This window comes from Pseudomonas sp. PA-5-4B (assembly GCF_021606215.1).
GTDB lineage: Bacteria > Pseudomonadota > Gammaproteobacteria > Pseudomonadales > Pseudomonadaceae > Aquipseudomonas > Aquipseudomonas edaphica.
In genome coordinates this window covers 1-56,971 of the sequence record NZ_WKDB01000004.1, presented here as the reverse complement: position 1 = coordinate 56,971, position 56,971 = coordinate 1, and the positions used below count along the sequence as shown (strand labels likewise).

Genomic DNA, 56,971 nt, shown 5'->3' with positions numbered 1-56,971 from the left:
CCTCGTCGGTGGTAAAGCTGACCACCGTGGCCACCGGGCCGAACAGCTCTTCCTCAAAGGCGCGCATGCCCGGACGTACGCCACTGAGTACGGTGGGCTGGTAGAACAACCGGTCATAGTCGCCGCCCGCCTCGAGCCGTGCGCCGGCCTGCAGGCTGTCACTGACGATCTCGTGCACGCGCAGCAATTGCCGTTGGTTGATCAACGGGCCGAGCGCCGCTTCACCCCGGGCGGCATTGCCCACCGTGAGTGTCCGGGCCTTGTCCACCAGCTTGCGGGTGAGGCTTTCAGCGATGGATTGATGCACGAGAATCAGCCCGGTCGCCATGCAGATTTGCCCCTGATGCAGCCAGGCGCCCCAGGCTGCATTGCTCGCGGCCAGGTCGAGGTCGGCGTCTTCAAGAATGATCAGCGGGTTTTTCCCGCCCAGCTCCAGCGCAACCTTTTTCAGGTGTCGCCCGGCCACTTCAGCGACTTTGCGCCCCGCCGCCGTCGACCCGGTGAACGCAATCATCCGCACATTCGGATCGCGGCACAGCGCTTCCCCCGCCGGCGCCGCGCCGGGCATCACCTGCAGCAGGCCCTTGGGCAAGCCCGCCTCTTCAAACAGCCGGGCAATGAGAAAACCCCCACTGACCGGGGTCTGCGGGTCAGGCTTGAGCACCACTGCATTGCCTGCCGCCAGCGCCGGGGCCACTGAGCGCAGTGACAGCACCAGCGGAAAGTTGAACGGTGAAATCACCCCGACCACGCCGTGGGGCTGGCGCCGTGCATAGGACAGTCGGCCGGCTGCACTGGGCAGCACCACCCCGTGAGGTTGGGACAACAGCCCCGCCGCCTGATGCAGCAGCACAATCGCTTCACGCACTTCGTGCTCGCCCTTGAACAACGCGCCCCCGGTTTCCCGGGCGACGTACAGCGCCAGCTCGGCGAAGGATCGCTGGGCCAGGTCCGCCGCCTTGTGAAACACCTCGGCGCGCTCCCGTGGGCCCAACGCAGCCCAGGCCGGCTGCGCCAGGGCCGCACTGCGGCAGGCGATGGCGATGTCGGCCGCGTTGGCCATGGCGCAGCGCATCAGGGGTTCGCCGGTGGCGGGTTCAATCACGTCAATCACAGATCCCGACACGGGAATCCAGTCGCCGTTGAACAGGCATTCGGACGCGATGGCCCGCTGTAGAAAGGGGGTGGTTTCAGACACTGGCATTGGCAACTCCGGTTCTTGTAATTGTCATCGTCTGCACAGGGTGCAAACGCCGCATCCAGTCTTGAGCAAAGGCTGTGCCGCTTGCACGCAACGGCGCGCACATAAACCGGCGAGGGCTCTGGGTCGAGGCCTGCCGCGCAACGCTCACACGCCTGGGGCGTTGACCCGCAAAAAACCCGGGCTCAGCCACTTGTTCAATTGATAAGGTTATGTTTTATAACTATCTGAGCAGTTGCTCATATCGATCACTCGCTTTGCAGGGGCATAACAATGACTAATCCCCACAGCGCGCTGCCCGACGACCGGGTGGCCAGCGCGCCCTACCCTCCGCGAGGCGACAGTCGCCAACTCAGTGACAGCAGCTCGCCCACCACTGCGGAACTGGCCGACTGCCTGTTCTTTTCCCCTGAAGACGGGCGCATCTGGCTCAACGATCAACGCATGTTGTTGCTGCACAGTTCGTCGTTCGGCGCCCTGCGCGCCGAGGTCATCGAGCGCCTGGGACTGGACCAGGCCCGGGGCCTGTTCACCCGCACCGGTTATGCCTCCGGCGCACGGGATGCGCGCTTGATCCGCGAGCGCTGGCCACAGGCCGATGCCGCCGCGGTGTTTCGCGCCGGGACACACCTGCACACCCTGGAAGGCATGACCAAGGTCGAACCGCTGCACTTCAAGTTCGATGCCGACTCGGGGTTCTATGAAGGGGAATTTCTCTGGCACCACTCGTGCGAAGCCGATGAACATGTGGGGGCCTACGGCATCGGCCAGGACCCGGTGTGCTGGACCGAAACCGGCTACGCCATCGGCTTCGTCAGTGGCCTCTTCGGGCAAATGGTGATTTTCCGCGAAGTGGAATGCCGTGGCATGGGCCATCGCCGTTGCCGCGTGATTGGCAAGACGGCCGAGCAATGGGGTGATGTCGAACAGGACCTGCGCTACCTGAATGTGTCCCAGGCCGTCACTGGCCCTGCCACCCCCACGCTCGCAGGCCCCGTGGGCAGCAGTGGCGGAACCCGCCAGCCGCAACCGTTGGTAGGCGCCAGTGCCGCGTTCAACGCGGCGATGCAAGCGCTGCAAAGGGTTGCACTGACGCCCGCGACGGTGCTGATCAGCGGTGAGTCCGGTGTGGGCAAAGAGATGTTTGCGCGCCAGCTGCACCAGCTCAGTCGTCGCCATGACAACCCGTTTGTGGCACTCAATTGCGCCGCCATCCCGGATAACCTGGTGGAGGCCGAACTCTTTGGTGTCGAACGCGGCGCCTATACCGGCGCTACGCACTCGCGCCCAGGGCGATTCGAACGGGCCCAGGGTGGCACCCTGTTCCTGGATGAAATCACCAGCCTCAGCCTGCCCGGGCAAAGCAAGTTGCTGCGAGCCTTGCAGGAACGGGAAATCGAACGGGTCGGCGGGGTGCGCGGGATCAAGGTGGATGTGCGCGTGGTGGCCGCCACCAATATCGACCTGCGTAAAGCGGTGGCAGACGGAAGCTTTCGCGAAGACCTGTTCTACCGGCTGAACGTTTACCCCATCGCCCTGCCCCCGCTGCGTGAACGCCGGGACGACATCCCGCTACTGATCAATGCGTTCCTGACGCGCTTCTGCCAGGACTACGCCCGGACCCCGGCAGGCCTGACCATGCGCGCCCTGAAGACGTTGCTGCGCTACGACTTCGCGGGCAATGTGCGCGAGCTGCAAAACCTCATCGAACGCGGCCTGATCGCCAGCGACGAAGGCCAGGCCATTGACCTGGTGCATCTGTTTCGCAACGAACCGATGCCCGCCGAGCCCTATGGCCTCGACGACCAAGGCAGCCTGTCAAATACCGCGCAGGCGCCTCGCTCGACGCTGCTGGATACCCTCGACCCGTTGGACCAGGGGGTTTCCATTGAAGGCCTTGAATCGCGCCTGATCACTGAAGCATTGCAACAAAGCGCCGGCAACCTGGCCGCGGCCGCCAGGCTCGTGGGGCTCAGCCGTGCTCAATTTGCTTACCGTATGAAGAAGCACCGGCGGCAAACTCCTTGAATGGCAATTAGTGCTTTAAAAGCTTTACCCAATTAAGTATTTTGCAGGGGTATGGGGCCGACACGCGCCCCTCTTTATTATTCGTGACAAGGATCTCCTGTGAGTGGACTGCGTGAACGTCAGAAAGCCGAGCGCCGGCAAGCTATCAGTGAAGCTGCGGTCGAACTGTTTGAGCGCCAGGGTTTCCAGAACACCACCATCGAACAGATCGCCAGCCAGGCCGGAGTGTCGCCGCCGACGGTGTTCAAGTACTTCGGCAACAAGCAGGAAATCATCCTGGAGATCCTGCACCACGCCGATCAACGCGCGATCAGCGACACCCGCAGCCTGATCCACCAAATAGACGACCCGGTCGAAGCGCTCTGCCACCTGGAACGCCTGCTCACGGGCTATGCCCTGGAGGTCATGCACCCCAGCCTGTGGCGTGAACTGCTGCCGCTGATCCTGTTCGGCGGCAGCAATGGACTGCCCGAAGGCTACCGGGCCATGAACGATGCGCTCAGGGCCGAAATCAGCGAACTGCTGCGGGAACTGCAACGGGCCGGCAAGCTGCGCGCGCAACTCGATGTGGAATTGGCCGCGTTCCTGTTGAACGACTATTCGCACCTGCAATTGTTCAGGCTGGTAAACCAGGAACACCCGGATATCGACGCGCACTCCCTGCAGGTCAGGCGTATCACCGAGCTGGTGTTTTACGGCATGCAGGCCTGATTGCCTCCTGAGTCGAGCCCGGCGCGCACGCACCGGGCCACACAGATCATCGGTTGCTCTTGATGGCGGTCCAGGCGCGGGTACGGATGCGCTCCACGGCGGCCGGAATCGGCTCCAGGGCAAACAGGGTCTTGCGCGCTTCGTCCGGCACATACATGTTGGGGTCGTTGCGGATGCTGGCGTCCACCAGCGCGGTAGCGTCCCTGTTCGGGTTGGGGTAGCCGATCTTGTTGCTGATACGGGCAATCACGTCCGGGCGCAGGATGTAATTGATGAACGCATGGGCCTCCGCCAGATCAGGGGCCTTGGCCGGGATCATCATCACGTCCGACCACATCGGCGCGCCTTCCTTGGGCAGTGCCATCTGGACCTTGACGCCCTTGCCGGCGGCATCTGCCAGACGCATGGCCAGTGCGACGCCGCCGGACCAGCCCACGCCCACACAGATATCACCGTTGGCCAGGTCCATGCCGTAGCGCGACGAGTTGAAGTAAGTCACGTAAGGGCGAATCTTCATCATCACCGCCTGGGCTTGCACATAGTCCTCACGCTTCTGGCTATTAGGGTCGAGGCCCTTGTAGTGCAAGGCAATCGGCAGGATCTCGTTGCCGGCGTCGAGGAAACCCACGCCACAACTGGCGAGCTTGGCGAGGTTTTCTTCCTTGAAGATGATGTCCCAGCTGTTCATTTGCACGTCGGGGCCGAGGGCTTTGCGCACCTTGTCGACGTTGTAGCCGATCAATGTGGTGCCCCACAGGTAAGGCGCGGCGTAGCGGTTGCCGGTGTCACCCACGGCTTCCAGGGACTGCATGAACTGCGGGTCCAGGTGCTGCCAGTTGGGCAACTGCTTGCGGTCCAGCGGTTGCACGGCACCGGCCGTGATCAAGTGCCCCAGGTTAGCGGTGCCGGGGAACACCACGTCGTACCCGGAGTTGCCCGTCAAGAGTTTGGACTCCATGGTTTCGGCACTGTCGAACACATCATAAATAGGCCGAATGCCGGTTTCTTCCTCGAAGCTCTTCAGCACTTCGGGTGGCAGGTATTCGATCCAGTTGTAGATCCGTACGGTGCGTTCTTCAGCCAGGCAAACACCACTGATGAGCAACGAGGCGACAGTGCCCAGCACGGTATTACGCAGAAATCTGTTCATGATCAAAACACTCCAGCGCGGCCGCGATGGCTCGCAGCACTTAATAGCGGTAGGTGAAATACAGTTCCAGCGCACTGAACGTCTGGTCATCGCCAAACACCTGTTTGGCGGCGGCCAGTGGCTTGACCCAGTTGTAGGACAGCGACGTATAGAACGACGGCGTGGGTGTCCAGTCGAGGAAAACCACACTTTCGTCGGCAAAGCGCCGATCGCTGACCGGTGCGCCCAGGTAGTTTTTCTCATCCAGCCAGAACTGGTAGTGAATCGCGCCGAGGGTCAGGGTTTCGTTGAGGTGGGTCTTGAGGGAGAACTGCTGGACATTTTCGTTGCTGTTGAACAGCAGGTAATTGCCGACCACGTCCCCGACCAGCCACGTGCTCCAGTCGACGAAGCCTTTGCTCAGTGGGTCCCAGGCTTTTTGCCGGTTGTCGGTGAGGTTGTCGTCGCCGGAAAAGCTCGCGTAGCGGTAGCCAAGGACCGGCGTCAGCGGCAAGGTGTTGAAGGCATAGTCGGCCTGGGCATACCAGGCGCTGGCAGCGTAATCGACACCCTCGCCGCTGCCCCGCTCCAGCGCGTACTCAGCATTCAGCGTCAGCGCCTGTACGCCGGGCACTTTGGCGTTGAGCGCCCGCAGGTTGTACACCTGCATCCCGTCCCGGCGGCGCGGGAGCGTGCTACCTCTGGGGCCAAGGGCATTGACCTTCATGGCCATGGCGCCGAGCGTCACCTGGTCATCGAGGTTGTAATCCAGGTTGACGCCGGTCATGCGAAAATCGCCCAAGTCATCATCGGTGCGCAAGGTGAAAGCCTGAGACCTCAGCGCACCATGATCCCAGGCGAGGATCGCCGAATCCCTGAACGCGGTTCGCGGGCCGAGCCAGTAGGCGCCATCCTTGAACTGGTCGAGGTTGCCATCCATGACGATGAACCCCGTACCGATCATGTAGTTCTGGCGGCCGGCGGTGAGCTTCCACTCGCCGGCGCGAAAACCGCCATAGAGTTCTTCGGCGGCGGCCTTGCCATCGGAGCTGCGGCTGAAGCCACCCGCATCACCATCGCCAAAGGTGCTCGCCGCCACCAGGGAACCGCCCGCGAGCAGGCTGAAATCCGGTTGCAGCGCGTACTCGAGTTTGACCCCCGGTTTTACGTAAACCTCTTGCCAGTTGATCCGGGCGCCGCCGTTTTTACCGTTGCGCGCATCGACCCGGCCGCTGCCGAAGTTGACCCCACGGGTAAACAACGTTGCCCCGCCTGCGGTGAGATTGACTTCGCCCTTGAGATCGCCGTCCTCAAAGGTGTAGCCCGCGAATGCGACGTGGGTGGTCAAGGGTAAGCCGACCGCCAACAGCGCTCGAGAGAAACGCTTGCTGAATACCATAAGAAGCTCCTGTGGAATTATTGTTGTTACAGGGCAGTCAATGGCGACGCAGGGCGCCGCCAACACCTGGGCAAGCCAGGTGAATAGAACGCAAAACTCTTATTGTTTGGCGTGGGTCAGTGGCTCAGGTGGGCGGCGATCGCGCGCAGCATGCGCACGCTGTCAGTATCAAATGGGCTGACCGCATCGGTAAGCGAAGACTGCTTGACGATCACTACGCCGGACGGCTTGTCGATGAACAGGTACTGGCCGTGAATACCCCCGGCCATCAGGGCCTGGCTGTGGTCGTTGAACACGTACCACTGGCTTAGATAGGACGCACCGGGCGTCCAGCGGGAGAACTCAGCATTTTGCGCGTAGATCGCTGGATCCGCGCCGGCGGTGATACGGGCCACAGTCTCGGGCGACAGCAGCTCAACGCCGTCGTGGCAACCGTTGTTGGCCAGCAGGCGACCGAAACGCGCCATGTCTCTCAAGGTGGCGCTGAAGCCCGCCCCGGCCACGTTACGGCCCCAGGGATCGGCCAAAAAATAGCCGTCGCGCTCGCATCCCAGGCGCCCCCAGACCTCCTCCAGCATCTGACTGCAGGCCTTGCCCGAGGCACGTTCCATGACCCACGCCAAGGCTTCGGTGGTGGCCGTCACATAATGGAAAAAGCCCCCGTGGCTGCCGCGTTTCTTGAGGGATGGCAAGTACTGGTACAACGATTCGAACTGCGCGTACTGCGCCGGTGCGGGTTGAAAGCCGCAGGCATAGCCGTACTGCGAGCTTTGTGAATTGGGGTCGTCATACACTTCGCTGTAGTCGATGCCCACCGCCATATCGAACAATTGGCGCACCGTCGCATCGCCAAATGCGCTGCCCGCCAGTTCAGGCACGTAGTAAGCGGCCGGCCGCTCGGGCTTGAGCACGCCGCTCGTCACCAACTGTTCACCCAAGGTACCGATCAGCGACTTGGTGACCGAGAACATGATGTGCCGGTCACAGGCGCGCTGACCGTTGAAGTAGCGCTCGTACAACACCGTGTCACCCTGCATCACCAAAAAGGCGTCCGTCTGGCTGGCGACGAGGTGCTCGATCACACGGATGCCCAGCCCACTCTCACTGTCGAAACACAGCTGATCCAGCGCGCGCGGCGCCTCCTGGATCTGACCGGCAGGCCCTGGCCCCGCCGACACATCAATGCTGGGGCGCAGTCGAGACAGATGACGAAACCCCCATTGATTGAAGGGCGCGCGCATCCAGTTGCTCCACGTTACCCGGTGTTCCGGCGCGGCGGGAAACCCCTGCATCAGCAGCGGCGCCACGCGAGTGGCCAATGAAGACTCATTGGCCTCGACATAAGAAGTCGCGAGGGAGAATTGGGCTTTATGACTCATCGGGGTAACCCTGAAGATGACTCTGCATGAAGCAGATGCAGAGAAATAATTACCCCATATAATATTTTAGTCAATAAAACTTTTTACCATGAAAATATATCCCCTTGCACGCAGTGCCCGGGGCAACTGCAGCCTGTGTGGTCACACATTACCTTTGCGTGGATTGTTACCGTCGATCAAAGGTAAGCGTCCGGCAAAGCCACGGTAAGCACCTAGCCAGGACACCTCCCTGGTGCGTCAGGGGCGGTGCCCCTTACGGTTTGTTAAATTATTCGAGGTGGTAATTCAACCAAATATGGTGCGTTCCATCGGTGTCAATTGTGATCCCTCCTGACCCTGATATCCCTTTCAAACCGTCCGTACCACTGCCTCCAACTATGCAGAAAAACTCATCTGCACGATCAATTCCGGTAGTGGAGGCGGAATGAATGAAGTTAAAGGAACCCTCTACCCCATTCACCGTACCCTTGAAACTCTCCATCGCGATGTAGCTGCCCCTTCTTGACGCTTGGTCGAACGCCGCAGTAAAGGCTGTTGAAGAAATACCATCGATAGCTCCTGTATAGGACTTTTCCATGGAGCTGATCGACACTGGTAAGCCTGTTGTAATTTCGGGCGTGAGAGTCAGGTCAGTTGGTTTGACATTCTTGGAGGAAAAAGTGGCTCGCGCTTCCATTCGGATCAATCCTGTTCCATATGAGTTGAGCGGTCATTCTAATGCAAGAGCACCCTCACGTTGAGAACGTCAGGCCGAGATCCAATGCTCTGGCAGCAGTTGGTCGATCTCACTTGCTCGCTGCGTCGGCAGGCGCGTCAGCACATCTTTCAGATACGCATAAGGATCATGCCCATTCATGCGGGCGGACTGAATCCAGCTCATGATCGCAGCTGCCCGTTTACCGCTGCGTAGCGACCCGGCGAACAACCAGTTCGAGCGTCCAGGTGCCCACGGCCTTATCTGATTTTCGACCGCGTTATTATCTATGGGCACAGCCCCGTCCTCGAGATATCGAGTCAGTGCCGTCCAGCGTTTGAGGCTGTAATCCAGAGCTTTCGCGATAGCCGACCCTTCGGGCACAAGATCACGCTGGGCCAACATCCAGGTATGCAGTGCGTCGATAATGGGGGCCGCTTTTTCCTGGCGTATTCGCCAGCGATTTTCGTCGGTCATTTCCCGCGCTTGCCGTTCAATTTCGTACAACCCGCCAATTGAGTGCAGCGCCTGCTCAGCCAGTTGGCTTTTATTCGTCGCGTGCAAATCGAAAAACTTGCGGCGGGCGTGGGCCTGGCAGCCGATTTCGGTGATGCCTTGTTGGAAGCTGGCTTTGTAGCCGGCAAAATCATCGCAAACCAGCTTGCCATTCCACGGGCCAAGAAAGTTGCGTGCATGTTCGCCCGCACGGCTTGGGCTGAAGTCGTACACCACTGCCTGGAGCGCCGAAAAAGGCGTAGTGCATTCGGCCCAGACATAAGCGCGATGGATTTTCTTCTCGCCCGGCGCGAGCATCTGCACCGGCGTTTCGTCAGCGTGGATCACGCCTTGAGCAAGCACTGTTTCGCGCAGTGCGTCGACCAAGGGTTGGAACTGCACGCCAGTTTGGCCGACCCACTGCGCCAGTGTCGAGCGGGCGATAGCCAGGCCGGCGCGGCCGGCGGATTCAACGCCTTCAGCTCGGCTTCGATGGCCGCGATGTCGGTGTCGAGCAGGCAGCCTTGGGCAGGGCTCAATTGCTCACTGCGCTTGGCAAACTTGTTACGTTTGAACCAGGCGATTTCGTGGGTGAGCTGCTCGATGATGGTTTGGTAGCGGTCGTTCTTCTTGCCCATCCGGTCGACCTGCTGCCCGAGAGAATCAACCTGGGACAGCAACTGCGCCGCGAGCCTTGGGCGCTCATTGGGACAGCCTGGACTGCATTGTGCACTCTGTCTTTCCTACCTGGGCGCGGAACGCACCATGCCTAACTATAACGTCATGGGCATGGCAAAAGCCTCTCTCGAAGCCAGTGTACGTTATCTTGCCGGCTCACTAGGCCCGCAAGGCACTCGCGTCAATGCCGTCTCGGCTGGCCCGATACGCACGCTGGCCGCATCAGGTATCAAGAACTTCCGCAAGATGCTCGCGGCTAACGAGGCGCAGACTCCACTGCGCCGCAACGTTACTATCGAAGAAGTTGGCAACGCTGGCGCATTCTTGTGTTCGGAGCTGGCGTCCGGAATTAGCGGCGAAATACTGTATGTCGATGGCGGCTTCAATACCACAGCGATGGGCAACATTGAAGATTGAGGCTTCATAGGTTGCGGAAGCTTGTTATTAAGACTCAATGCTTCTGCACTTTTGGATCAGGGGCGGCCAATAGGCCGCCACCTGGAGACTCATGAAGCATTCATTTGCTGAAATAACTTAACCGTATAGGCAAGAAATCCAACTTGCCCCGGTTACCGGGGGACGTAAATGCGTTATGTTACGGCCCCCCATCTTAATGATTAATCCCATGCAACTCACACGGCTCGATATTAATCCAATGTAAGGCAAAGAGGTGTCTACGAAACCCGGGGCGATTCAGTCAGGGCTTCGCCAAATACCACTGCGCGAGGCAATATCATCGTCATTTCCTCATTTTCTTGTCGTAGGGACAACTGCTGGCTGATCAGCTTCGACCGGTAATCACTTACTCAATGCGCTTTGGTGAAAGGCAGGGATTGATGAGCACCGTTTCGATTGAATAACGTCATTGCCTGTTCCGCGACGATATTCGCTCGGTGTCTGTTCCATTTCGATGCGAAAGTGTCTGTTGAAGTTAGAGAGGTCTTCATAGCCAACTTCAAAGCAGATGTCTGCAGCCGACATCTCTGTTTGCGACAACAGCCGACAGGTGCGCTGAAGGCGGTTGGCCGGACGCGTTCAAATATTAAAACCAGGTTTCCATCTGTATGCCGTATTGCCATACGCCTCCAGCGTGGAAGTCCGTCATGCCAAAGGAGTCTGTGGTACTGAATCTGTCCAGATCCGAAGACCAGTTCATGAAGCTTGCGAACACTCGCAATTCGGGGCGTGTGAGAAGATCTCCAACGTCAAGTTTGAATGTCGGGGCGACAGTGAATTTCCAGAAGTTACCGTCGACCGCATTACGTTGTAGATAGCCCTTGGGGTCGAGCTTCATGGTTTGCCAACTCATTTCGTAGGCCATCTCGAAGTTGCTGTTGATTTGGTTAGCCAATCGCACGTTGAGGGTTAGCCAGCGGTAGTCGTCACCCTTGACGTATCTGTCCTTGCTCTGTTCGGCCAGCAAACTGGGCCCGATGCGCCAGTCAGGCGCAATAGGCGTCTCACCGTAAAGTGCAAGACGCAGAGCGCGGGCGTCGTCAATCAGTTCACCGTCCGAGCCAACGTTCTTGACCTCGGCCCCCAGGCCTTGCCCATAGAGCAGCGCGGTTTTGAAGAAGCCTTCTCTGCCGAAAAAGTTTTTCTGGTGATTGGCCAACATGGTGTGCAAGCCGGAATTCGCAGGCGTCAAACCTGCCTTATTGGTGCGGGTACCGAAATCGTTTTTCTTTGCGCCGATGGCGTTGTACATCCACTGCCATTGACCCTCCTCGAAGAACTGGTTGGAGGTCAGGATGTAGCTTTCCACATTGGCATTAATACCGCCCTGACTGAAATCCCCGTAGCTACGCCCAATCAAGGAGTAATTGGAGCGCCAATTCTTGTTCATCTGCACATCGTAAATGCCACCGCCGGTGCCGGCCAGGTAGACAACGTCAGAGTCCAACCAGTGGATATCGAAATTATCTCTATCAAATCGCTTGCCTGCCCACAGCGTGGCGTTCTCGAACACTGAATTCCCTTTGAACGCCGCCACATGGTCGAGCGCGGTGAACACCTGGCGTACGTTCAGTTTGCTCTCGTCGGCCGTCCAGTCATTGGAGCTTTCCACCCCGTCGGCGATGGAGACCGTGAATTTGGAACGGGTACCGTTTTGCGCATAGATTTCTTTCGACAGGTCTATACGCATGTAGGTGTCGTCCTCGTTACCGAGTCGCCCGACTGCGCCACCGACCGAGCCGGCCGGCGTTGTATAAGGGCCACCACGGCCACCACCAAGCCCTTCGTCGACCAGCAATCCAGAGCGGGCATAGCCGTGGAAGCTGAACCCATCCGTGAGGTGTCCGGTATTGCCCTCTTTCTCCAGGCTTTGCTGACGGGCTTCGAGTTTCGCCACCCGGGTGTCCAAAGCAGGCTCCGCAATGACTTTCTCTGTAGACGCGGCGGGCTGCAAGGGAGGTGTGGCGAGTTTGATCTGCTGCAGTTCCCTGGCAAGTGCTTGGGTCTGCTGTTCAGCCGCGGCTGCACGCTGTTCTGCTGCGCTGGCACGGGCTTCAAACGCGGCCATGCGCTCTTCCAGAGTCATGGCCTGAGAGGTTGCCGCCGATGTGCCGAGCACACCTGCAAGTAGCCAGTTTGATCCTTTCCGCATGGTGGATTTCCTATTTTTTTATTGTTTGCTCCCGCGACCGGGCTTTTTTGCGTGAGTTGCGAGTTGTTCCAATTGGCGAAAAAAGGATGTCTTATCGCAAATACGCTGATACATTTGGCCGTGTTAACGTTAACTTCTCTAAAAACAAAAATAAAGGGTGATCAATGAAACATCTGAAATCTCTTCTTCCTGCCGCACTGTTCACCCTCTGTGTCGGACTTCCATCCGTCTCGAACGCAGCCGATTTGACGATCTCGTGCGGCGCGGTGGGTGCGGAGCTGCAACTCTGCAAAGAGGCAGTCGAGGCATGGTCCAAACAGACCGGCCACAACGTCCAAGTGGTTTCCACGCCTAACTCGGCGACCGAGAGGTTGTCGTTCTACCAACAAATTCTCAGCGCGCAGTCCACTGACATCGACATCATTCAAATCGATATGGTGTGGCCCGGGATGCTGGCCAAACATCTGCTGGATTTGCGCGACGTGCTGCCCGCCGATGCGACGCAAGGCTACTTCCAGGCACAGGTGGATAACGCGACTGTGAATGGACGGCTAGTAACGATGCCGTGGTTCACCGACTCGGGCCTGCTGTATTACCGCAAGGACTTGCTCGAGAAGTACAACAAGCAGGTTCCCCAGACCTGGGAGGAAATGACCACTACCGCCAGGGAGGTTCAACAGGCTGAACGCAACGCCGGGAACGCCAATGCGTGGGGTTATATCTTCCAGGGACGCGCTTACGAGGGGCTGACGTGTAATGCGCTGGAGTGGATCAGCAGCCAACCGGAAGGCGGGCTGGTCAATCCACGCGGAGAGATCGTGGTCAACAGTCAGGCCTCAAGAACTGCTTTGGCCCTGGCGAAAAGCTGGGTAGGCGACATCTCCCCACGCGGCGTACTCAACTACACCGAGGAAGAAGGACGTGGCGTATTCCAGTCGGGAAATGCGTTGTTCATGCGTAACTGGCCTTATGTCTGGGCCCTGGTGCAAAGCCAGGACAGTGTCGTCAAGGACAAGGTTGGGGTTGCTCCCCTGCCCCGAGGCGGCATGACCGGTAGCCATGCGTCCACGCTCGGCGGCTGGGGCCTGGCGGTATCCCGTTACAGCGCTCATCCCAAACTCGCGGCAGAGTTGGTGAGCTACCTCACCAGTGCTCAAGAGCAAAAACACCGTGCCCTGATCGGCGCCTATAACCCGGTTATCGAGTCGCTGTATCAGGACCCCGAATTGCTCGCGTCAATGCCTTATTACAGTCAGCTCCACAGCATTCTCAGCGACGGGGTCATGCGTCCCGCCTCAATCACCGCCGAGCGTTACCCACGGGTCTCCAATGCGTTCTTCGATCGAGTGCATGGCGTGCTGGCAGGCGAGTTGCCTGTCGATCAGGCACTGGCCGAACTGGAAAGCGAACTCACGCGCATCAAACGCAAGAACTGGTAAGCCACAAGGAAGAAAATCACCATGCCTGCCTCTATTACCCATGCCTGCCCTGATGAGCGCCTGCTCATCAGGGAAACCCCCATAGAGCGTCGCCGAATACGCGCTGCCTGGCTGTTTCTGACACCGATGTTGCTGTGTCTGGCCCTGGTGGCCGCCTGGCCGCTGCTACGGACATTCTGGTTCAGCCTGACCGACGCCGACCTGGCGGACACCGGTGGCGGATCCTTCGTGGGCTTGAGCAATTATCTGTCCCGCGACGGCGCCAACTGGTCGGGCATCCTGGTTGATCCACAATGGTGGAACGCCGTGCGCAACACGTTGCATTTCACCGTGGTGTCGGTGGGACTGGAAGTCGTCCTGGGGCTGCTGGTGGCGTTGCTGCTGAACACCAAGTTCACCGGCCGCTCCCTGGTGCGTGCGCTGATTCTGATTCCGTGGGCAATTCCTACCATTGTCTCGGCGAAGATCTGGTCATGGATGCTCAACGACCAGTTCGGCATCATCAATCACATGATGCTGAGCGTCGGCCTGATTGATGCTCCCCTGGCCTGGACAGCAGATGCGGATCTGTCGATGTGGGCGGTCATCATCGTCGACGTCTGGAAGACGGTGCCTTTTGTCACGCTACTGATGCTGGCTGCCTTGCAGATGTTGCCGAGCGATTGTTACGAAGCCGCCAAGGTCGATGGTATTCATCCGCTGAAAGTGTTCTGGCGCGTTACGCTTCCACTGTTGATGCCAGCCTTGTTGGTGGCCGCGATCTTCCGCATCCTCGATTCCCTGCGGGTATTCGACGTCATCTATGTGCTGACCTCAAACTCTTCCAGCACCATGAGCATGTCGGTCTATGCCCGCCAACACTTGGTGGAGTTCCAGGATGTTGGCTATGGCAGCGCGGCCTCGACTCTGCTGTTTCTGGTCGTTGCGGTAATCGCCATGCTTTACCTCTACCTCGGACGCCGTCAAATGGAGGTTCGAGCATGAGCCTGCGCTTACTCAAAAAAGCGCTGTTGCGCTTCGGGTTCTGGTGCCTGATCGGGGTTTTGTTGCTGTATGCGGTCTTCCCTTTCTATTACGCCATCGTGACGTCACTAAAGCCGTCCAGCGCTTTGTTCGAGGTCAGTTACTGGGTCGACAGTCCCGACTTTTCCAACTATGCGACGGTACTCCACCAAGCCTCATTCCTGCGGGCTATCGGTAACTCGCTGACGGTCGCGCTTTGCGTGGTGACGCTGGCGCTGTTCCTCAGTGTGACTGCCGCCTATGCCTTGGGAAGAGTGAAATTCCGTGGGCGTGGCACGGTATTGATGATGGTGCTGGGCGTGTCGATGTTTCCCCAGGTCGCGGTACTGTCGGGGCTGTTCGAAGTGATCCGCGCTCTGGGCCTGTACAACACGTCTTGGGCGTTGATCCTGAGCTACACCATTTTCACCCTGCCCTTCACCGTCTGGGTGCTGACCACGTTCATGGGTCAACTCCCTCATGAACTGGAAGAAGCGGCAATCATGGATGGCGCTTCGCCCTGGGTCACGCTTACCCGGGTGCTGTTGCCACTGCTATGGCCCGCACTGGTCACCACCGGTTTGTTGGCCTTTATCGCCGCGTGGAACGAGTTTCTGTTCGCCTTGACCTTCACCCTTACAGACTCACAACGCACGGTGCCTGTTGCCATCGCCTTGATTTCCGGCGGGAGCCCCCATGAGCTGCCTTGGGGGCTGTTGATGGCCGCATCGGTACTGGTCACCGTCCCACTGGTGGTCCTGGTGCTGATCTTCCAGCGTCGAATCGTTTCCGGCCTCACTGCCGGCGCGCTAAAGGGTTGATGCCCAACAACTACAAGGAACAGCATCGTGATCAAATTGAAGCTAGATAATGTGAACAAACAATTGGGCGGCGCACGGATTCTTCGCGACGTCAGCCTGGAGATTGCTGCGGGTGAATTCGTGGTCTTCGTTGGCCCTTCGGGTTGCGGAAAGTCGACCCTGCTGCGACTGATCGCCGGGCTGGATTCCATCTGCGGCGGCGACTTGTTGATTGACGGGCGAAGGGTCAACGACCTGGAACCGCGCGAGCGTGGCGTCGGCATGGTGTTTCAGTCTTATGCGCTGTACCCGCATATGAGCGTCTACGACAACATCAGCTTTGGTCTCAAACTGGCCAAGACTGAAAAGACCAGTCTGCGCGAGCGCGTGCTGAAAACTGCGCAAATCCTGCAGTTGGACAAACTGCTGCAACGCAAGCCAAAGGAACTGTCTGGCGGGCAGCGTCAGCGTGTGGCGATGGGTAGGGCCATGGCGCGCGAACCGGACATTTTGTTGTTCGATGAGCCGCTCTCCAATCTGGATGCATCCTTGCGGGTGCAGATGCGCAACGAAATCGCCCGGCTGCATGATCGACTTGGCTCGACAATGGTCTACGTCACCCACGATCAGGTGGAGGCGATGACCCTGGCGGATAAAATTGTTGTGCTCAACGGCGGTCGCGTAGAGCAGGTCGGCTCACCGCGTGAACTCTATGAGCGTCCAGCAAGCCGCTTTGTCGCCGGTTTCCTCGGCTCGCCCAAAATGAATTTTCTGGCGGCACGCCTGCAGGCCCCGGGAGCCACCAGCCTGGTCGACGCCCCCGTGTTGGGCATGACCACCCTGCCCTTCGAGAGCGCCGACCTGGCGGCGGGTACGCTGCTGACCCTGGGGGTTCGCCCCGAGCACATTTCGCTCAAAGCGGCAGAGGCAGACGCCGGAATCGTCGTGACCGGGGTCGAATACCTTGGCAGCGAAACGTATGTGCACCTCGAAACAGGTCAGGACGAGCCACTGATCTGTCGTTGTGAGGTCAGCGCCGGCTGGCAGGCTGGCGATCGGGTCGAGCTGCAGCTGGACATCGACAACCTGCACCTGTTCGGCGAGGACGGCACTGCCTTGAAGCGCCCCCCCCACACTGTTGAAAACCCGCGCAGTGATGTCTCCCTGCACGCAGTCCGAGTACAGGCCCTATGACCATGCCGTCAAATAACATCAGCGATCCAATGTCTTCCTGCCTCGACCTTGCGCAGCGTGCACTGACTGATGGCCTGTCTCGCGTCATCCAGGATTATCGACCCGATTATCATATCGCCCCCCCGGCAGGCTGGATGAACGACCCTAACGGGGTCGTGTACTTTCGTGGCGAATACCACGTGTTCTATCAACATTACCCCTTCGAAGCCAAATGGGGCCCTATGTATTGGGGGCACGCCAAGAGTGCCGACCTGGTTCATTGGCAGCACCTGCCCATCGCGCTGGCACCTGGCGAAGACTTCGACCGTGACGGTTGTTTTTCCGGTAGTGCCGTGGTGTGTGGAGAGACCTTGGCCCTGATCTACACCGGCCACACCTGGCTGGGAGAAGTGGGGGATGAACGCTTGATCCGTCAAGTTCAGTGCCTGGCCACCAGCACTGACGGCATCCAGTTCGTCAAGCATGGCGCCGTCATCGAGACCCCACCGCAAGACACCATCATGCACTTTCGTGACCCCAAGGTATGGAAGGAAAATGGCTGCTGGTACCTCATTGTCGGCGCACGCCTGGGCGATACGCCGCTGCTGCCGTTGTACCGTTCCACCGATCTGCACGCCTGGGAGTTTCTCGACTATGTGGCAAGCGGCAGCGAGGGTGATGGCTATATGTGGGAATGCCCGGACCTGTTTCGGCTGAACGGACACGATGTACTGCTGTACTCCCCTCAAGGAATGCAGTCCGAAGGTTACGAACGGCTCAACAAGTACCAGACGGGTTACCGCGTGGGCCGACTCGACAACGAGTGGCACTTCACTGGCGGGCCGTTTATCGAGCTGGATAATGGCCACGACTTCTATGCCGCACAAACGCTATTGGCCCCCGATGGTCGTCGCCTCGTGTGGGCGTGGCTCGACATGTGGGAAAGCCCGATGCCAAGCCAGGCCCATCATTGGTGCGGCATGCTCGGTTTGCCACGCGAGCTTGAACTCAGCGCAGATCGCCTTTGCATGTTTCCGGCACGGGAGCTCACCGCTCTGCGCCAGGCAGCGTTGCCGAGTACGCCCTGGTGGGATGAGCCGGGAACCCGGGACGTGCCGCACGTGAATGGCGATAGGCTGGAAATCCATGTGCACCTGGATGTGCTCGACTGCACCGATGGGCACTTGGGGATCGCCTTGCGCTGTAGCGACGATGGCCATGAACAGACCCTGCTCTACTACGACGCGGTGTTGCAGCGCCTGGTACTTGACCGCAGCCACTCAGGCGCACAAGTCACCGGTCAGCGCAGCGTGGCGATAGACCCGACACAAGGGGTGCTGGCACTGCGGGTGTTCCTCGATCGTTCGTCCATTGAGGTATTCGACGAAAACGGGCGCTTCAGCCTCAGCAGTCGCCTATACCCACAGCCCGGTAGTTTGGGTGTGAAGCTTGTTGCAAGCGGGAGTGGCGGACGTGTCTCGATTTCCAGGGCATGGTCTCTCGCCTCGGGATGGTTATGAGCAGCATCATTGGAGTCGCGAGAAGCGCAAACCATGTGTCATGTGTCATGATTCGTCGTCAATCTGACCGGTTTCTCCTCGCATGACTTCAGTGAAAGACGTTGCACAGCTGGCCGGTGTGTCCCTGATGACTGTTTCTCGAGCGCTCAGCAATCCTGAAAAATTGAGCCCCGAAACCTATCAGCGGGTGCGTCGTGCCATTGACGAACTGCAATTCGTACCGAGCATGTCGGCGCGAAAGATTCGCGGCGACAACCTCCAGAGTCGAACCATCGGTGTGTTCGCACTGGACACTGCTACAACACCGTTTGCTGTCGAGTTACTGCTGTCCATCGAACAGACCGCGCAGCAAGCTGGCTGGAATGTCTTTATCCTCAATCTGCTAAGCAACCCGCCCAGCGACCAGAATATCGACCTGATGCTATCGCACCGTCCCGACGGGCTGATCTTCAGTGCCATGGGGTTACGCCAGGTGTGCATTCCTGAGCGTTTGAAGAGCAAACCCCTGGTACTCGCCAATTGCCTGGCGGATGACAGTCACCTGGTCAGTTATGTGCCAGACGACGAAATGGGACAGTATCGGGCGGTACACCACGCCCTGAGCCAGGGCTATAGGCGCCCTCTGTGTATCAATTTGCCCAAAAAGAGCCTGGCCTGGCACCTGCGACAAAAAGGCATGCAGCGCGCCTGTCAGGCATTCGGCCTGGCGCCTGACGCACTCCTGCAATACGACCTTTCTGATCATGACGCCTATGGTGAAACCGCAGCCATCCTCGACAGGCACATCATGGACGGTCGTCCCCAATTCGACATTCTGATCTGTGGCAACGACCGCATTGCCTTTTGTGCCTATCAGTTGTTGTTGGGCCGTGGCCTGAAAATTCCAGACGATGTCGCAGTACTCGGCTACGACAACATGATCGGTATCGCTGAACTGTTCATCCCACCGCTGACAACGGTACAACTGCCGTACTACGAGATCGGGCGCAGGGCCGCCCGGCACCTGATCGAAGCCCTCGACGTATCCGGAGCCCAGCCAGTTGATTGCCCATTGGTTGCCAGGACATCGCTATAAAGGATTTAGTTAATTCGGCGAAAGCCGCCCTCAGTTATCCAGCTACCGGTAGCACGACAGGGGCAGGCATTGCTGGCTCGGCGTGGTTGTGGCCGATCAGTCAACCCAGCCATGACAACACTGCCCTGCGTCATCAGTGCCTCCGAAAGTGATTTTCGGCGCAGATAGAACGTAACAAGGTCAATTCAAGGAGAATGACAGTGAAGTGGATGGATGATTTGCTAGACACGATCGACAATGCCCGAACCGAAGTTGAATTGTTGACCCGGATCGTAAGCACTGCAAAACATCTAGGGTTTGACTATTGCGCCTATGGGATCCGAATACCTATACCCGTCACCCGCCCCAAGGTCGTGATGAGCAACAACTTTCTGCCTTCGTGGCGACAACGCTATACCCAATGCGAATACATCGCCGTGGACCCGACGGTACAACACTGCACGAAATCGACGGTACCGATTGTCTGGGACGAGCAAATGACCCAGCAAAACCCGCAGATGTGGGAGGAAGCCCGCGCCGTCGGACTAGCCCACGGTTGGGCGCAATCCTGTCTGGACGGCCGCGGCAGCGGCGGCATGCTGACACTGGCGCGCCCCAATGACCCTATTACTACCCAAGAGCTTGCCGCCAATCAAAAATACATGCGTTTTTTGGTGCAGGTCGCCCATCAGGGTTTCTTGCGCGTGCTGACACCGCACTGGCAATTACCACAGGAAAAATCGCTGTCGCGGCGCGAATGTGAAGTCCTTAAGTGGGCAGCCGACGGCAAGACCGCCCACGAGATCGGTTTGATCCTCTCGCTATCGCGGGAAACCATCAAGTTTCACCTGCGCAATGCAGGCTCGAAACTGGGCGTCCATAACTGTACCGCTACCGTAGTGCGCGCCACTTCACTGGGCTTGCTCGTCTGACACACAACTCAGTTCCGCACCTCTGATGCGTTAAGGTCGCTGAGTGATAACAACAATAATGATACTCGCACCTTGGCGGCACACCTGCCCAAAAGAGCAGTACCTAAGCATTCGATTATTCTGCCGAATAGCCCCTCGATTATTTGCCGAGGGTTCCTCATGTATATGACCACGGGTACGCGCCTTACATTACCGATAGAACTGTGGCAGGCCCTGTTGCTCTATCGCTATCGCGTATTTGTCGAGAAGCTTGGATGGCATCTGGATTGTGCGATCGGTGAGGAACTGGATCAATTCGACCGCGACGACACGGTATACGTGATCGCCCATCAAGGCCCGCGCATCGTCGGCGTAGCGCGGCTGCTGCCCACGCACAAGCCCTATCTGCTGGGAGAGGTGTTCCCCCAGGTGATTGGCGGCCAGGCACTCCCTCATTCCGCAGACATCTGGGAAATCTCCCGTTTTGCCGCCGTCGACCTGCAACAACAGACCTTCACTGGCCATTCACTGTCATCGCCGAACGCCGTGGCGCTACTGCACGAAGTGCTCAAGGTCGCGGCTCGCCACGAGGTTCGCCAATTGATCACGGTCTCTCCGCCGGGGATTGCCCGATTGTTGCGCAAAGCGGGCTTCGACGCGCATTGCGAGGGCAAGCTGACCGTAATCGACGGGCATAAGATCATGGCCAACTGGATCAGGGTACCGCCCAGCCTTGTTGATCGAGCAGTGGCCTGAAGCACCACGAAAGGCCTGCCGCTGCCGGCAAGTTGGCCAAGCCGACTCCCCAAAAGGTTAGGTTACAACCTCAGGCACCTACTCTTAAATAGTGCTGCATCGGCATTCCAACCGACTCTATAAAGGACACGCGCCCTACATGAAAAACGTCATTGTCATTTCTGGCCATCCTGATCTCTCGGTTTCCCGCGTCAATACCGCGATCATGAGCAAGATCAGCCATCGTGGCGTCAAGGTCCATAGCCTGGCCAGCGCGGTCACGCCCACCGGGTTCGATATTCATGCAGAGCAAGCGTTGCTCGATGCCCATGACCGCATCGTGTTGCTGTTTCCGTTGTATTGGTATTCCTGCCCGGCAATCATGAAACAGTGGATCGATGAAGTGTTCACCCCCGGCTATGCCTACGCACGCGGCGGCGACAAGCTCAAGAACAAGGAGTTCATGATCATCACCACGGTGGGTGCACCATCCACAGGCTACCGCGCTGGCGGGTTCAACCGTTACACACTGGATGAATTGCTCAGGCCTTTGCAGCAGACGGTGGCGTATGTCAAAGGTATCTACCTGCCTGTTGTCGGGATTTACGAATCGGTATTCATCGATGACGAATCAATCGACGTCACCGCTCGGAATGTCGCCGAACAGGTCATTGAGGACCAGGCATCCGCCGACCAGCTCTACGAAAACATGCTGTTGCAGGCCGAGCAGGCGCAAATCGCCCTGCTGCAATAAGGCGTCATCAAGGATGAAGACGCCAAATGACCAGATCCCACCGTGCGCCAGCCTGGTGGCCGCGCACCATGAGCTGAATTTTCTGCATTCGGCCAGCGCGATCATCGACACCGAATCCACGGTATTCGAACTGTACTGCCAAATGACGGCCGCGACGCCCGCCTGGCTCAAAGGCGCGTTCAGGCTGCGCGACAGCATCTCCCAGCACTTTCACGTCGAGAGGATCGGCGGGTTCTCGGGCGTCACACCACAGTGCGTCCCGACGGTCGGCGAAAAGCTCGATTTCTTCACCATCGAGGCCATCAGCGCACAGAAGCTGGTACTGACCTCACGCGATACCCATCTGGCGGTCATGGTCTCGATCGATGCAACACTCGCGCAACCGCGTTGCCTGCATATCACCACCTCCGTCAAGACCTTCAACACGTTCGGCCGCCTGTACATGCTGCCGGTGGCGCCGGTGCATGGGCTCATCATCAAGCTTTTACTGTCCCACCTCCCCCTACATTCCCCAACTCGCTCACTTGGAGATCGCAACTCATGAACAGCGCAGACTCGATTGACCCTCATCTGTTGCACAAAGACACATCCAAGGATGTCCTGATCGCTCGACCAAGGCTGCTTCTGCCCAGTTTTCTCAGCACTCCGATCGGTGCCGAAATACTGGCTGGCAACGCGCAGGATCAGGCCCTGTTCAAGGCCCTGTACCGTGCGCAAGATGGCCAGTATGTGCTGCGCTATCTGCCCTTGACCATCAGCGCGCAGCAGGCGAGCACACTCTCCACCTTCGAGATCCGCCTGACTGACTTCTATACCGAGTGCGGCGACCACTTCATCCTCACGGCTGAATTCATTCCCCAGCAGGCCCAACGCTACCTGGCCCAGCATTTTCAGGGCGGTGATACCGAAATACCGGCCGACCAGGTATTACGCATGATCGAATGCCTTGAAGCGCTCGCGCAGTGGGATAAGGCCAGGCAGGGGTCTTATCTGTTGATCAACGACACCAAGAATTACTACTTCTACAACAAGCAGCACGAACATGTACCAGGCCTGATGTTGATCGAAGTGGCCAGGCAAGCCATGTACCACTACGTCTACAACTACTTGGGACACCAACGCGGCGCAGTTTCCATTTCTATCGAAGACTTGCGCATTTCCTTCAATGCCTACACCGAATCGGCCTATGAAGTCGAAGTCGTGGTGCAGCAGGCCCAGGGCCTCAAGCGATCACAACCCAAGTCCATCGACAAGTGCGCGAACTTCTATCAGAACGGTCGGCTGGTGTCGCGTCTTTGGCTACAAGGCGCAGTGATCAAGTTACCGCTGTTCAAACGCATGCGCTCGTTGAACTACCCTCAGGATCATTGGTTTGCCCCTTCTGATCGCTTGCCCAAGAACATCCTCGTGCATCACGCCGATAGCGTGTTGCAAGCCAGGCTGAGCCTGCTCTCGGTACTGGGAGTGCTGGTGACTCATCAAGCCGGGGCCATCGATTGGAGCACGGTCAGTACCGTATCGCTCTACATCGAAGGGGGTGGTTTCCTCAGTCTGCCAGTTGCTTCGAGCTGCTCCACCAGCGAGTCCGACCAGCGAGTGCTGGTGTTCGGCAAGCTGTCCAAGAACCAGGCCAGCGAACTGCGTGAAACGATCAAGTGCCACTGCTTCTTTGCCGGGCAGATGCAATGGGCCGCTGCCGCTGCCCCTTCACCTGCCTCTCTCGCCCACGAGCAAATCGTGGCATGAGGATCGTGCGCCCATGAGCTATGAGATATCACAACGCCCACTGGTGATCGGCCAGAGCGTTTCGCTGAAAAACCGCTTGTATTTCGCCCCGATGGGCATCGACCTGGCCACCTCGGACGGTTCGCTGTCCGAGGAAATGCTCACCTTCTATAAACATGTGATCGACGGTGGCTGCGCCATGGTGGTGCTGGGCAACTCCTCCATAGCGCCTTCCACGCGCCTGCATGCGCGTGGCCTGTGCCTGCACAGCGATGCCAACCTGGAAAAGCTCGTGCCGCTGGTGGAGTACGGTCGCCAGCGGGACTGCCCAGTGGTGGTGCAACTTCAGCATTACGGAGCCCAAGGCGGCACGCAGATCAGCGGCCAACCGCTGCTTTGCCCGAGCCGCAGTGCGTTATCCGCCAGCAGCGGCGCCGATCTATTGGTAGAGATGAGTGTCGAGGACATCGACGCTGTCTGCGATCAGTTTGCCCAAGCGGCTCTGCGTGCCAGGCAGGCCGGTGCCAGGATGGTCCAGCTTCAGGCATCCAACGGCTATCTGCTGAGCAGTTTTCTGTCGCCCTGGACCAACCATCGCCGTGACGCCTATGGCGCAAGCCCCATCAAGCGAGCGCGGTTCCTGCTGGAAGTCATCGACCGCATTCATAGGGTTACCGCTGGAGACCTGGAGGTTTCCGTGCGCCTGGGCATCGATGATTGTCTGGGCGCCAGAGGGCAGCAACCGGAACTGCTCGAGGACGTGGTGGCAGCCCTGGCGGACGCGGGGACGTCGGCAATCATGTGCTCGATCACCATCAAGGAAACCTTCCGCTACATGCTTACTGCCCATCCGACAATTCAGCGACAGTTCGTCGAAGGGGTACGCCTGATCAAGTCGTTCACCTCGCTCCCGGTCGGCTATGCCGGTTTCATTGGCTCCCTGCAGGAGGCAGAAGATCAACTGCGGCTTGGTCACTGCGACCTGATCGGCATGAGCCGGGCCCTTTTTGCCGATAACGACCTGATCAGCAAGTCGCTCGCCGGCCACGAGGATCAGGTCCAGCAATGCCGGTTTGACGGTAACTGCTTTCGGGACAAGAGCAATCCGCAACTCGATCGGGTGTATTGCTGTGTAAATGAGCATTACAAGCGTCCTGCTCACATCCATTACGGGAATCAATAACATGGAATTTAAAGACAAGAACATCGTCATTACCGGCGGTGCAAGCGGCATCGGCCTGGCGGTGGCAAAGCAACTGGCCGAAGCAGGCGCACGGCTGTTCCTGATGAGCAGGAACCAGCAAAAGGCTGACGCCGCTCTGGAGATACTGGGTGCTTCGGCGCAGTTCATCTTTTGCGATGTGGCGTCGCAAACGTCAGTAGCCGAGGCATTCGCGACGGTGGCTGGCGAGGTTGATCGGTTGCACTACGCAATCAACAACGCAGGCATTACCGCCCCCTACGCGCCGATCTCAACAATCCAACCGCAGGACTGGAACAGGGTCATCCACACCAACCTGAACGGCCCCCTTTACTGCCTGCAAAAAGAACTGGCATTGATCAGCCAGTACCCCAATGGAGCGATCGTCAACGTGTCCTCGTGCGCTGGCGTGATGCCCATGGCCAATCAGGTGGCCTATGTCGCCAGCAAGACAGCGCTCAATGCCTTGACGCAGGTCGCCGCCATGGAAAACGCCTGCGACAGCGAATCCCGCTTTGCCGTACGCGTCAACGCCGTAGCGCCCGGGCCGACACTGGGAGGTATGAACTCTCCGGAACGGCTGGCTGCCCACCCGGAAAACACCCAGCGCAAGCTTGACGTGACGGCCATGAAGCGCTTTGCCCAGCCAGAGGAAATCGCCGATGCGATCGTGTTTTTGCTGAGCAAGAGATCCAGCTACATCACCGGCACGGTGCTCAGCGCCGATGGCGGCTATCACATCGGCAAATTCTAGGGGCAATCATGGCTAGCATATTGATCACCGGTGTAAGCACCGGTATCGGCAACGCTTTGGCGCGCTATCACCTGGCCAGGGGCGACGAAGTGCTCGCGGTGTCACGAAGCCCTGCGGCCAATATCCCGCCACAGGAGCGCTTCCACTTCCTGCGGTGCGATTTGACCGATATCGAGCGCGCGCCGGCAATCTTGCAGGCGTTGCTATCGCGCACCCCTACCCCGGTAGAGACCGTCTACCTGAATGCGGGAAGGTTCGGCAGCGCGCCCCAACTGGCCACGCAGACCTCGATGCAGGAGTTCAATAGCGTCTTGGCGCTCAACCTGGGCGCCGTGAAAATGGTCCTGGACATTATGCTGAGTGCGACGCAGCCCCCCAGTACCGTGGTCTTCTCATCATCGATTTCGGCACTGCGCCAACGTGCAGGGATGCTCTCATATTCGGTATCCAAGGCGGCGTTGAACGCCCTGGCAAAAATCTATCAATTGGAAAACCCACACACCTTCTTTGCCGTTCTGGGGCTCTGCAACGTCCAAACAACGGTGGCACGAACCATCATGGCGGCGGATGAGCGTTTCAGCGACCTTGTCGCGCTGCGACAACGAGCGGCAACTCCCGGCTACATCGTCGACGCCGAGTCCCGCGCTGGGCATATCGCCTACGTCTTGGCCGAGCGCCATCGTAATGGACTGAAATCGGGAGAGTTCCAAGAAATTCGTGACTTGTTGAACCAGCCACTCCAGGAGGAGACTCGCAATGACCCAATCCACACATGAGAAAATCGTACGCGTCGGCGCTGCATACGACGTCCTTGCAATGGCTCCATTCGCCTTGCCGGTGGTGTCCATCTGGGCCTATTCACTGATCCAATGGCTCGATCATCAACTGGGCTTCGACAGCCCCTTCTCGACGCTCGACCCCACGGCCATGTTCCTGCTCAACATCGGTGCGTGGGCATATCTCGTGTGGGGCTTTGTGCGTTGGCGAGCCCCCACACGCGAACACGCCCGTCTCAGCGCCTTGCTACGCGTGATCGTAGTGGTATTGCAGGTAGTGGCCGTCAGCGGTGGCGCTTCGCCGTTCTTGCTGGTGCTGGGTGCCGTTCAACTGGTGCTGGCGGTACTGGAGTTTTCCCACGGATTATTCGAGCGCAACGTCGCCAAACCCACCCAACAAGGGGCCCGCTCTTCCTGATCCTGCCGGGCCCCCATTGTGGGCCCTGTTTCACTTAACCACCGGCGCATGCTCGGCCATCAATTCTATTACCCAGTCGATAAATACCCGCACCTTGGCGCTGACGTGGCGATTCGGCGGGAATGCCAGATACATCGGCATTGGCGCCATGTGCCAGTCCTCAAACAGCGGCAGCAGCTCGCCGCTGACCAGGTGCGGTTTGGCCATGTACTGCGGTAGCCAAAGCATGCCCAGGCCAGCCAGGCCGGCGGCGAGGTACGCATTACCGTCGTCGACCGTCAGTTGCGGGCGACCCTGGGCCTCAATGCGTTCCTCACCCCGCTGCATCGCGTAGGGCAAGGATTTGCCGGTACGAAACCAGAGGAAGCCAACGGTACTGTGCCTGCCCTCCTCCATCTCACGAGGGTGCGCCGGCATACCGAAGCGCTGCAGATAGCCGGGCGCGGCATACATGCCGATGTTCAGATCGCCCACATGCCTTGCCACCAGGGACTGATCGGTGATCTCGCCGCCGCGCAACACGCAGTCGACGTTTTCGCCAATGATATCGACGATGCGATCGCTCGCGCCCACGGTCAGCTGGATTTCCGGGTAGCGTGCAAAGAACCCCGGCAAGGCGGGTATCAGCAGCATTCGCGCCAGCGGGCTGGGCACATCCACCCGCAGCCGCCCGCGCGGTGTCATCGACGCGCTGGACAGGCTGGTCTCGGCGTCGTCCATATCGACCAGTAGCCGGATGACGCGCTCGTAGTAGGCCGCGCCGTCGGCGGTGACGTTGACCTTGCGTGTGGTGCGGTTGAGCAAACGCACACGCAGCCTCGCTTCCAGTTGCTGAACGAGCTGCGTCACGGTGGTCTTGCTCATGTGCAGGGTGGCTGCCGCCTTGGTGAAGCTGCCGGTTTCCACCACTCGGGCAAAGGCCTGCATTGCATCGAAACGGTCCATTTCACGCCTCACTCGGATCTGGATAGTTTGGATTCTACAAACAGTCATGACCAGCGTTGCGCGTTTATTCAGGTCGCTCGTCTTTTTACACTGGCTCCATCGTAAACAGCGGGCCGCGATGGCCCACGAAGGAGGTATGCAATGACCCGCAAACGTGATGTCGTTTTCCCGCCTGACCGCCATGCACTGTACGAGCTCCACCGCTACTCACCGGCGATTCGCTCCAACGGTTTTCTGTTCGTATCCGGTCAGGTCGGCAGCCGCAAGGATGGCTCGGCCGAGCCAGACCTCGCGGCACAGGTTCGCCTGGCCTTCGCCAACCTCAACGCGATCCTGGCCGAGGCCGGCAGTAGTTTCGAGGATGTGGTGGACACGACCATCTTCATGGTCGACCCCGACTCAACATTCGAAACAATCTGGGAAGTAGCGGCCGAGTACTGGGGCGAAGCTCCCTACCCGACGGCGACCGCTATCGGCGTGACCTGGTTGTCCGGCTTCGACTTCGAGATCAAGGTGATTGCCAAACTATCCCCATAAACTCAGCTCAGGCCTTCTCCGACCGACAAAGGGAACCCTCTTGTTTTTTCTGAAGTGACCCTCCGCTCCCGGTCGGTTTATGCCTGATGTCATCGCCTGCTTCTGGCCAGGCTGTGTGAAAACACATGTTTATAACGATTCGGCCATGGGGGTATTTGTCTAGGTTTTGAGGCACCATATCGTCTCTAGGAAGCCAACAGCTCGACGCAGCTCGCAAACCAAATCAGGAAGAATGCTCCATCAGTAGATAGGGGTGTTCGTCACCGGGGATTGAGTTCCATACCTTCGACCTTTACCAGGGCATAGTGAAACAGCTGGTTGAACCAGGTTCGGCATTTTTCAGCCATGATGAAGGCTTTGCGTTGTTCGATGGTATTGAGAATGGCCAGCAGGTCATGGCGGGTGATGCTTTTGATAGGACGTTCAGCGAGGGTCGGCAAAATGTCTTTTTTGAAGACCCTGAGGATTTGCGAGAGGGAGGTTTGGCGACCTGAGGGGATCCAGCAACAATACGAATTCGAGTCTGTCGGTTAGACAGTACTTAAAACGATACTTAAACGTACCGGATTGCCCTGGATTCCAGTGGTTTTCCGCAGAAACGAAAAAAGACGCCTAAGCGTCTATTTCGTGGATCCCAGCGTCCAGTGGACATCTGTGGATCAAATTTTGGAGCGGGAAACGAGACTCGAACTCGCGACCCCGACCTTGGCAAGGTCGTGCTCTACCAACTGAGCTATTCCCGCGTCTTGGTGGTGTGCATTCTATAGAATCCAGAACCCCCGTCAACCCCTTGATTCAAAAAAGTTTTATTTCTTTTCAACGGTGGTACGCAGATGCGGCCAGGCGGCGCGCAAATACTGAAGCATGGACCACAGGGTCAGGCCGGCGGCGATGAGCAGTAAGGCGTAACCGATAAGAACCCAAATCGAGAAGTCCGATGGGTTGGCCAGCAAAATCACCAGCGCAAGCATTTGCGCGGCGGTTTTCCATTTGCCCATGTTGGAGACGGCCACGTGGGCGCGGGCGCCGATTTCGGCCATCCACTCGCGCAGGGCCGAGACAACGATCTCGCGGCCGATGATCACGGCGGCCGGCAGGGTCAGCCACAGGTTGCCATGTTCCTGCACCAGCAGGACCAGGGCGACGGCGACCATGAGTTTGTCGGCCACAGGGTCAAGGAACGCGCCGAATGGCGTGCTCTGCTCCAGGCGGCGCGCCAGGTAGCCGTCGAGCCAGTCGGTTGCGGCAGCGAAGGCAAACACCGAACTGGAGGCGGCGTAGCTCCATTCGTAGGGCAAATAGAACAACAAAATGAAAATCGGGATAAGCAGGACGCGTAGAACGGTGATCAGATTAGGGATATTCATCGGCACAACTGGCTACGAGGTGAGAAGGCATTCTATTCGCTGTGCAGACTTGCATAAATCAATTCTGCGAGCTTTTTACTGATACCGGGGGCTTTGGCTATTTCGTCAATGCTGGCACGGGATAGCTCCTGCAAGCCACCAAAATGTTTAAGCAAGTCGCGACGGCGCGTCGGGCCAACGCCCGCCACCCCTTCCAGGGTTGAGGTTCGCCGGGTTTTGCCACGGCGGGCGCGGTGGCCGGTAATGGCAAAACGGTGGGCTTCGTCACGAATCTGTTGGATCAGGTGCAATGCGGGTGAGTCGCCCTTCAAAGTGAACTCATGGGCGGCATCATTCAAGTACAACGTCTCGAAACCGGCCTTGCGCGTGGCGCCCTTGGCTACGCCGAGCAGGATCAGGTCGGGCACGGCCAGTTCGTTGAGCACGTCACGGGCCATGGACAACTGGCCCTTGCCGCCGTCTACCAGCAGGATATCGGGGAGCTTGCCCTCGCCGTCCTTGAGCTTACTGAAGCGCCGCGTGAGCGCCTGGTGCATGGCGGCGTAGTCATCGCCGGCGGTGACGCCTTCGATGTTGTAGCGCCGGTAATCGGACTTGATCGGCCCTTCCGGCCCGAATACCACGCAGGAAGCCACGGTGGCTTCGCCGCTGGAGTGGCTGATGTCGTAGCACTCCAGGCGCTGGGGCGGCTCGTCGAGGTTGAGGACCTCGGCCAGGGCATCGAAACGTGCGGCAACGTGCTGACGATTGGCCAGACGCGCGCCCAGGGCCTGTTCGGCGTTGGTCACCGCCAGTTGCTGCCAGCGCGCGCGGGTACCGCGTACGCGGTGGCTGATGTCCAGCTCGCGCCCGCGCAGCTCGTGGATCGCCTCGATCAGCGTGGGGAAGTCCTCATGCACCACGTTGACGATCAGTTCGGACGGCAAGTCGCGCTCGGGGCTACTGACGTAGTACTGGCCAAGGAAGGCGGCCATGACTTCGGCCACTTCCTCGTCGATACCAGTCTGCGGGAAGAAGTTCTTGCTGCCCAACACTCGCCCGCCACGCACGCTGATCAGGTGCACACAGGCGCCGCCCGGGTTGACGAATGCAGCGATCACATCGACGTCGCCGTTGCCACCCTCCATGCTTTGCTGGTCCTGCACGCGGCGCAACAGCGAAATCTGGTCGCGCAACTCAGCGGCCCGTTCGAAATCCAGGGTGCTGGCGGCCTGCTCCATGGCGCCGGAGAGTTCATCGGTGAGGGCATTACTGCGTCCTTCGAGGAACATCACCGAATGGCGCACGTCTTCGGCGTATTCAGCAGGTTCAACCAAGCCGACACAGGGTGCCTTGCAACGTTTGATCTGGTATTGCAGGCACGGCCGCGTGCGGTTTTTGTAGAAGCTGTCTTCGCACTGGCGCACAAAAAAGGTCTTTTGCAGCAGGCTCAGGCTTTCGCGGATCGCACCGGCGCTCGGGTACGGGCCGAAATACTTGCCTTTGGCCTTCTTTGCGCCTCGGTGAATGCTCAGGCGCGGGAAGTTGCCGTCGGACAAATACACATAGGGGTAGGATTTGTCGTCACGCAGCAGGATGTTGTAGGGCGGCCGCCACTCCTTGATCAGCGTCTGCTCCAGCAGCAGCGCCTCGGTTTCATTGGCGGTGATGGTGGTTTCAACCTGGGCGATACGCGCCACCAGCGCGGCGGTTTTCGGCGCCAGCCCGGTCTTGCGAAAGTAGCTCGCCAGGCGGTTCTTCAGGTTCTTGGCTTTGCCCACGTAAAGCAGGCGTGCCTCGCTGTCGAACATGCGGTACACGCCAGGGCGGCCACTGCAGGTTGAGAGAAAGGCACTTGGATCAAACGGTGTGGTCATGTCAGGCGCTGGCGTCCACCATGCCGTGGCGTACCGCGAGCAGGGTCAACTCAACATCACTGCTGATGGCGAGCTTCTCGAAAATACGATAGCGGTAGGTGTTGACGGTTTTGGGCGACAGGCACAGCTTGTCGGAGATCGTCTGTACTTTCTGGCAGCCGACGATCATCAAGGCGATCTGGATTTCCCGCTCCGACAGCGCATCAAACGGCGAGTCGCTGGTAGGCTGGAACGATTTGATCGCCAACTGCTGGGCAATCTGCGGGCTGATATAGCGCTGGCCGGCAAATACCAGGCGTATGGCTTGCACCATCTCGGCCAGGCCTGCACCCTTGGTCAGGTAACCGGCTGCCCCAGCTTGCAGAAGCCGTGTAGGAAACGGATCTTCCTCGCACACAGTGACCACCACGACCTTGATGTCCGGATGGCTGCGCAACAATTTGGTGGTGGCACCAAGACCGCCAATCCCAGGCATCTTGACGTCCATCAAAACCACATCGGGTTTCAACTCCCGAGCCTTGATCAGGGATTCCTCCCCCGATTCAGCCTGGCCGACTACTTGCAGGCCATCGATGTCAGCCAGCATTCGTGTAATGCCCGTACGAACGAGATCATGGTCATCGACTACTAGCACCCTAATCAAGCAGACACCTCGCGATATGGTCTTATAGGTTGCTGAACACCTTAGCAAAAAACCAAGGCGCAGACCTAGCTGCTAGCGTCATATATATAGAGTTTCAACGCGATGCGGCGGCCCGTCGGATGACAAGCAGCGCTATTTCCTGGGTAAAAGGTCAGGAATCCTGGGGTTGCGGTTTGCTTTTCCCATTCGACGCAGCCGAATGTTCGGCCAGGGTAGACGTCAGGCGGCGGATTGCATCCTGGTCCTCCTTGAACATGGCGCGGTAATCACCGAGGACTTTCTCTTCTGTCTGGCTGAGGTTTTCCAATTGAAGCGGGGTGGCGTTGCCGGTCAACACATACAGGATGTCCACACCTTTTTCGGCTACCCGTGACAGGTAGTCGGCTTTAGGCGCCCGGCCCCCATTTTCATATTTACCCTGGGCATTGGCCTCAACCCCTCCAATTTCACCAAATGCTTTTTGCGACAAGCCAAGTCGCTCTCTTTCTTGCCGCAAACGCGAACCGATTCCACTCATTTGGATGTATGATCCTATCTGGCACACCCCAAGAGGTGACACATTCATCTCGTATTACACAAACTTGAACGGTTTTGAACTATGCCCGGAATCCGTACCGCTGCACAAGCCAAGGCCTGGCTGGAATATCAAGGAAAGTCAGTTCAAGCGTTCGCACGTGAACATGGCGTTGATCCGGCCACCACGTATCAAGTGCTTGCTGGGCGTAAAAAGGGACGGCGTGGGGAAGCCCATAAAGTAGCGGTGCTGCTGGGCATGAAAGAAGGGATTATCGTGGATGAACGCGTCGCTCAACACCTTAATCCAAGCAGTGTGTCCTGAGCGCAGTATGCGCTTATTCCTACAGCGTGCCTGATTTAGTCCACGACAGCCGCTCGACACTCGCGCTCCATGCGCCAAAAGCAGTCCTCCTCCCCGACAATACTCAACCCTTGGCGCTGATACAGGCGTCTCGCCGGGTTGGTCTTGAACACGGTCAAGCGTAAAAGGCCCAAGCCCTGCGCACACGTCTTAAGCACCATCTGCTGTAACACCCAACTGCCAGCGCCCTGTTTGCGGCAGCGCTCGAGCAGGTGTAATTCGCGAATATAGAGTGCCTGGCTGTCACGATTCACGCTGATAAACCCCATCACGGTTTCATTCTGACAAATCAGCCAGTTTTCACGCGAAGCCCAGGCGACGTCAAAGCCATGGTCAGACCACAACAAATCGTACTGCAGGTAATAGCGGTTCATGGCTTCATGGGTCAGCGTTCGTGCGAATGGCAGGTCGCGGTCCGTCGCCGCGCGCAGGTGAAAAGCCATTTCAGAAGGCTACCACTTGGCCAGTCCATTGCTCACCGTTGCGGCGAGCAATCACCAAGGCCTCGCCAATGCCCGGTACGTCGGCAAGCAGGGTTCCATCAGCGCTCCAGATAGCGCTGCGCCCCGCACAGGTATAACCGCCGGACGGGCCACCATGGTTGGCCATCAGTACCAGCATGCGATGCTCTGCGGCATACCCCTGAAGCAGCGCGCTGTCGGTCGCGTACCCGCCTTCGCTGATCAGCACACCGGCGGCGTACACCGTAGCGCCAGCCTCTGCCGCCAGACGCGGATGGCTGGCGTGGGAAAAGTCCGCACAGACCGCCAGCGCAATCCGGTCATCCGCCCATTCGAGTGCTGCACCGCCCTGCCCTGCGACAAACGCCACCTCTTCGCCCGGGTGCAAATGCTGCTTGGTGTAGACCGCCAGCGAGCCATCTGCGCCCAACACCAGGGCGCCAATAAACACACCGGACCCGGGTGCCAAGCGAATCGGCATGCCCACCACTGCGGTCATTCGCAGCTCTTGCGCCATCTCACGCAGCGGCGCCAGCAGCACGTCCTCGGGCGTAATTGCCAGTTGGGCGGCCAAAGCGGGTTCATAGCCGGTCAACGACAATTCCGGAAACACCAACAATTGCACGCCCTGCTCCGCCGCCGCCTGCATGAACCTCAGGTGCCCCTGGATGTTGCCCGGCACGTCGCCGGCGATGGAAGTGGTTTGAGCAGCGGCAAGGGTCAAGGCAGTCATGGTCGCGTCCTGGCAATCATTATTAACGTGTTACCAGCATATCGGCACTTACCCCATAGCCGTAAGTAGGTCATGCGATAGAAATTACTGATTGAATCAACCCGCGTGCCTCTAGTAAGCTCCCCCCATCATTTGGAGAAACACCATGTTGCAACTCACCCACACTCAGGTTTGCCCTGCTGCCAGCGCCCCGCGCTTGGTGTCGGCTACCCGTGTGAGCGGTTTGAGCGCACTGGTCAGCTTTTATTTTGGGTATTGGTTCAGCCACTGGCGCGCCTGATACCTGAAATCGGCGCCCACTACTCAAGGGGTCGCCTACCAGAGAAATCTAACCCCCGGTCGGCTCCCCGACCGGGGGTTTTGTTTTTTCAAGGCCCCAATAATTTTGCTTCACACCGAACACTAAAAGGACTCACGACATGAACTACGCCACTTATTACCGTTACGACACTTCGACTGCATGGCGATTTAGCAAGCTCCGTTCGGGACAGCCTGCCGCCTCCGATCGGTCACCTATTGGTGGCAAGCCAACACACGTAGCCAATACGGCCAATTGTCGAACACCCCAGTAGGGCAGAGCGTGCGGGAACAGCCCGCCGCTTGCCCAGGAAGCCTTGAATATGAACTCTGCCACTGCCGCCTTGCCTGTTGCCAACCTGTCCAGCGCCAATGAAGCCCTGACCCAGCGCCTGCCCAGTTCCCTTGAACTCAAGCACCAGTTGCCCCTCAGCCCGTTCCTCAACGAACAGATCCACGCCCATCGCCAAGCCGTGCGCGCCATCCTCAATGGCGAAGACTCGCGTTTGCTGGTGATTGTCGGCCCGTGTTCGATCCACGACCCCGAGTCGGCCATGGAATACGCGCGCAACCTCAAGAAGCTCGCGCTGGAAGTCAGCGACCAGATGCTGCTGGTGATCCGTGCCTACGTCGAAAAACCGCGCACCACCATCGGCTGGAAAGGCCTGGCCTACGACCCGCACCTGGATGGCAGCGACGACATGGCCGCAGGCTTGACCCTGTCGCGCGAACTGATGCGCGAGATGCTGCGCCTGGGTTTGCCGGTCGCCACCGAGCTGCTGCAACCCATGGCCGCCGGCTACTTCGATGACCTGCTCAGTTGGGTCGCCATCGGCGCACGCACCACCGAATCGCAGATCCACCGCGAAATGGCCAGCGGCCTGGGCATGCCGGTCGGCTTCAAGAATGGCACCGACGGCGGCGTCGCGATTGCCTGTGATGCGATGCGCTCAGCGTCTCACCCGCATCGTCACTTCGGGGTGGACAGCCAAGGCCATCCGGCGATCATCCAGACACCGGGCAACCCCGACACGCACCTGGTATTGCGCGGCGGTCATCGTGGGCCGAACTACGATGCGAAAAGCGTGGCGCAGGTGAAACACGACCTGGCCAAGTCCAAGGTCGCGGCGCGCATCATGGTCGATTGCAGCCACGCCAACAGCGGCAAAGACCCGCTGCGTCAACCGGCGGTGTTCAACGACGTGCTCCAGCAGCGCCTGCAGGGTGACACGTCGCTGATCGGCATGATGCTCGAAAGCCACCTGTTCGAAGGCTGCCAACCGTTGAGCGCGTCGATGAAGTACGGGGTGTCGGTGACCGATGGTTGCCTGGGTTGGAGCGGCACCGAGCAATTGCTGCGCAGTGCGGCTGAGCGCCTCCGCCAGCAACACACAGCCAACTGATCCATGCAGATCAAAATGTGGGAGCTGGCTTGCCTGCGATGCAGACACCCCGGTGTGTCAGGTACACCGAGTTGATGCTATCGCAGGCAAGCCAGCTCCCACATTTGAATATCGTTGCGTTCAGGACAGTGGATACAACGCCTCATCAAACTGCGCCAGCTTCGGAAATACCAAGGGCTGCTCATCCGCAAGCCCTTGCAGCCGCTGTTCATACCCCAGCAGAAAATCCTGCCGCGCCTCGGCACTGATATACGGCACATGCCAGGCCACAAATGGCGCCAGCACGTCATACCCGACATACGCCAAGGTGCCGCGCAGAATCGGCCGCAGCATCTCCTCCAACGGCCCGTGAATCGTGCCCTCACCAAACATATGCTCACGCCCGCCCAAGGTCACGGCGACCAGCGCGCGCTTGCCTGCCAGCCCGCCCTGATCGTAAAAACGCTTGCCGCCGTAACACACGCCGGACACCAGCACCCGGTCGATCCAGCCCTTGAGCATGGCCGGTGCCGAGAACCAGAAGATCGGGAAGTTGAGGATCAGCAGGTCGGCCCACAGCAGCTTGTCCAGTTCGCCCTGGATGTCCGCCGCGATCGACTGATTTTTTACGCCCAGGCGCTGCTCCAGGGCATACACCAGATAATCCGGATTCTCCCGCGTGGCAAAGTCAGCGGCAGACGCCACAGGGTTCCATTGCATGGCATACAAGTCACTCACCTGCACTTCATGGCCCTGGCCTTGTAACGTAGCCAGCGCCTGGTCGCGCAACGCCGCGGTAAACGACTGAGGCTCAGGGTGAGCGTGAACAATCAACACCTTCATGTGCATTCCTCAAACAGTGGGCGCCGCCCGTTGGGCCAGCAAATGGTCGAGCCAGTCCGGGTCCATTTCCGGCTCCGATGAAAACAACAGGCCGGTGTAAGCCTGGTACGGCGGAGTAAAAATCGCATTGCGGCTGCCTTGGTCCACTACCCTGCCCCGCTGCATCACCAGCACCTCGTCGGCAATCGCCCGCACGGTGGCCACGTCGTGGGTGATAAACAGGTAGGCCACGCCCAGTTGTTGCTGCAGGCGGTTGAGCAGTTTCAGCACGCCCTCGGCCACCAGTTGATCGAGGGCCGAGGTGACTTCATCGCAGATGATCAGTTGCGGGTCGGCCGCCAGCGCGCGGGCGATACAGATACGTTGCTTTTGCCCGCCCGATAATTCACGGGGCTGGCGCTCCATGAACACCGCCGGGTCCAGCTCAATCATCTCCAGCAACTCGGCGACCCGCGCGCGCATCGCCTTGCCTTTGAGGCCCAGGTAAAACGTGAGTGGCCGGCCGATGATGTCGACGATGCGCTGACGCGGGTTCAGCGCCGTGTCGGGGATCTGGTAGATCATCTGGATGCGCCGCAATTGCTCCTTGCTGCGCCGCCGAAAATCCACCGGCAGCGCCTCGCCGTCATACAGCACCTGCCCCGCCGTGGCCGGCAGCAGCCCGGTAATCAAGCGCGCGGTGGAGCTTTTACCACTGCCGGACTCGCCGATCACCGCCAGGGTCTGGCCGCGATACAGCTGCATCGACACCCCATGCAGTACCGGCTGCTGCCCATAGCTGGCGCAGGCCTGACGCACTTCCAGCAACGGCACCTGCGCCACCGGGCATGCCTTGGGCTCGGTGCGAAAGCTGCGCACTGCCCACAATGATTTGGTGTAGTCCTGCTGCGGCTGGCTGAGCATGCTGCGAGTGTCGGCCTCCTCCACCAACTTGCCGTGGCGCAGCACCATGATGCGGTCGGCCATCTGCGCGACCACGGCGAGATCGTGGCTGATATACAACGCGGCGCTGCCGAAGGTTTTCACCGCGTCACGGATCGCCGCCAGCACTTCGATCTGGGTGGTGACGTCGAGGGCGGTGGTGGGTTCGTCGAAGATAATCAGGTCCGGATGGCAGGCCATGGCCATGGCCGTCATCACCCGCTGCAACTGCCCGCCCGAGACTTGATGCGGGTAGCGTTGGCCAATGGTCTCGGGGTTGGGCAAACGCAGTACGCGGTACAGCTCCACCGCCTCGCGCTCGGCCTGGGCGCGGCTGATGCCGCCGTTGATCACCGCCGTTTCCACATGCTGGTCGATCAGGCGGTGCGCCGGGTTGAAGGACGCCGCCGCGCTCTGCGCCACATACGCGATGCGCAAGCCGCGCAGCTTGCGCAAGGCTTCGGGCTTGGCCTGCAGCAACTCAATGCCATCAAAACACACCGAGCCGCCGATGATGCGGCAACCGTCGCGCGCATAGCCCATCGCTGCCAGCCCGAGGGTGGATTTACCCGCCCCGGACTCACCGATCAGCCCCAACACTTCACCGCGCTGCAAGGTCAGATCAATGCCCTTGATCAACGGGTGCCAGGCATCCTCGTAATGCCCTTCCACCTGCAGGTTGTGGATTTCCAGCAATGGCCTGCCCATCCTCAACCCTCCTTCAGGCCGCTGGATTTGTGCAGCATCCAGTCGACGACAAAATTCACACTGACGGTGATCAACGCCACCGCCAACGCGGGCAACAATGGGCTGATATCGCCGAAGGTAATCAACACCGCGTTGTCGCGCACCATGCTGCCCCAGTCGGCGGTGGGCGGTTGGATGCCCAGGCCGAGGAACGACAGCGCGCTGATAAACAGGAACACAAAGCAAAAACGCAGGCCGAACTCGGCGATCAGCGGCGCCGCGGCGTTGGGCAGCACTTCGCGGGTGACCAGCCACCACAAGCCTTCACCGCGCAGGCGCGCGGCTTCGACAAAATCCTGCACCACCACCGTCATCGCCACCGCGCGGGCCAAGCGAAACACCCGCGTCGAATCCAGCAGCGCAATCACCAGCACCAGCGAGGTGGCATTGGTGCCGACCACGCTGAGAATCAACAAGGCAAAAATCAGCTGCGGGATCGCCATGAGGATATCCACCACCCGCGACAACCCCTGGTCGACCCAGCCGCCCTTGATCGCCGCGACCAAACCGCTCAAACCACCGAGCAGAAACGCCAGCGTCGTCGTCAGGAAGGCAATGCCCAAGGTATTGCGCGCGCCGTACATCAGGCGGCTGAACATGTCGCGCCCCAGGTTATCGGTGCCCAGCAAAAACTGGACGCTCCACGGCGCGAAGCCTTCACCCACCACCTGGGTTTCGCCATAGGGCGCCAGCAGCGGCGCCAACAGCGCCAGCGCGACGTATAACAGAATAATCAGCAGGCCGAACTTGGCGCTCAACGGCGCCCGGGCCACTTGGCTCAACAGGCTCATGGCTTACCCCTTGGGATGCATCAGGCGTGGGTTGCTGGCGATGGACAGCACATCCGCCCCGGTATTGAGCAGGATGTAGGTGGCGGCAAAAATCAGGCTGCACGCCTGCACCACCGGGATGTCACGCTTGGACACCGAGTCCACCAGCAACTGGCCGAGCCCTGGATAGACAAACACCACCTCGACCACCACCACACCCACCACCAGGTACGCCAGGTTCAGCGCCACCACGTTGACGATCGGCGCCAGTGCATTGGGCAACGCGTGCTTCCAGATAATCCGCGATTGGCTGATGCCCTTGAGCCGGGCCATCTCGATATACGGGCTGGCCAACAGGTTGATCAAGGAGGCGCGGGTCATGCGCATCATTTGCGCGATCACCACCAGACTCAGGGTGGCAACCGGCAGCACCGAGCGCTCCAGGAGCATGCCGAACGTGGCATCCGGCGCCAGGTTGGACAGGCTGGGAAACCAGCCCAGCTTCACCGAGAACACCAGGATCAGCAGGTACGCGACAAAGAACTCCGGGAACGACACTGCGCTCAACGCCGTGGTGTTGAGCAGGCGATCGAACCAGCTGTTGCGGTACAGCGCCGCAAGCATGCCCAGTACCAGCGCGGTAGGCACCGACACCAATGCCGCCAGGGCGGCCAGGTTCAAGGTGTTACCCAGCCGCGCACCGATCAACTCGGCGATGGGCCGCTGGTTGGCCAGCGACGCACCCAGATCACCCTGTAACAGCCGCAACAGCCAGTGCGCAAAGCGCGTCAGCGGCGGCAGATCCAGGCCCAACTGCGCGCGGAAAGCGGCGATGGTTTCCGGCGTGGCCGACTGGCCGAGCATGGCCTGGGCGATATCGCCGGGCAGCAGGCCGACGGCGAGGAAGATGATCACCGAGACGGCGAACAACGACAGTAGGCCGAGGGCCAATCTCTGGAAGACCAGTTTCAACAGACTATTCATGTGTGTGTTGACTCCTAAGCCACCACAAATCCAGTGTGGGAGCTGGCTTGCCTGCGATAGCGGTACATCAGCGATAGATTTTTAGCCTGACACACCGCCATTGCAGGCAAGCCAGCTCCCACATTGAATCTTCATTGTTTGGAGGGTTTCTATGCCTGCCACCACCGCTCAATCAACCGCAACCCATCCAGTTCGCCGTAGGGCGCCGTCAGCGGCCCATGACTCACGCGGTTCGAGCGCGCCGCCACGGAGCTGGCGAACAGCGGCACAATCGCGCCGCCGTCATCGCGGCACAGGGCCTGCATTTCGTTGTACATCTCTTGGCGCAGCGGCGCGTTCATCTCGCCACGGGCGGCGGTGAGCAGTTGGTTGAAGCGTGGGTTGTCCCAGTGGGTTTCGTTCCAGGCTGCACCTTTGGCATAGCCGATACTGAACATGCGGTCGGCGGTCAGGCTGCTGTACCAGAACGAGGTGGTGAATGGCTGCTTCATCCACACATTGGAGAAGAACCCGTCAGCGGGTTCGCGCACCACGTCAATGTCGATACCGGCCTGGCGCGCCTGCTCCTTGAACAGCACCGAGGCGTCCACCGCGCCGGTGTAGGCGGCGTCGGAGGCTTGCAGCCGTACCTTGAGCGACTCCACACCGGCTTTGCGCAGGTAAAAGCGTGACTTGTCCGGGTCGTAAGTGCGTTGCTCCAGCGCCGCGTTGATAAAGCGGCTGCCGGGCTGGATCGGGTGGTCGTTGCCAACCAGGCCATAGCCATGCAGCACTGAGGCCAGCAAGGTTTCGCGGTTGATCGCGTGCTTCATCGCCAGGCGGATGTCGTTGTTCTTGAACTCGTTGCTGTCGCACAGCATCGGGAAGGTGTAGTGCTGGGCGCCCTTGGTTTCCTCGATCACAAGATTTGGATTGCGCTTGAGCAAGGCCACGGTTTTCAGGTCGACCTTGTTGATCACATCCACTTGCCCGGTCACCAGTGCATTGACCCGCGCCGCGCCGTCGGCGATGGCCAGCAGTTCTGCGCTGGCGAAGTGCGCGCGGCCGGGCTTCCAGTAATCGGGGTTGCGTTCCAGGTCCATGCGCACGCCGGGGTCAAAGCTTTTCAGGCGGTAACCGCTGGTCCCCACGCCGGCCTGCCAATCGGCGCCGCCGTCCTTGGCGGGCATGATCACCAGGTGGTAATCGGCAACTACATAAGCAAAGTCGGCATTGCCGGAATGCAGCTCGAACACCACCGTATCATTGCCCTTGGCGCTGACACTGGCGACGTCACCCAGTACGGTTTTGGCCGCCGACGTGGAGTCTTTGCTCAGGTGGTGATTGATCGACGCAACCACATCGTCGGCGCTGAGGCTTTTGCCGTTGTGGAAGGTCACGCCCTGACGCAAGTGAAAGGTCCACACCCGCGCATCCGGGGTGAACTCAAAACGCTCGGCCAATTCGGGGATCGCGCTGCCGTCGACGGCAATTTCAGTCAGCGTGTTGTACACCGCCGAGAAGCCGACGAACGTGAAGGTGTCGACCCAGGAGCCGGGGTCGCGCGAATCGGTGGTGCTGCCGCCGGCCAGGCCCAGGCGCAGCACGCCGCCGGCTTTGGGTGTCGCCTCTTCGGCAAACGCGTGCAACGGCAGGCCCATGGAAAACGCTGCCGCCACCGCACCCGCCACGGCGCTGTGTTTGAGAAAGTCCCTTCGGTGCATCGCTTGAGTCATTTTGTTGTTGTTTTCGCTCATGGTCTTGCTCCTCTAAAGGTCAACAGGCACAGGCATGTTTGAGCTCGATCAAGGTCACGCCATTGCGTTTGAAACCGTTGCGCAAGTCCGTCTGCAACTCATCCAGGTTTTTGGGTTGGTTCACGGTGCAGCCGAACGCCTGGGCGAACAGCGCAAAGTCCGGGTTGCGTGGCAGCACGCCGATGGGCTCGATGTCCAGGCTGAGCATGTCGTCGCGGATCTGGCCGAGGGCGTCGTTGTTCCATAGCAGCACCACCAACGGGCTGTGCAGTTCCTCGACCGCGGTCGCCAGTTCCTGGGCGGTGTAGAGGAAGCCACCATCGCCCACCAACACCAGGCCCGGACGCAGCGGCGCGCCGAACTTGGCGCCAATGCCGGCAGGCAAGCCATAGCCCAAGGTGCCGTAGCCGGTAGGGTGCAGCCAACTGCGCGGGGCGCGGCTGCGGTAGGCGTAGTTGCCGGTGTAGGCCAACTGGGTCATGTCGCTGCTGATAAATGCGTTGGCGGGCAGCTCGGCCTCGATACGCTCAAGAATGCCTTGGTGAATGGTCTGCAAAGAGCGGTGCCCCCGCTCGACCGCCTCAAGCAATGTCGCGACCTTTTGGCTTGCCGCATCGGCGTTACGCGGCGCAGGCGGCAGACGTTCGAGCAAGGCCAGCAAGGTCTGTTGGGCATCGCCTTTGAGCGCCACGGCGCAAGGGTAGAAATCGTTGAACTTGCGCGGGTCGATATCGATGCGCAGCAGTTCGCCGGTGATGGGCAAGCGCTCGCGCCAGTAATCGGTGTCGGCCATTTCCGTGCCGACGGCCAGCACCACATCCGCCTGGCTGATCAGTTGCCAGCCGGGTTCCACGCACAGGGTGGCACCGGCATTCAGCGGGTCATTGACCGGCAGTAAACCCTTGCCGGCCACACTGCTGAAAAACGGCGCCGCCAACAACGTGCTCAAGCGCTGCAACGCATCACCCGCCGCCAGCGCGCCGCCACCGGCAATGATCATGGGTTGCTTGGCCGCCGCGAGCTTGGCTACGGCCAGCTCCAGCGCCTCGGCCGATGGCAGGCCGCGTCCCGGGCGCCGCACGACTTCATGGCTCCAGTCGCGTTTGATCGGCGCTGCCAGCACATCCAGCGGCACCGAAATATGCACCGGCCGTGGCCGCTCGCTGTCGAACACCGCATAGGCGCGGGCGATCAATTCGGGCAAATCCTCGGCACTCAAGGCCAGCGCCGAAAACGCGGTGATCGGCGCGGTGATGGCGCGCTGGTCCTGGGTTTCGTGCAGGCTGCCCCAGCCTTTGCCGAGGCTGGCGGTGTGGTTGACGCTGGAGATCACCAACATCGGAATCGAGTCGGCGTAGGCCTGGCCGATGGCGGTGGCGGCGTTGGTCACGCCAGGCCCGGTGATCACAAAGCACACGCCCGGTTTGCCGCTGACCCGCGCATAGCCGTCGGCCATAAAACCGGCGCCCTGCTCGTGGCGTGTCAGCACGTGGCGAATGCCGCTGCCGGGCAAGCCTCGATACAGTTCCAGGGTGTGCACGCCGGGAATGCCGAACACGGTGTCGACGCCATAATTAGCCAGCAACCGCACCAGGGCCTGGCCGCCGGTCAGGGTCTTATCTTGCATGTTCATCTCCTAGGCGAATCAACGCATCCACCGCCAGCGTGCCGTGGGCATTGACCAACAATGGGTTCACATCCAGTTCCAGCAACTGCCCGGCGTTGGCGCAGGCGTAATCGGCCACCGCGCGAATGGCCGCCACCAACGCATCCATATCCGCCACTTCACGCCCGCGAAAACCTTGCAGCAAGGCCGCGCTGCGCAGGCTGAGCACGGCGTTGCGAATCGCCTCATCGGTGGTCGGCAGCAGCAGGCTGCGGCTGTCTTTGAGCAACTCCACGAGGATGCCACCGGCGCCAATCACCAGGGCCAGGCCAAAGTCATTTTCACGTTTGATGCCCACGATCAACTCGGCCAAGGGCTTTGTAGCCATGCTTTCCAACAGCAATTGATCAAAGACAATGCCCGGCGCATAAGCGCCGATTTGCTCGCGCATCTGCTCCAGCGCGGCGGTCAGTGCGACACCGTCTTTCAGGTTGAGCGCCACTGCACCGGCTTCGGTTTTGTGCGGCAGGTCGGTGCTGACGGCCTTGAGCACCAACGGATAGCCCAAGAGTTTGGCGTCTGCGATGGCGCGCCCTGGCGTGCTCAGCACCGCCGCTGGCGTGCTCAAGCCAAAGGCGCGCAAGGCTTGTTTGGACGCCCATTCATCCAGCGCCAGGCCTTGGCCCGCAAGAGGCTGAGGGCACAGCGGTGCAAGGATCGACTCGCCGCGTTCCAACAACACACGGCGATGGTTTTGATAGTCGGCAATCCGCCCCCAGGCAGCCAGTGCATCTTCCACCCCTTGCAGCGCGGCAATGCCGTGGGCATGCAGGCGTTCGCGGGCATGGGCCGGCAGTAATTCGGGAAAGGCCGAGGTGACGAATCCGGTTTTGCCATGACGACTGAGCGCAGCGCAAAACAGCGCCAGCAACAGGTCGCATTCCTTGCGCTCGCCAGTGAATTCGGCCGGGTAATCCAGCACCAGCATCGCCGCATCGGCATCGGTGCGCAGGGCCGTTTCGAGCATGCGTTCGAGCGCCTCGCGGTCGCCCCAGATGGCGGTGGTGAAGTCCAATGGGTTGACCAGGTTGGCATAGCTGGGCAGCACCTGCGCCAGTTCCGCGCGCTGGCCTGCGTCGAGCTTCGGCAAGGCCAGTTGGTTGCGCTCGGCGTAGTCGGCAATCAGCCCCGCGTCGCCACCGGAACAGGCCAGTGCGATCAGGCAATTGCCGCCAGGTAGATTGCCGCAGGCCGCCGCTTTCAAGGTTTCGACAAAACTCACCGGCCCACTCACGCGGATCACGCCAAGGCGCGCAAACAGGCTGTCGTACAGCGCATCGGAACCAGACAGCGAACTGGTGTGACTCAGGGCCAACTCGGCGCCGATCTGCGACACGCCGGTTTTCAGCGCGATAATCGGGATGCCTTTTTCCAGCGCCTTGTGCGCCGCGCGGGCAAACCCCGGCACATTCTTCAAGCCTTCCAGGTGCAGGCCGATGGCGGTCACGCGCGGCTCATCGAGCAGCACGTCCATCAACTCGGCAACCCCCAACTGCGCCTGGTTGCCCACCGACGCCATATAAGCAATGGGCAGCGAGCGGTCGCTCATCGACAGGTTGTAGGCAAAGTTGCCGCTCTGGGTGAGCACCGCCACGCCCTTCTCTACCGCCTTGCCGCCGTGGGCCACCGGCCACAGCGCGGCGCTGTGCAAATAGTCCAACAAGCCGTAGCAGTTGGGGCCGAGCAAGGCCATGTCGCCCGCCGCTGAAACAAGCTGCTGTTGCAAGGCCGCACCACTGACGCCCGTTTCGGCAAACCCGGAGGCGTAGCAAATGGCGCCGCCGGTGCCGATGGCGGCGAGTTCGGCCACACAGGCCAAGGTCAGCTCACGGTTAGTCGCGATAAACACCGCATCCGGGCCGTAAGGCAAATCGGCAACCCGACGCACACACGGGATGCCGTCGAGGCTGTCATGCTGCGGGTTGACCAGCCACATCGGCCCGGTAAAACCGCCGTCGGCGCAGCGCTTGAGGGCGCGGGCCATGCTGCGCCCGCCGACAAAAGCCAGGTGCCGGGGCGCCAGCAGGCGCTTGAGGTTGTCGCGAATAGCCTGGGACATAAGCGTTCTCCGCGCCGATCAGCGCAACAACGGCCGCAACAGTTCACGGGCAATAATGTGCCGCTGGATTTCCGACGTGCCTTCCCAGATCCGTTCGATCCGCGCGTTACGCCAGATGCGCTCCACCGGCCCTTCATCCATCAAGCCCATGCCGCCAAAGATCTGCACGGCTTCATCGGCTACCTTGCCCAGGGTTTCACTGGCAAACAGCTTGGCCATGCCGGCCTCACCGTCAGTCATGCTGCCCTGGTCCATCTTCCAGGCGGTGTGCAGGGTCAGAAGCTCGGCGGCGCGAATCTGCGTGGCCATGTCGGCCAGCTTGAAACTCACGCCCTGGTAGGTGCCGATGGGCTGGCCGAACTGCTTGCGGTCCGCCGCCCATTGCAGCGACACCTCCAGCGCACGCTGGGCCTGGCCGACGCAGTTGGCAGCGACCATCACCCGGCCAGCGGTGAGCCAGGCGTTGGCGACCTCCCACCCCTTGCCGACTTCGCCCAGCACTTTGGAGGCTGGCACGCGGCAGTCGTCGAAGAACATTTCATAGGTGTGATAACCGCGGTTGCTCACACACTTGGGGCCACGGCGGATGGTCATGCCGGGCGTGCCGCGATCGACCAGGAATGCAGTCACCGCATTGCGCTGGCGGCCGTTGTGTTCGTAGGTGTCGGTGACGGCAAACACGATGGCAAAATCGGCATGGCCGGCGTGGCTGATGAAGTGCTTGCTGCCGTTGATCATGAAGTCATCGCCGCTGCGCACGGCGCGGGTCTTGATCGCATTGGCGTCGGAGCCGGCGCCGGGTTCGGTCAGCGCGAAACAGTCAATTTTCTTGCCTTGCACGCACGGCAACAGGTAGTCCTCGACCTGCGCGCCGGTGCAGGCCATGAGAATCTTGGACGGGCGCGCGACAAACACATGCAGCGCCCACGAGACTTTGGACAACTCGCGTTCGATCAACGCCTGGGACAGGTAATCCAGGCCACCACCGCCCACCTCTTCGGGCATGTTGAAGGCATAAAAACCGGCAGCGACAGCCTTGTCGCGAATCTGCGCGGCCAGCTCGGGCGAAACCGCGTCGGCACGGTCCACCGCGTCCTCATGGGGCAGCAATTCCCTGGCAACAAAGCTGCGTACCGCGTCCACCAACATGTCTTGTTCTTGGCTGAGTTGGAAATTCATGGCGCTACCTGTGTGTGCTTCCTGTGTGGGCTTAGTGACCGGAGAAAACCGGCAGGCGTTTTTCCATCGAGGCACGCAGCGCTTCAGCGCCGTCGTCGCTGCGCCCGCACAGCAGCCCGGCGGCCAGTTCGGCCTCAAGCTGTTCAGGCAGGCTGCGCCCGGCGCCTTCGCGGATCAGGGTTTTGGTCTGGGCGAAAGCGAAGGTCGGCCCGTTGGCCAGGCGCGTGGCCAGCTCGCTTGCGTGGGCATGCAGCTGCTCATCGGCGACCACTTCGCCCACCAGCCCGGCGGCCAGTGCACGCTCGGCGCTCCACAGCTCATCGAGGAACAGCAGGCGCTTGGCCTGCTCGCTGCCGATCAAGCGCGGCAAGTGCCAACTGGCGCCAGCGTCCGGCGAATACGCCATGCTGGTGTAGCCGGCCTTGAACCGCGCCGACTGGGCGGCGATGCGCAGGTCGCAGCACAGGGTCAGGTCCATGCCCGCGCCGACGGCGGTGCCGTTGATCGCAGCAATCGTAGGTTTGTCGAGGGTATGCAGACGGGTCATCAGGGCGTGAGCGGTTTCGGTCCAGCCGTAGGTTTCCAGGGCGCCACGGGACTCGGCGTCGGCCCACTCAGCCAGGTCGGCACCGGCGCAGAAACTACGGCCGCTGCCGGTGAGCACCACCACCCGCACGCTGGGGTCGGTGTTGAACGCGTCGAGCACCGCATGCAGGTAGTTGAGGGTCGGGATGTCGAGTGCATTGCGCTGCGGGCCACGGTTGAGCGTGATCCAGGCAACGCCAGCTTGCACCTGAGTGAGCACGGGCGAATCGGTAGTCATGGCTTCCTCGAATTATTTTAATTGGCGTGAGGGGTGCGACATGGCGAGATACTAAACGAGTGTTCAGCAAGGAGGCAATCGGCAAACTGCAAATATTTTCAGGGCGAAAAAAAACGCCCGAATAGAGCGTTCAGGCGCTGCAGGGAAGGTTCAGGCTTTGAGCTGGTAGCGCGCGCGACCGCCGCCTTGCAGGCCGTCCACCCAGGCTTCGCAGATCTGGATGCCCTGCTGCGGCGTGAACGTGCCGGGGTTGAGCCCCGACTCCAGCCACAAGCCATCGAGCAACGCGCTCAAGCCGATGGCGGCCAAATCAGCGTCGAATTGCTCCCAGCCTTCCTCTTTGGCCATGTCCGCCAACGCCGAACGCATGATGGTGCGGTACTCGCCATAGGAATGCTCGTGGGCCTGGTTGATCGCCGGCACGGTCTTGACCGCGCCCCAGAACACCAGCCAGGCGTCCAGCAGCTGTGGGTCGAGCAGTTCAGCTGAAAAGGAGCCACGGAACAGCGCCGATAAACGCTCACGCGGCTGCGGCGGCGCCTTGGCCATGGTCTCGCGCAACAGGCTCATGACTTGGGCGGTGATAGTGCGATAGGCCTCGGCCACCAACTCATCCTTGCCCGAATAGTGATGGCTGATCAGCCCTACCGACACCCCGGCCTCAGCGCTGATCTTGCGGATCGAAGCGCCCTGGAAGCCATCGCGCTTGAGGCACGTCAGCGTCGCCTGAACCAGGTTGGCCTTGCGCAATTGCGGCTCCATGCGGGAGAAACGCGATTCCTGAGTCATGGGGCGGTGTCCTTCGGTTGAGTCGGCTGCACGACTCTACCTCAGTCGCGGTAACCGGGCGACACCCGATCCAGCATCCGCAGCAACGCCGCCCATGCCAGCTGCATGGCATTCACATCGGTCAGCTCGCCCTCCTCCAGCGATCGGTTGGGATTATTGAATTGCTGCTCGGTGTAAGCGCAAACCTCAGCCGGCGGCAGGATCAGCTTGCCGCAGGCCTGCGCGGCGATCTGGATATCGCAGGCCTTGTCCAGGTAATACATGCGCAGAAACGCCTCACCAACCGTCGCGCCCACCGTCAACAAACCATGGTTGCGCAGCATCAGCACCGGCTTGTCGCCAAGGTCCTGCACCAGCCGGCGTTGCTCGTGCATGTCCAGGGCGACGCCTTCATAGTCGTGGTAGGCAACCTTGCCGTAGAACTCCATCGAGATCTGATTGACCGGCAACAAACCGCACTCCAGCGCCGCCACCGCACAGCCGGCACGGGTGTGGGTATGCAGCACGCACTGGGCGTCTTCGCGAGCGCCATGAATGGCGCTGTGAATGACAAAACCAGCCGGGTTGACGGCATAAGCAGAAGGTTCGACCGCCTGCCCGTCCAGGCCGATCTTGACCAGGTTGGAGGCGGTGATTTCATCGAACATCAGCCCATAAGGATTGATCAGAAAGTGATGTTCCGGCCCGGGAATACGCACCGAAATATGCGTGAAGATCAGGTCGCTCATGCGGTAGTGCGCGATCAATCGATAGCAGGCCGCGAGCTCTTCGCGCAGTTGCTGCTCGGTGGAGTGAGTCATTTTTATTCTCCAGGCACGGGGTTGGTAAAGGCGACGCTAAGCCAGCCGTCAGTAAAAAAACAAGTTGATTTTTTACTGGCGCTCGCCTCTTACTAGAAAAATAACAATAACAGCGCCTGGAGTATCCGCACCATGTCGCACGCTGCCTTCCCGCATCTGTTCGAACCCTTGGTACTGCGCGGCAAACGTCTGAAGAACCGCATCATGTCCAGCGGGCATGACACCTCGATGCCGACGGATAACCGGGTCAATGCGCAATTGATCGCCTATCACCGTGCGCGCGCCGAAGGCGGTGTGGGGCTGATTGTGTTGCAGGTGGCGGGCGTGCATGACAGTGCGCGGTACACCTCCCATGTGCTGATGGCCACCGACGACGCATGCATCGACGGCTATCGTGAGTTAGCCGATATTTGCCACGCTCAGGGCACCGTGGTGCTGTCGCAAATATTCCACCCGGGCCGCGAGATCATGGAGTCGGCAGACGGGTTGCTGGCGGTGGCGTACTCGGCGTCGGGAGTGCCTAATGAGCGGTTTCGGGTGATGCCACGGGCGCTCGACCAGGCGATGATCGATGAGATCGTCAGCGGCTACGCAGCAGCGGCCAAGCGCTTGCATCAGGCGGGCATTGATGGCGTGGAAGTGGTCGCCAGCCACGGCTACCTGCCCGCGCAGTTTCTCAACCCACGGGTTAACCGGCGCACCGATGACTACAACGGCGTGCTTGAACAGCGCCTGAGATTCCTGCGGGAAATTATTGCGGCCGTGCGCGCCGCGACCGACCCGCAGTTCATCATCGGCCTGCGCATTTCTGCCGATGAGCGCGACAGCGAAGGCCTTACCGAAAGCGAATCCCTGGAGGCCGTGCAACACCTGCAAACGCAGCTGGATTATGTGCATATCGTCGCCGGCACCTCGGCGTCCACGGGCGGCGCAGTGCATATCGTGCCGCCCATGGCCATCGCCGCCGCGTACCTGACCGATGCGGCCGCGACGTTCAAAGCCAGCCTGTCGATACCCCTGTTTGTCACCGGGCGGATCAACCAGCCGCAGGAGGCCGAGCTGATCCTGGCGCGCGGCCAGGCCGATGTGTGCGGCATGACCCGCGCACTGATCTGCGACCCGCTGATGCCGGCCAAAACCCTCGACGGCCGCGCCGAGGATGTCCGCGCGTGCATCGCCTGCAATCAGGCCTGTATCGGGCACTTTCACAAGGGCTTGCCAATCTCCTGCATCCAGCACCCCGAGACGGGGCGCGAGCTGCACTACGGTAACCTGCAACCGACGTTGAAACGCCGCCGCATCATGGTGGTCGGCGGTGGCCCGGCCGGCATGAAAGCTGCCGCTGTGGCCGCGCAACGCGGCCACGACGTGACCTTGTTTGAAGCCAGCGGGCAATTGGGCGGGCAAGTGCTGTTGGCGCAGTTGCTGCCACGGCGCAGCGAATTCGGCGGCGCCAGTACCAACCTGCAACGAGAGATGACGCTGGCAGGCGTGCGTGTGCTGCGCAATACCCGCGTCGACCGCGCCCTGGTGGAACAACAGCGACCTGATCACGTCATCATCGCCACCGGCGCCGAACCCTATTGGCCGGCATTCGAGCGAGGCGGCGAGCTGCAAGTAGTCGATGCCTGGCAGGTGTTACGCGATCAGGTCACCTTGGGCCGTTCGGTGGTGGTGGTCGACTGGCGCTGCGACTGGATCGGCCCCGGTATCGCCGAGCGTCTGGTGCGCGCCGGCCATCAGGTGCAACTGGCGGTCAATGGCACGCATTGCGGGGAAAACCTGCCGCTCTATGTACGCGACCAACTGGCGGGCGAGCTGCACCGCCTGGGCATCCCCATCATCCCTTATGCCCGCCTCTACGGCTGCGACGACAGCACGGTTTACTTGCAACACAGCGCCAGCGGCGAACCGATGCTGATGGAGAACGTCGACAGCCTGGTGTTGTGCCAGGGCCATCAGCCAGTGGACACTCTGGGCACGGCGCTTGCCGGGCTGGTGCCGTTTGAACGCATCGGCGACTGCCTGGCGCCGCGCACCGCCGAAGAGGCGATCTACGAAGGACTCAAGGTAGCGTGGAAACTCTGAACGACGAACCGCAGCCACTGTTTCTCGGTACGCGCATTCGCGGCCTGCGCAAGGCACGCGGCCTGACGCTGACCGAACTGGCGCAACTGAGTGAACTGACCGCCGGCTATCTCAGCCAGTTGGAGCGCAACCTGGCGTACCCATCGATCCCGGCGCTGTTCAATATCGCCCGCAGCCTGGGCGTGACTATCCAGTGGTTTTTTGCCAGCGAGGCCGCCCCTGCCCCAGCGGATGAAGGCTATGTGGTACGTAAAAACAATCGTCAAAGCATCCGTTATGAAGATGGCATCGTCGACCAACTGCTGACGCCATTGCCCAACCACCAACTGGAGATCCTGCACTCATGCTTCCCACCCGGCACCTACAGCCAGCAAAGCTACAGCCATGAAGGCGAAGAAGCGGGCTATGTGTTGAGCGGCACCTTTGAGCTGTGGGTCGGTGAGCGGCATTTTCTGTTGGCTGAAGGCGACAGTTTCAGCTTTGCCAGCAGCGAGCCGCACCGGTATGGCAACCCGGGCAAGGTGGATACAGTGGTGATCTGGGTGATTACACCCCCGACATTTTAGGCCGCTGTAGCAAATGCAGACGTTTCCTACGGGAACTGGCGACAGTGGCGCGGCTTGCCATCAGTGGTGAGGCACCCAGTCGCTTGCTATAAAAATGGCTACTTCTTTTCGAGGTTGTCGCCATGTCTTTATTGCATTTGTTGTTTGGGAAACCGACTCAGGATGATTGGGATCGAGTAAGGGATGTCAAATCCCGTAAAACCTGGAAGGTCGTACGTGGAGGCATCGGCCTGGACATCGATGAGGTTATCGCGTCAGAGGGTTACAGGGACGCTCTGCGCCAAGTGCAAAAAATGGAGTCAGACGACTCATGGGCCTGCTGATCATTGTGCCGTTACTGGTCAGTGGCTATCTGGTCTGCCTCAGGCACCCGTTTTTCTACTTGCGATTGCACCGATTCCAGGGACAGTTGCTTTACCTGCAGGTAGCAAGGCTCGGAATGCTCTGCCTAATCGTTGCCACGTTTTTGAGTGCTGCCCTGCTGACGTTATCAAAACAAGCAGCCTTTATCGCCGGGCATGAAGTTGCGGCGGACTACAGCCAAAAACTGGGTACGCTATTGGTACAACTCGACATTGCCAATGAGAAAAACTGCACGCTATGGGTTTTCATGTTGCAGGCGGGCATGACCACTCTGGCGATTCCTTTTTTCTGGGCAAGGCTATATGTACGCGCGAAGAAGAAAATGCTGAAGCTGGAAACCGACACGCAGCTCTACCACGTGCTTTCGCTGGGTATTCTTGAGGGCACGCCATTCAAGCTTTTATTGAGAGAGTCCATCGTCAAGTGTGTGCCGTGCATGTTCAGTTTGAGCGACAGGAAGGTCTATGTCGGGATTGTAGTATTCGCAGGCACCCCCACGGAGTCCGAAGGCATTGGTCAGGGGTTCAGCCTGGTGCCCATACTCAGCGGGTACCGGGACAAGGACACATTGGAGGTCACGCTCCACACTCACCACGCCCCTATAAACCGCCCCAGGCCGATCCTGCTGGTTCAGGAAAACGTCGTGTCGGCCACTCGTTTTGACTTCACCACATGGATCCGTTCCCAGTCCCGCAGAAGCCGAAAGGCGCAGCAGGGGCAGTTCTATCACCACCGCCCTGCGCGCCCGGCAGAAGCCTCGCGCATCTGCGCATGAAGCTGGGTATCACGGCCACTTGAACATATCGTCCACTGGTACACGGTAGCCGGTAGCCAGGCGGTTGGTCTCGTTGGCCATGCCGACCACGGCCTGCAATTCGCCAAACATCTCGTCTGTCATGCCGGCCTTGCGTGCGGCGGCGGTGTGGGAGGCGATGCAATACGGGCAATTGTTGGTCACGCTGACCGCCACATACAGCAACTCCTTGGTCAGCGGGTCGAGAGCTCCCGGTGCCATGATTTCCTTGAGGCTTTCCCAGGTGCGGCGCAACGTCGGCGGGTGGGCGGCCAGGCATTTCCAGAAGTTGTTCACCTGGTCGACCTTGCGTGTTTGCATGATGTCGTCGTAAACCGCACGCACTTCAGGGCTGGCGTCGGAGTATTCGGTGAGGTGTTGGGTCATGGTCTTTCCAAGGCTGGCATAAAGCATTCTGGAATACCGCGCCACACCCATGGCTGGCAAGTGAAGCCGGTAAGCATCGGGTGACAAAGTTGACCAGCGGTCATGCGAACCCGTGCTGTTGTGAATCAGCGTGCTGGGCACAGCCTGCTCACCCTGACAAGGCCGCGGGCATTCGTGACTTGTGGTTAAGAGTCCTTTTCGCAATGGGCGGTTTTTCCGAGTGAACGACGGGCGGATACTCGACTCCATTGTTCACACCCCTTCTGGAGTTACTGATGTCTACCCCAACCCCAAACGTCCCCGCCTTCGGCCTCGGCACCTTCCGCCTGCAAGGCCAGGTGGTGATCGACTCGGTGAGCACCGGCCTGGAACTGGGCTACCGCGTCATCGACACTGCGCAGATCTACGAGAACGAAGCCGATGTCGGCCAAGCCATTGCCGACAGCGGCGTAGCGCGTGATGAGCTGTTTATCACCAGCAAGATCTGGATCGCCAATTTCGCCGAAGGCCAGTTGATTGCGAGCCTGCGCGAAAGCCTGCGCAAACTCAAAACCGATTATCTCGACCTGACGCTGATCCACTGGCCATCGCCGGAAGACCAGGTGCCGGTCGCCGAATTCATGGGCCAGTTGCTGGAAGCCAAGCGCTTGGGACTGACACGCCAGATCGGCATTTCCAACTTCACCATTGACTTGATGAAGCAGGCAATCGCTGCGGTGGGTGCCGAGAACATCGCCACCAACCAGATCGAGTTGCACCCCTACCTGCAAAACCAGAAGGTTGTGGATTTTGCCACCGCCCAGGGTATCCAGATCACCTCGTACATGACCCTGGCCTATGGCGAAGTGCTCAAAGACCCGGTGATCCAGCAGATCGCCGAGCGCCATCAAGCCACACCGGCGCAGGTCACGCTGGCCTGGGCCATGCAATTGGGTTACGCGGTGATCCCGTCGTCGACCAAACGCGTCAACCTGCAAAGCAATCTCGAGGCCCTGCACCTGACCTTGAGCGCTGCCGACATGGCGCAGATTGCAACCCTGGAGCGTGGCCACCGTTTAACCAGCCCCAAAGGCATTGCGCCGAAGTGGGACTAAACCCCGGCCAGCGGTTTGCGCGATAATTCCCGCAGCCATGGCAACACCCGCAGGCCCGCCGTGGCTGCGGGTGGGTCGATGATGTCCATGAAGTGTTCGAGGTTGACGCTGTCCGGCACACCCGGCAACCGCACCAGCACCGCAGGCTGAGTATCAGCCGGTTCGCCCAGTTCCTGATGGTCATAGAGCAGCACATGCCGCACCTGAGGCTGCGGCCCGCAAGCCTGCAGCGCCAGCCCCGCATTAATGATCAATACGTCGAAGGGCTCGGCAGGGATCGCGGTGAGTATCTGGACTTCCTGGTAGGTTTGCACCGGCACAATGCGGTGGTAACCCAACTGATTGAGCATTTTTTCTATGTACAGTCGTTGCAGGTGTTGTTCATCGGCAATCAGGATGGTCAGTGCTTTGTTCGGCATGGCGAACCCCTGGGCTGGCAGCGCTCGTCAGTGAGCGTGCCCCATTCTCCAGACATATACCGAAGACAAAATCAGGCATGTTCCCCCTTCATGTAGGAGTTCTCCCAAATTCACCGAATGCCCCTCAACTGCAGTCAGGCCTGCTTGCAATAGTCACCCATGCGCTGGTGCAAATCAGCAATTGCCGTGTCAATTGTTGCAACAGCCGCGCCTAATGTGCTGCGCTCCTGTCGCTCACACACCGCCTCCAGCATTTCGCAACTGGCTATCAATGGCTCGGCCTTGACCATTCGCGCCCCACCTTTGACGCGGTGTGCGAGGTCATGCAGCCCACTAAAACTATGCTGACGCGCCAGCAACGCCAGCATCGCGCGGTCTGCCTCCAAACTGTCGAGCAAGGCGCTCAAAAGCTCATTGAGCGCGGCGTGATCGTCTCCCGTGACGACCTTCAAAGCCTTTAAATCAAACCCTGGACCAGCGTCGGGTGACTCAGGGCCGAGCGCATAGACGCTCAGCGCAGAGCGCAAGTCCTCAAGCCCGGCAGGCTTGAACAGGCAACCATCCATGCCCGCCTGCCGGCAGCGCTCGGTTTCTTCCGGCTGGGCATTGGCGGTAAACCCCAGCAGCAGGCAGGCGGGCAAGCCATGCTCACGCTCTTGCGCACGGATTTCACGCGCCAAGGCATAGCCATCCTTGAGGGGCATGTTGCAATCGGTGATTACCACATCCGGCCGCTGGGTTTGCCAGCGTTCCAAGCCCTGGACGCCATCTTCGGCGGTGCTGATGCGATGCCCCAGAAAGCTCAGCTGCCGGGCCAGCAGCAGGCGATTGGCCGGGTAGTCATCCACCACCAGAATGTCCAAAACACGCACGGGACGGGTAGGTTCCGGCGTAGCCGAAACCTCGGCCGCTATTGCTGCTGTGGTGGCCAACGTGAGTGCTACGTCCACCCGTGTCCCCTGCCCCAGCGTACTGCTCAACTGCAGTTTCCCCGCCATCATTTCGCATAGCGTGCGGCTGATCACCAACCCCAGGCCCGAGCCGCTGCGCGCCGACTGCTCGGTATTGCTGCCCTGGATAAACGGGTTGAACAGCCGCTGCTGGTCCTCGGCACTGATGCCTATGCCGGTGTCTTCTACCCACAAGGTGAGGTTCAATTGGCCGGGGTCCGATGCCAACCCACAGCGGCCGCCCAAGCGCACCCGGCCGTGGTCGGTAAACTTGATGGCATTGCTCAGCAGGTTGGACACCACCTGCTTGAATCGCAACGGGTCGATCAACACCGCGCAATCCATCTGCGGATCAAGCTCTACTTGCAGCGCCAGGCCTTTCGCGCGCGCCAACCCTTCGAATACCCGCGCCACCGACTTCAATAGCTCATGCAGGTTGGCCGGTTCAAGGGACAAAGACAAATGGCCGGACTCAATTCGGGCAATATCCAAAATGTCGCCGATCAGGTCCAGCATGCCGTGGGAGGCCACCGAAGCGACTTCCAGGGCGTCACGGTCGGCGCGCCCTTGTTCAGCGTTGGCCAGCGCCAGCTCGATCATGCCGATCACCGCGTTCATGGGGGTGCGAATTTCGTGGCTCATGGTCGCCAGGAACGTGGTCTTGGCACGGTTGGCGGCGTCAGCGTCCTCCTTGGCTTCCTGCAACTGGCCCAGCAGACGCTGGCGCTCGCTCACATCGACCCAACCGGCAATCATGCCCACGACATTTTCGTCGCCATCACGGTACGGCAGCATCCAGTGGTAAATGGTCAACACCTTGCCCGCAGGCAACCTGAGCACCCGATCATGAATCTGCGGTTCGCCCCGCTCCATCAACCGCAGATAGTCCTCATGGAATGACTGGGCCTGCGGCGGGTTGCCGGTGTCGGTCTCGATCACCGTCTTGCCGATCACCGCTTCAAGCTTGAAGCCAAACACGTCCAGGTAGGCACTGTTGCAGGCCATCAGCCGCCCCTGGCGATCACGCACGTAGATCGGGTGGGGCGTACCGTCGATCAGCACGCCCATAAAGCGCATCTGGTCACTTAACGCGCGTTCGGCCTGAGCACGCTTGCGTATCAGGCTGCGCAGGTAAATCGCCCATCCCAGGGTGATCAGCAGCAATACCGCTGCCAGGCCGAATCCTTGGATAATCGTGCGGCGATGGCGTAGCCAATGGTCTTCGATGATGACATCGGTGCGCCATTGGCTGATCAGTTCATCCATTTCCTGAGGCGGGATGCTCAGCAACGCCTTGTCCAGTATCGAGTAC

General features: G+C 59.9%; 52 protein-coding genes, 1 tRNA gene and 4 pseudogenes (1 of these 57 cut by a window edge). 26 read left to right on the top strand and 31 right to left on the bottom strand.

The features are described 5' to 3' along the window. Positions 1-1,204 carry the 5' portion of a benzaldehyde dehydrogenase gene (locus GIW28_RS03720; RefSeq protein WP_236446998.1) on the bottom strand. 272 nt of this gene lie to the left of the window's left edge, so only the first 1,204 of its 1,476 coding nucleotides appear in the window; it begins with the start codon at positions 1,202-1,204; its stop codon lies beyond the left edge, outside the window. Between the two features lie 270 nt (positions 1,205-1,474). Here GIW28_RS03720 and GIW28_RS03715 point away from each other — a divergent pair, with 270 nt between their 5' ends. After that, positions 1,475-3,229: a sigma-54-dependent Fis family transcriptional regulator gene (locus tag GIW28_RS03715; RefSeq protein WP_236446999.1), complete on the top strand. Its 1,755-nt coding sequence runs from the start codon at positions 1,475-1,477 to the stop codon at positions 3,227-3,229. Between the two features lie 99 nt (positions 3,230-3,328). After that, on the top strand, positions 3,329-3,940 hold the full coding sequence (locus GIW28_RS03710) for a TetR/AcrR family transcriptional regulator (RefSeq protein ID WP_099547700.1): 612 nt from the start codon (positions 3,329-3,331) through the stop codon (positions 3,938-3,940). Between the two features lie 46 nt (positions 3,941-3,986). On the opposite strand, the gene GIW28_RS03705 is transcribed toward GIW28_RS03710, so the two are convergent. The 5 genes and pseudogenes from GIW28_RS03705 to tnpC all read right to left on the bottom strand — a co-directional run. Then, positions 3,987-5,090 carry a polyamine ABC transporter substrate-binding protein gene (locus GIW28_RS03705; RefSeq protein ID WP_169987124.1) on the bottom strand — a complete coding sequence of 368 codons (1,104 nt, stop codon included), beginning with the start codon at positions 5,088-5,090 and terminating at the stop codon, positions 3,987-3,989. Positions 5,091-5,130: 40 nt separating this feature from the next. After that, positions 5,131-6,468, bottom strand: a complete 1,338-nt coding sequence (locus GIW28_RS03700) for an alginate export family protein (protein WP_236447000.1) — start codon at positions 6,466-6,468, stop codon at positions 5,131-5,133. Positions 6,469-6,584: 116 nt separating this feature from the next. Then, complete coding sequence (locus GIW28_RS03695) at positions 6,585-7,847, bottom strand: serine hydrolase domain-containing protein (RefSeq protein WP_236447001.1); 1,263 nt, start codon at positions 7,845-7,847, stop codon at positions 6,585-6,587. A gap of 268 nt (positions 7,848-8,115) precedes the next feature. Beyond that, positions 8,116-8,523, bottom strand: a complete 408-nt coding sequence (locus GIW28_RS03690) for a DUF3224 domain-containing protein (RefSeq protein ID WP_236447002.1) — start codon at positions 8,521-8,523, stop codon at positions 8,116-8,118. 69 nt (positions 8,524-8,592) lie between these two features. Continuing rightward, positions 8,593-9,725: pseudogene (gene tnpC, locus GIW28_RS03685) on the bottom strand (IS66 family transposase); the annotation flags it as partial. 43 nt (positions 9,726-9,768) lie between these two features. Between tnpC and fabI the strand changes: the two are divergent. Continuing rightward, positions 9,769-10,131: pseudogene (gene fabI / locus GIW28_RS03680) on the top strand (enoyl-ACP reductase FabI); the annotation flags it as partial. A 389-nt stretch (positions 10,132-10,520) separates the two neighbouring features. Here fabI and GIW28_RS03675 read toward each other — a convergent pair. After that, positions 10,521-10,734 (bottom strand): annotated as a pseudogene (locus tag GIW28_RS03675) (helix-turn-helix domain-containing protein); the annotation flags it as partial. A 22-nt stretch (positions 10,735-10,756) separates the two neighbouring features. Continuing rightward, the gene (locus GIW28_RS03670) at positions 10,757-12,322 is read right to left on the bottom strand and encodes a carbohydrate porin (RefSeq protein WP_236447003.1); all 1,566 of its coding nucleotides are present in this window, start codon (positions 12,320-12,322) and stop codon (positions 10,757-10,759) included. A gap of 164 nt (positions 12,323-12,486) precedes the next feature. On the opposite strand from GIW28_RS03670, the gene GIW28_RS03665 reads away from it, so the two are divergent. From GIW28_RS03665 to GIW28_RS03595, 15 genes are all read left to right on the top strand, one after another. Further along, complete coding sequence (locus GIW28_RS03665; protein WP_026013843.1) at positions 12,487-13,761, top strand: ABC transporter substrate-binding protein; 1,275 nt, start codon at positions 12,487-12,489, stop codon at positions 13,759-13,761. Between the two features lie 21 nt (positions 13,762-13,782). After that, entirely contained in the window at positions 13,783-14,745 is a 963-nt protein-coding gene (locus GIW28_RS03660; RefSeq protein WP_099547696.1) for a carbohydrate ABC transporter permease, read from the top strand. Beyond that, positions 14,742-15,584 carry a carbohydrate ABC transporter permease gene (locus tag GIW28_RS03655; protein WP_170038687.1) on the top strand — a complete coding sequence of 281 codons (843 nt, stop codon included), beginning with the start codon at positions 14,742-14,744 and terminating at the stop codon, positions 15,582-15,584. The genes GIW28_RS03660 and GIW28_RS03655 overlap by 4 nt, the downstream gene beginning before the upstream one ends. Before the next feature lie 27 nt (positions 15,585-15,611). Then, entirely contained in the window at positions 15,612-16,757 is a 1,146-nt protein-coding gene (locus GIW28_RS03650; RefSeq protein WP_017139037.1) for a sn-glycerol-3-phosphate ABC transporter ATP-binding protein UgpC, read from the top strand. 29 nt (positions 16,758-16,786) lie between these two features. Beyond that, a complete protein-coding gene (locus GIW28_RS03645) occupies positions 16,787-18,256 on the top strand; it encodes a glycoside hydrolase family 32 protein (protein WP_442963235.1) in 1,470 nt (489 codons plus the stop codon). An 82-nt stretch (positions 18,257-18,338) separates the two neighbouring features. After that, the gene (locus GIW28_RS03640) at positions 18,339-19,331 is read left to right on the top strand and encodes a LacI family DNA-binding transcriptional regulator (protein ID WP_169987118.1); all 993 of its coding nucleotides are present in this window, start codon (positions 18,339-18,341) and stop codon (positions 19,329-19,331) included. Positions 19,332-19,525: 194 nt separating this feature from the next. Next, positions 19,526-20,242: an autoinducer binding domain-containing protein gene (locus GIW28_RS03635; RefSeq protein ID WP_017139034.1), complete on the top strand. Its 717-nt coding sequence runs from the start codon at positions 19,526-19,528 to the stop codon at positions 20,240-20,242. 159 nt (positions 20,243-20,401) lie between these two features. Then, positions 20,402-20,977 (top strand): acyl-homoserine-lactone synthase, encoded by a 576-nt coding sequence (locus GIW28_RS03630; RefSeq protein WP_017139033.1) that lies wholly within the window; start codon positions 20,402-20,404, stop codon positions 20,975-20,977. Positions 20,978-21,116: 139 nt separating this feature from the next. Further along, positions 21,117-21,710: an NAD(P)H-dependent oxidoreductase gene (locus tag GIW28_RS03625; RefSeq protein ID WP_017139032.1), complete on the top strand. Its 594-nt coding sequence runs from the start codon at positions 21,117-21,119 to the stop codon at positions 21,708-21,710. A 13-nt stretch (positions 21,711-21,723) separates the two neighbouring features. Next, entirely contained in the window at positions 21,724-22,254 is a 531-nt protein-coding gene (locus GIW28_RS03620; RefSeq protein WP_099547692.1) for a DUF2867 domain-containing protein, read from the top strand. Beyond that, positions 22,251-23,456, top strand: coding sequence for an AfsA-related hotdog domain-containing protein (locus tag GIW28_RS03615; RefSeq protein WP_017139030.1), 1,206 nt, complete (start codon positions 22,251-22,253; stop codon positions 23,454-23,456). The genes GIW28_RS03620 and GIW28_RS03615 overlap by 4 nt, the downstream gene beginning before the upstream one ends. 13 nt (positions 23,457-23,469) lie before the next feature. Continuing rightward, complete coding sequence (locus tag GIW28_RS03610; RefSeq protein WP_017139029.1) at positions 23,470-24,618, top strand: oxidoreductase; 1,149 nt, start codon at positions 23,470-23,472, stop codon at positions 24,616-24,618. Then, positions 24,572-25,390, top strand: coding sequence for an SDR family NAD(P)-dependent oxidoreductase (locus GIW28_RS03605; RefSeq protein ID WP_236448227.1), 819 nt, complete (start codon positions 24,572-24,574; stop codon positions 25,388-25,390). The genes GIW28_RS03610 and GIW28_RS03605 overlap by 47 nt, the downstream gene beginning before the upstream one ends. An 8-nt stretch (positions 25,391-25,398) precedes the next feature. Next, positions 25,399-26,166, top strand: a complete 768-nt coding sequence (locus GIW28_RS03600) for an SDR family NAD(P)-dependent oxidoreductase (protein ID WP_099547690.1) — start codon at positions 25,399-25,401, stop codon at positions 26,164-26,166. After that, positions 26,147-26,584: a hypothetical protein gene (locus tag GIW28_RS03595; RefSeq protein WP_017139026.1), complete on the top strand. Its 438-nt coding sequence runs from the start codon at positions 26,147-26,149 to the stop codon at positions 26,582-26,584. Before GIW28_RS03600 ends, GIW28_RS03595 begins: the two co-directional genes overlap by 20 nt. A gap of 30 nt (positions 26,585-26,614) precedes the next feature. Here GIW28_RS03595 and GIW28_RS03590 read toward each other — a convergent pair whose 3' ends face one another. Beyond that, positions 26,615-27,529: a LysR family transcriptional regulator gene (locus GIW28_RS03590; protein WP_186617380.1), complete on the bottom strand. Its 915-nt coding sequence runs from the start codon at positions 27,527-27,529 to the stop codon at positions 26,615-26,617. 141 nt (positions 27,530-27,670) lie between these two features. On the opposite strand from GIW28_RS03590, the gene GIW28_RS03585 reads away from it, so the two are divergent. Then, on the top strand, positions 27,671-28,066 hold the full coding sequence (locus GIW28_RS03585) for a RidA family protein (RefSeq protein WP_017139024.1): 396 nt from the start codon (positions 27,671-27,673) through the stop codon (positions 28,064-28,066). A 266-nt stretch (positions 28,067-28,332) separates the two neighbouring features. Here the strand turns inward: GIW28_RS03585 and GIW28_RS03580 are convergent. The 6 genes and pseudogenes from GIW28_RS03580 to GIW28_RS03555 all read right to left on the bottom strand — a co-directional run. After that, positions 28,333-28,566, bottom strand: a pseudogene (locus tag GIW28_RS03580) (phage integrase central domain-containing protein); the annotation flags it as partial. 167 nt (positions 28,567-28,733) lie between these two features. Then, positions 28,734-28,809 (bottom strand) — tRNA-Gly (locus GIW28_RS03575). A gap of 63 nt (positions 28,810-28,872) precedes the next feature. Continuing rightward, positions 28,873-29,433 (bottom strand): CDP-diacylglycerol--glycerol-3-phosphate 3-phosphatidyltransferase, encoded by a 561-nt coding sequence (gene pgsA, locus GIW28_RS03570; protein WP_099547687.1) that lies wholly within the window; start codon positions 29,431-29,433, stop codon positions 28,873-28,875. 32 nt (positions 29,434-29,465) lie between these two features. Further along, positions 29,466-31,289 (bottom strand): excinuclease ABC subunit UvrC, encoded by a 1,824-nt coding sequence (gene uvrC, locus GIW28_RS03565; RefSeq protein WP_099547686.1) that lies wholly within the window; start codon positions 31,287-31,289, stop codon positions 29,466-29,468. Between the two features lies 1 nt (position 31,290). Next, entirely contained in the window at positions 31,291-31,932 is a 642-nt protein-coding gene (gene gacA / locus GIW28_RS03560) for a response regulator transcription factor GacA (protein WP_003190387.1), read from the bottom strand. A gap of 151 nt (positions 31,933-32,083) precedes the next feature. After that, complete coding sequence (locus GIW28_RS03555) at positions 32,084-32,449, bottom strand: helix-turn-helix domain-containing protein (protein ID WP_236447018.1); 366 nt, start codon at positions 32,447-32,449, stop codon at positions 32,084-32,086. An 81-nt stretch (positions 32,450-32,530) separates the two neighbouring features. On the opposite strand from GIW28_RS03555, the gene GIW28_RS03550 reads away from it, so the two are divergent. Further along, complete coding sequence (locus GIW28_RS03550) at positions 32,531-32,770, top strand: DNA-binding protein (RefSeq protein WP_017139021.1); 240 nt, start codon at positions 32,531-32,533, stop codon at positions 32,768-32,770. 35 nt (positions 32,771-32,805) lie between these two features. Here GIW28_RS03550 and GIW28_RS03545 read toward each other — a convergent pair whose 3' ends face one another. Further along, positions 32,806-33,252 carry a GNAT family N-acetyltransferase gene (locus GIW28_RS03545; RefSeq protein WP_099547684.1) on the bottom strand — a complete coding sequence of 149 codons (447 nt, stop codon included), beginning with the start codon at positions 33,250-33,252 and terminating at the stop codon, positions 32,806-32,808. A 1-nt stretch (position 33,253) separates the two neighbouring features. Continuing rightward, positions 33,254-34,003, bottom strand: coding sequence for a carbon-nitrogen hydrolase family protein (locus GIW28_RS03540; RefSeq protein ID WP_236447017.1), 750 nt, complete (start codon positions 34,001-34,003; stop codon positions 33,254-33,256). A 145-nt stretch (positions 34,004-34,148) separates the two neighbouring features. Between GIW28_RS03540 and GIW28_RS30605 the strand changes: the two genes are divergently transcribed. Together GIW28_RS30605 and GIW28_RS03535 are read left to right on the top strand one after the other, a co-directional pair. Next, positions 34,149-34,283: a hypothetical protein gene (locus tag GIW28_RS30605; protein ID WP_268938815.1), complete on the top strand. Its 135-nt coding sequence runs from the start codon at positions 34,149-34,151 to the stop codon at positions 34,281-34,283. Positions 34,284-34,623: 340 nt separating this feature from the next. Further along, positions 34,624-35,703, top strand: coding sequence for a 3-deoxy-7-phosphoheptulonate synthase (locus GIW28_RS03535; protein ID WP_236447016.1), 1,080 nt, complete (start codon positions 34,624-34,626; stop codon positions 35,701-35,703). Positions 35,704-35,823: 120 nt separating this feature from the next. Here the strand turns inward: GIW28_RS03535 and GIW28_RS03530 are convergent, their stop codons facing one another. From GIW28_RS03530 to GIW28_RS03480, 11 genes are all read right to left on the bottom strand, one after another. Then, on the bottom strand, positions 35,824-36,525 hold the full coding sequence (locus GIW28_RS03530; RefSeq protein WP_017139016.1) for an NAD(P)H-dependent oxidoreductase: 702 nt from the start codon (positions 36,523-36,525) through the stop codon (positions 35,824-35,826). Between the two features lie 9 nt (positions 36,526-36,534). Then, positions 36,535-38,154, bottom strand: coding sequence for an ABC transporter ATP-binding protein (locus tag GIW28_RS03525; protein WP_177034083.1), 1,620 nt, complete (start codon positions 38,152-38,154; stop codon positions 36,535-36,537). A gap of 2 nt (positions 38,155-38,156) precedes the next feature. Further along, a complete protein-coding gene (locus tag GIW28_RS03520) occupies positions 38,157-38,984 on the bottom strand; it encodes an ABC transporter permease (protein WP_236447015.1) in 828 nt (275 codons plus the stop codon). A gap of 3 nt (positions 38,985-38,987) precedes the next feature. Next, the gene (locus GIW28_RS03515) at positions 38,988-39,947 is read right to left on the bottom strand and encodes an ABC transporter permease (protein WP_236447014.1); all 960 of its coding nucleotides are present in this window, start codon (positions 39,945-39,947) and stop codon (positions 38,988-38,990) included. Between the two features lie 149 nt (positions 39,948-40,096). Continuing rightward, entirely contained in the window at positions 40,097-41,683 is a 1,587-nt protein-coding gene (locus GIW28_RS03510) for an ABC transporter substrate-binding protein (protein WP_169987105.1), read from the bottom strand. Positions 41,684-41,702: 19 nt separating this feature from the next. After that, positions 41,703-43,310 (bottom strand): 5-guanidino-2-oxopentanoate decarboxylase, encoded by a 1,608-nt coding sequence (locus GIW28_RS03505; RefSeq protein ID WP_236447013.1) that lies wholly within the window; start codon positions 43,308-43,310, stop codon positions 41,703-41,705. Then, positions 43,300-45,408 carry an acetate--CoA ligase family protein gene (locus GIW28_RS03500; RefSeq protein WP_176991992.1) on the bottom strand — a complete coding sequence of 703 codons (2,109 nt, stop codon included), beginning with the start codon at positions 45,406-45,408 and terminating at the stop codon, positions 43,300-43,302. The genes GIW28_RS03505 and GIW28_RS03500 overlap by 11 nt, the downstream gene beginning before the upstream one ends. A gap of 18 nt (positions 45,409-45,426) precedes the next feature. After that, positions 45,427-46,587, bottom strand: a complete 1,161-nt coding sequence (locus tag GIW28_RS03495) for an acyl-CoA dehydrogenase family protein (protein ID WP_236447012.1) — start codon at positions 46,585-46,587, stop codon at positions 45,427-45,429. A 31-nt stretch (positions 46,588-46,618) separates the two neighbouring features. Next, complete coding sequence (locus tag GIW28_RS03490; RefSeq protein WP_169987095.1) at positions 46,619-47,410, bottom strand: enoyl-CoA hydratase/isomerase family protein; 792 nt, start codon at positions 47,408-47,410, stop codon at positions 46,619-46,621. A 150-nt stretch (positions 47,411-47,560) separates the two neighbouring features. Further along, a complete protein-coding gene (locus tag GIW28_RS03485) occupies positions 47,561-48,199 on the bottom strand; it encodes a TetR family transcriptional regulator C-terminal domain-containing protein (RefSeq protein ID WP_236447011.1) in 639 nt (212 codons plus the stop codon). Between the two features lie 41 nt (positions 48,200-48,240). Then, entirely contained in the window at positions 48,241-48,999 is a 759-nt protein-coding gene (locus GIW28_RS03480; protein ID WP_169987093.1) for a class II aldolase/adducin family protein, read from the bottom strand. 132 nt (positions 49,000-49,131) lie between these two features. Between GIW28_RS03480 and GIW28_RS03475 the strand changes: the two genes are divergently transcribed. The 3 genes from GIW28_RS03475 to GIW28_RS03465 all read left to right on the top strand — a co-directional run bounded on the left by GIW28_RS03475 (position 49,132) and on the right by GIW28_RS03465 (position 52,791). After that, positions 49,132-51,087 (top strand): oxidoreductase, encoded by a 1,956-nt coding sequence (locus GIW28_RS03475; RefSeq protein ID WP_236447010.1) that lies wholly within the window; start codon positions 49,132-49,134, stop codon positions 51,085-51,087. Then, positions 51,075-51,653, top strand: coding sequence for a helix-turn-helix domain-containing protein (locus GIW28_RS03470; RefSeq protein WP_017139004.1), 579 nt, complete (start codon positions 51,075-51,077; stop codon positions 51,651-51,653). Before GIW28_RS03475 ends, GIW28_RS03470 begins: the two co-directional genes overlap by 13 nt. A 310-nt stretch (positions 51,654-51,963) precedes the next feature. Beyond that, positions 51,964-52,791 carry a hypothetical protein gene (locus GIW28_RS03465; protein WP_236447009.1) on the top strand — a complete coding sequence of 276 codons (828 nt, stop codon included), beginning with the start codon at positions 51,964-51,966 and terminating at the stop codon, positions 52,789-52,791. Positions 52,792-52,800: 9 nt separating this feature from the next. Here the strand turns inward: GIW28_RS03465 and GIW28_RS03460 are convergent, their stop codons facing one another. After that, positions 52,801-53,196: a carboxymuconolactone decarboxylase family protein gene (locus tag GIW28_RS03460; protein ID WP_017139001.1), complete on the bottom strand. Its 396-nt coding sequence runs from the start codon at positions 53,194-53,196 to the stop codon at positions 52,801-52,803. 275 nt (positions 53,197-53,471) lie between these two features. On the opposite strand from GIW28_RS03460, the gene dkgB reads away from it, so the two are divergent. Continuing rightward, positions 53,472-54,290, top strand: coding sequence for a 2,5-didehydrogluconate reductase DkgB (dkgB, locus tag GIW28_RS03455; RefSeq protein ID WP_186617368.1), 819 nt, complete (start codon positions 53,472-53,474; stop codon positions 54,288-54,290). On the opposite strand, the gene GIW28_RS03450 is transcribed toward dkgB, so the two are convergent. Then, positions 54,287-54,709, bottom strand: coding sequence for a hypothetical protein (locus tag GIW28_RS03450; protein ID WP_017138999.1), 423 nt, complete (start codon positions 54,707-54,709; stop codon positions 54,287-54,289). The genes dkgB and GIW28_RS03450 overlap by 4 nt on opposite strands. A gap of 134 nt (positions 54,710-54,843) precedes the next feature. Beyond that, positions 54,844-56,971 (bottom strand): ATP-binding protein (locus GIW28_RS03445; RefSeq protein ID WP_236490385.1); only part of this gene is annotated, 2,128 nt, incomplete at its 5' end.

What these genes read in the sequence shown, in the direction of transcription:
- GIW28_RS03715 (WP_236446999.1), top strand. Translation starts at nt 1,475, where the DNA reads ATGACTAATCCCCACAGCGCGCTGCCCGACGACCGGGTGGCCAGCGCG.
- GIW28_RS03705 (WP_169987124.1), bottom strand. Translation starts at nt 5,090, where the DNA reads ATGAACAGATTTCTGCGTAATACCGTGCTGGGCACTGTCGCCTCGTTG.
- GIW28_RS03700 (WP_236447000.1), bottom strand. Translation starts at nt 6,468, where the DNA reads ATGGTATTCAGCAAGCGTTTCTCTCGAGCGCTGTTGGCGGTCGGCTTA.
- GIW28_RS03695 (WP_236447001.1), bottom strand. Translation starts at nt 7,847, where the DNA reads ATGAGTCATAAAGCCCAATTCTCCCTCGCGACTTCTTATGTCGAGGCC.
- GIW28_RS03690 (WP_236447002.1), bottom strand. Translation starts at nt 8,523, where the DNA reads ATGGAAGCGCGAGCCACTTTTTCCTCCAAGAATGTCAAACCAACTGAC.
- GIW28_RS03670 (WP_236447003.1), bottom strand. Translation starts at nt 12,322, where the DNA reads ATGCGGAAAGGATCAAACTGGCTACTTGCAGGTGTGCTCGGCACATCG.
- GIW28_RS03665 (WP_026013843.1), top strand. Translation starts at nt 12,487, where the DNA reads ATGAAACATCTGAAATCTCTTCTTCCTGCCGCACTGTTCACCCTCTGT.
- GIW28_RS03660 (WP_099547696.1), top strand. Translation starts at nt 13,783, where the DNA reads ATGCCTGCCTCTATTACCCATGCCTGCCCTGATGAGCGCCTGCTCATC.
- GIW28_RS03655 (WP_170038687.1), top strand. Translation starts at nt 14,742, where the DNA reads ATGAGCCTGCGCTTACTCAAAAAAGCGCTGTTGCGCTTCGGGTTCTGG.
- GIW28_RS03645 (WP_442963235.1), top strand. Translation starts at nt 16,787, where the DNA reads ATGTCTTCCTGCCTCGACCTTGCGCAGCGTGCACTGACTGATGGCCTG.
- GIW28_RS03640 (WP_169987118.1), top strand. Translation starts at nt 18,339, where the DNA reads ATGACTTCAGTGAAAGACGTTGCACAGCTGGCCGGTGTGTCCCTGATG.
- GIW28_RS03635 (WP_017139034.1), top strand. Translation starts at nt 19,526, where the DNA reads ATGACAGTGAAGTGGATGGATGATTTGCTAGACACGATCGACAATGCC.
- GIW28_RS03630 (WP_017139033.1), top strand. Translation starts at nt 20,402, where the DNA reads ATGTATATGACCACGGGTACGCGCCTTACATTACCGATAGAACTGTGG.
- GIW28_RS03625 (WP_017139032.1), top strand. Translation starts at nt 21,117, where the DNA reads ATGAAAAACGTCATTGTCATTTCTGGCCATCCTGATCTCTCGGTTTCC.
- GIW28_RS03620 (WP_099547692.1), top strand. Translation starts at nt 21,724, where the DNA reads ATGAAGACGCCAAATGACCAGATCCCACCGTGCGCCAGCCTGGTGGCC.
- GIW28_RS03615 (WP_017139030.1), top strand. Translation starts at nt 22,251, where the DNA reads ATGAACAGCGCAGACTCGATTGACCCTCATCTGTTGCACAAAGACACA.
- GIW28_RS03610 (WP_017139029.1), top strand. Translation starts at nt 23,470, where the DNA reads ATGAGCTATGAGATATCACAACGCCCACTGGTGATCGGCCAGAGCGTT.
- GIW28_RS03605 (WP_236448227.1), top strand. Translation starts at nt 24,572, where the DNA reads ATGAGCATTACAAGCGTCCTGCTCACATCCATTACGGGAATCAATAAC.
- GIW28_RS03600 (WP_099547690.1), top strand. Translation starts at nt 25,399, where the DNA reads ATGGCTAGCATATTGATCACCGGTGTAAGCACCGGTATCGGCAACGCT.
- GIW28_RS03595 (WP_017139026.1), top strand. Translation starts at nt 26,147, where the DNA reads ATGACCCAATCCACACATGAGAAAATCGTACGCGTCGGCGCTGCATAC.
- GIW28_RS03590 (WP_186617380.1), bottom strand. Translation starts at nt 27,529, where the DNA reads ATGGACCGTTTCGATGCAATGCAGGCCTTTGCCCGAGTGGTGGAAACC.
- GIW28_RS03585 (WP_017139024.1), top strand. Translation starts at nt 27,671, where the DNA reads ATGACCCGCAAACGTGATGTCGTTTTCCCGCCTGACCGCCATGCACTG.
- pgsA (WP_099547687.1), bottom strand. Translation starts at nt 29,433, where the DNA reads ATGAATATCCCTAATCTGATCACCGTTCTACGCGTCCTGCTTATCCCG.
- uvrC (WP_099547686.1), bottom strand. Translation starts at nt 31,289, where the DNA reads ATGACCACACCGTTTGATCCAAGTGCCTTTCTCTCAACCTGCAGTGGC.
- GIW28_RS03555 (WP_236447018.1), bottom strand. Translation starts at nt 32,449, where the DNA reads ATGAGTGGAATCGGTTCGCGTTTGCGGCAAGAAAGAGAGCGACTTGGC.
- GIW28_RS03550 (WP_017139021.1), top strand. Translation starts at nt 32,531, where the DNA reads ATGCCCGGAATCCGTACCGCTGCACAAGCCAAGGCCTGGCTGGAATAT.
- GIW28_RS03545 (WP_099547684.1), bottom strand. Translation starts at nt 33,252, where the DNA reads ATGGCTTTTCACCTGCGCGCGGCGACGGACCGCGACCTGCCATTCGCA.
- GIW28_RS03540 (WP_236447017.1), bottom strand. Translation starts at nt 34,003, where the DNA reads ATGACTGCCTTGACCCTTGCCGCTGCTCAAACCACTTCCATCGCCGGC.
- GIW28_RS30605 (WP_268938815.1), top strand. Translation starts at nt 34,149, where the DNA reads ATGTTGCAACTCACCCACACTCAGGTTTGCCCTGCTGCCAGCGCCCCG.
- GIW28_RS03535 (WP_236447016.1), top strand. Translation starts at nt 34,624, where the DNA reads ATGAACTCTGCCACTGCCGCCTTGCCTGTTGCCAACCTGTCCAGCGCC.
- GIW28_RS03530 (WP_017139016.1), bottom strand. Translation starts at nt 36,525, where the DNA reads ATGAAGGTGTTGATTGTTCACGCTCACCCTGAGCCTCAGTCGTTTACC.
- GIW28_RS03525 (WP_177034083.1), bottom strand. Translation starts at nt 38,154, where the DNA reads ATGGGCAGGCCATTGCTGGAAATCCACAACCTGCAGGTGGAAGGGCAT.
- GIW28_RS03520 (WP_236447015.1), bottom strand. Translation starts at nt 38,984, where the DNA reads ATGAGCCTGTTGAGCCAAGTGGCCCGGGCGCCGTTGAGCGCCAAGTTC.
- GIW28_RS03515 (WP_236447014.1), bottom strand. Translation starts at nt 39,947, where the DNA reads ATGAATAGTCTGTTGAAACTGGTCTTCCAGAGATTGGCCCTCGGCCTA.
- GIW28_RS03510 (WP_169987105.1), bottom strand. Translation starts at nt 41,683, where the DNA reads ATGAGCGAAAACAACAACAAAATGACTCAAGCGATGCACCGAAGGGAC.
- GIW28_RS03505 (WP_236447013.1), bottom strand. Translation starts at nt 43,310, where the DNA reads ATGCAAGATAAGACCCTGACCGGCGGCCAGGCCCTGGTGCGGTTGCTG.
- GIW28_RS03500 (WP_176991992.1), bottom strand. Translation starts at nt 45,408, where the DNA reads ATGTCCCAGGCTATTCGCGACAACCTCAAGCGCCTGCTGGCGCCCCGG.
- GIW28_RS03495 (WP_236447012.1), bottom strand. Translation starts at nt 46,587, where the DNA reads ATGAATTTCCAACTCAGCCAAGAACAAGACATGTTGGTGGACGCGGTA.
- GIW28_RS03490 (WP_169987095.1), bottom strand. Translation starts at nt 47,410, where the DNA reads ATGACTACCGATTCGCCCGTGCTCACTCAGGTGCAAGCTGGCGTTGCC.
- GIW28_RS03485 (WP_236447011.1), bottom strand. Translation starts at nt 48,199, where the DNA reads ATGACTCAGGAATCGCGTTTCTCCCGCATGGAGCCGCAATTGCGCAAG.
- GIW28_RS03480 (WP_169987093.1), bottom strand. Translation starts at nt 48,999, where the DNA reads ATGACTCACTCCACCGAGCAGCAACTGCGCGAAGAGCTCGCGGCCTGC.
- GIW28_RS03475 (WP_236447010.1), top strand. Translation starts at nt 49,132, where the DNA reads ATGTCGCACGCTGCCTTCCCGCATCTGTTCGAACCCTTGGTACTGCGC.
- GIW28_RS03465 (WP_236447009.1), top strand. Translation starts at nt 51,964, where the DNA reads ATGGGCCTGCTGATCATTGTGCCGTTACTGGTCAGTGGCTATCTGGTC.
- GIW28_RS03460 (WP_017139001.1), bottom strand. Translation starts at nt 53,196, where the DNA reads ATGACCCAACACCTCACCGAATACTCCGACGCCAGCCCTGAAGTGCGT.
- dkgB (WP_186617368.1), top strand. Translation starts at nt 53,472, where the DNA reads ATGTCTACCCCAACCCCAAACGTCCCCGCCTTCGGCCTCGGCACCTTC.
- GIW28_RS03450 (WP_017138999.1), bottom strand. Translation starts at nt 54,709, where the DNA reads ATGCCGAACAAAGCACTGACCATCCTGATTGCCGATGAACAACACCTG.